Raw genomic sequence first — 57,671 nt, 5'->3', positions numbered from 1 at the left:
CCATCAGCGGGGTTGGCGACCAGTAGTAGAACAGGATCGGCTCGCCACGCTTGTAGCTCGACAGCACCGCCGCATCCAGCGCCGGGCCAGTGCCCGGACGGAAGTTGGTGTAGCTGCTTTCCAGGCCGTAGCTTTTCAGCATTTCGCTGTTGTCCAGCTCGCAGGTCCAGCCGGCCGGGCAGTTGTAGAAACGGCCTTTGGAGGGCTCTTCGGCGTCCTTGAACACAGCAGAGTACTTGGCCAGATCAGCGATGTTTTTCAGGTCAGGGGCTTTCGGCTCAAGTTTGCGCTTGGCGTCGCCTTCGATCACGTAACGCGGCACATACCAGCCTTCGATAGCGCCCACTACAGGGGCGCCAACGCCGACGACTTTGCCGGCCTTCTCGGCCTTGTTCCAGACCTCGCTGCGGCCGACCCACTCTTCGGCGAACACTTGAATGTCGTTGCTGCTCAGGGCGTTTTCCATGGTGATGGAGTTGCCCGGCAGGCTGTCGGTCTTGCAGTCATAACCTTTTTCCAGCACCACTTGCAGCACGTCGGTCAGCAGCATGCCGCTTTCCCAGTTCAGACCGGCGAATTTCACCGGTTTGCCCGATTCGCACCAGCCGGCGGCTTGAGTTGCGCCAGCGCTGGCCAACAGGCCCATGGACAGCAATGTAGTCAGCAGGGTCTTGTTCGATTTCATTGTTGCGACGCTCCTAATCATGAATTGGCTTACGGCAGTCAAGAGGCATCCAGCCCTGTCCACGTCCAATCAGGCCTGCGCCGCAGCGCGAACGGCCCCACTTGTTTTAGGTTGTACAACGCTGTCCTGCTCGACCGGCAGAATCAGTTGATCGGGCACTGGGCTGTGCCATTTTTTCGCGCACACGTAATACACGGCGGCAGGCAGCAGCAGACCGATGATCCAGGAGATATCCACATCACCGAGAGCGGCCACCAGCGGACCGGTATAGAACTTGGTGGAGATGAACGGCAATTGCACCAGTACCCCGAAGACATAAACGCTGATACCGAGTAGGTTCCAGCGGCCATAGCGACCGTTCGGATCGGCCAGCGCCGGCACGTCATAGCGCTCGCGAGTGATGCAGTAGTAGTCCACCAGGTTGATCGCGCTCCACGGCGTGAAGAACGCGAGCAGGAACAGGATGAAAGACTTGAACGCACCGAGGAACGAGTGCTGACCGAGCAACGCGATCAGGGTCGCCGAGCCGACGATGAACAGCACAAACACCAGACGCTGCATGCGCGAGACCTGCAGATGACCTTTGAAACCGCTGATGATGGTGGCGATGCACATGAAGCTGCCGTAGGAGTTCAGCGTCGAGATGGTCACCTTGCCGAACGCAATGCTGAAGTACAGCAGCGCAGCGGTGGCACCGGTTCCGCCCAGACCGACGATGTAAGCCACTTCATGGCCGGCGAACTGGCCGTTGGCCGAAGCGGCAGCAAACACACCAAGGATCATCGCCACTTGGGCGCCAATCACCGAACCGGCGCCGGCGGCGAAAAAGGTTTTCACCGCTGACGTCTTGCTCGGCAGGTAGCGCGAATAGTCAGCCACATAAGGGCCGAAAGCGATCTGCCAGGACGCCGCGAGTGACACCGCCAGCAGGAAACTGCTCCAGCTGAAGTGACGGATTTGCAGGAGTGCGCCGACGTCGGTCTGGCTCATCAGGCGCCAGAACAGAAAAACGAACGCAATCACGCCAATGACGCTGGCGACGCGGCCAATCCAGTGGATCACCCGATAACCCATCACCGTGACCAGCACGATGACGCTGGCGAAAATCAGAATGCCGATGCTGTCGCTGACGCCAAACAACTGGCCCAGCGCCTGGCCGGAAAGCACCGTGCCCGTTGCGGTGAAGCCCAGGTACATCAGGCACACCAGCACGATCGGGATGGCTGCGCCATAAACTCCGAACTGCACGCGGCTGGAAATCATCTGCGGCAGGCCAAGCTTCGGCCCTTGCGCCGCATGCAGCGCCATGACGCCGCCGCCCAGCAGTTGACCGATCAACAGACCGATCAACGACCAGAACACATCACCGCCCAGCACCACGGCCAACGCCCCGGTGACAATCGCCGTGATTTGCAGGTTGGCACCCATCCACAGGGTGAATTGGCTGAACAGACGACCGTGTCTTTCCGCTTCCGGGATGTAGTCGATCGAACGCCTTTCGATCAACGGTTTGTTGCCTGCACGATCGGGACTGACAGCCATGGTTCAACCTCTGTGGATTGTTATTCTGGGTTGGTTCGTACCCCTGTAGGAGCTGTCGAGTGAAACGAGGCTGCGATCTTTTTGAAGATCAAAAGATCGCAGCCTTCGGCAGCTTCTACAGGGTTTTTGCGTTTATTTACCGGTAATCATCGGCAGGTTCAGGCCCTGTTCCTTGGCGCAGTCGATGGCGATCTGGTAACCGGCATCGGCGTGACGCATGACACCGGTGGCCGGGTCGTTGTGCAGCACGCGCGCAATACGCTCGGCCGCTTCGTCCGTACCATCGCAGACAATCACCATGCCCGAGTGCTGGGAGAAGCCCATGCCGACGCCGCCGCCGTGGTGCAGGGAAACCCAGGTCGCGCCGCTCGCGGTATTCAGCAGAGCGTTGAGCAGTGGCCAGTCGGACACGGCGTCGGAACCGTCCTGCATCGATTCGGTTTCACGGTTCGGGCTGGCCACCGAGCCAGAGTCGAGGTGGTCGCGACCGATCACGATCGGCGCCGACAACTCACCGCTGCGGACCATTTCGTTGAACGCCAGACCGAGCTTGGCGCGCAGGCCCAGGCCAACCCAGCAGATACGTGCCGGCAGACCCTGGAAGCTGATGCGTTCGCGGGCCATGTCCAGCCAGTTGTGCAGGTGGGCGTCGTCCGGGATCAGCTCTTTGACCTTGGCGTCGGTTTTGTAGATGTCTTGCGGATCACCCGACAGCGCCGCCCAGCGGAACGGGCCAATGCCACGGCAGAACAGCGGACGGATGTAAGCCGGTACGAAACCCGGGAAGTCGAATGCGTTCTCGACGCCTTCTTCCTGGGCCATCTGACGGATGTTGTTGCCGTAGTCGAAGGTCGGGATGCCTTGCTTCTGGAATTCCAGCATCGCTTTGACGTGCACGGCCATCGACTGCTTGGCGGCTTTGATCACAGCGGCCGGTTCGGTCTTGGCGCGGGCGCGGTATTCGTCCCAGGTCCAGCCGGCCGGCAGGTAGCCGTTGAGTGGGTCATGGGCGCTGGTCTGGTCGGTGACCATGTCCGGGCGCACGCCGCGCTTGACCAGTTCCGGGAGGATTTCTGCGGCGTTGCCCAGCAGCGCGATGGAGATCGCTTTGCCTTCTTTGGTGTACTTGGCGATGCGCGCCAGCGCGTCGTCGAGGTCAGTGGCTTGCTCGTCGACGTAACGGCTTTTCAGGCGGAAATCGATGCTGACCTGCTGGCATTCGATGTTCAGCGAGCAGGCGCCGGCCAGGGTTGCCGCCAGAGGCTGAGCGCCACCCATGCCGCCCAGACCGGCGGTCAGCACCCACTTGCCGGTGAGGTTGTCGTTGTAGTGCTGGCGACCGGCCTCAACGAAGGTTTCGTAGGTGCCCTGAACGATGCCCTGGCTGCCGATGTAGATCCAGCTGCCGGCGGTCATCTGGCCGTACATGGCCAGGCCTTTGGCGTCGAGTTCGTTGAAGTGCTCCCAACTCGCCCAGTGTGGAACCAGGTTGGAGTTGGCGATCAGTACACGCGGGGCGTTGCTGTGAGTCTTGAACACGCCGACCGGCTTGCCGGATTGCACCAACAGGGTCTCGTCGTCGTTCAGGTTGGTCAGGCTCTCGACGATCTTGTCGTAGCACTCCCAGTTACGCGCGGCGCGACCGATACCGCCGTAGACCACCAGCTCTTTCGGGTTCTCGGCGACTTCCGGGTCGAGGTTGTTCATCAACATGCGCAGCGGCGCTTCGGTCAGCCAGCTCTTGGCGGTCAGCTTGGTGCCGCGCGATGCACGGATTTCGACGTCACGGTGCTTCGTAAAGTTAGTAGCAGTGGTCATCTTGTTGTCAGTCACGAAAAAGACTCCTCAGCGATCAATTCAAACCAACCCTGGCAGTGGGCAAGCAGCCTGTGCGCTTCAATGCGCGACAAGCGAATCAGTGGACGCTGCGGACTTATACGCATACGTCTTTACTTGTACATACAAGCATATGCAATCAAGCGGCCAACTTGCTGGTGGAGTGCTCAATAAAAATTGCGGATACGACTGGAGGGCGCCTGAATCAAGGGTTCTGGCGTGGGTGAAATTTTTCGCGGGGGTGGTTTTGGAAGTTGGGGAGTTGTTACGAGAGCGTGGTTTTGCGCCACGCTGGGGCATTCGGTAACAAATTGGTGCGGAGAAAGAAACAGGAGGTATGAACGCTTTTGTGGTGAGGGGATTTATCCCCTCACCACAGGATGTGTTACCAGATTTAGATCAGCGTGCAGTGAGTTCGATTACGCAGCAGGCCGCATCGACGGCGACTTCAACCAGCCCGGTGTTACCGTCCAGTTGCAGGCAATCGTGTCGGCCAAGTTGCGCAACGCTGTCACCGACCCGCACCTGCAGCAACTCACTGACACTGAACACCAACACCGTGCCCGCCGAACTGAAAAACCGCTGTTCGCCGTCCAGCCACTGCAAGCGCGCGCTGTAGCGCTGCGGCGCGTAGATCAGGTTGAAGTCGCGGATTGCGCCGCCGAGCAGCGTGCAGGAGACCTGGCTCTCACCGCTGAAGGCGAACGGGTCGAGGGGTAACAGTGGCCGAGTGTCGTCACCGTCGACGCACAAAGTCATACCGTCACCTTGCAGCACAGTGATCACCCGCTGGTAACCGGCGAAGGTCGAAAAGCCGCCGGACTCGGCGATATCGGCAATCGACAGACGCCAGCCAAACCCATCGAGGCCAGCCCCCGAGTCGCGGGTGATTTCTTCAGTGCTGCCGCCGCCGTTTTTCCACGGCATGCGCGGGTAGCCTTCGGCGCGTAAAACCTTCAAACCATTCATTTATGCTCTCTATTTATGGAACCGACCTTCCAGACGATGACGGGAACCCGGGTGAATCAATCGCGCGGCGGTCACCGGCTGACGGCCCGACCATGTGCGACGGCGAATCAGCAGGCATGGCTCGCCTTTTTCGATTTGTAGCAACTTGCACTCGGATGACTCGGCGAGGATCGCTTCGACTACGTGCTCGCCCTCGGTCAGTGGCGCGACTTGATTGAGATAGGCGTAAGGCGTTTGCAGGGTGAAGTCCTGCTTGAGGTATTCCGGGGCGACCAGCGCATTGACGAAACGGTCTTCGATTTGCACCGGAATGTCGTTTTCGTAATGCACGATCAGCGAGTGAAAGACCTTCTGCCCTTCGCGCATGTCCAGTGCCAACGCACGTTCGGAGCCGGCGGCCTCTTCTTCGAGAGTGATGACCTGGCAGGTGTGGCGATGACCGCGCGAGGCGATCTCGTCGGCGATGTTGTGTACTTCGAACAGCGCGGACTGGCTCTTCGGTTCGGCGACAAAAGTCCCGACACCTTGCATGCGCACCAACAGGCCGTCGGCGGTCATCTCGCGCAGCGCGCGGTTGATGGTCATGCGGCTAAAACCGAGCTGATTGACCAGTTCGCTTTCCGACGGTACGCGGTAGTGCGGCGGCCAGTTACCGCTGTCGATCTGCTGGGTGATCATCTGTTTGACGCGGGCGTACAAGGGCGCCGGACTGTCGCCCATGTTCGCGGCCAACGGGGAAACTGGAGGCGGAGTCGGCACGGTGGATCCTTGTTCGTCGGTAGAGGTTGCTAGCTTGCCGGAGTTTACCGGGCAGGCAAACGTCTGTATATGTATATACAAATAACACACGATGGGGTGCTGAACCATGTCCGCTTTCTTTGCCGAACGCGCGCTGCTGCCTAACGGATGGGCCAACAATGTACGTCTTGAGGTCAGCGCCGATGGCGTGTTGACCCAAATCCAGGCCGATTCCACCGCAGATGGCGCCGAACGGTTAAGCGGTCCGCTGCTGCCGGGGATGCCCAATCTGCACTCCCACGCGTTCCAGCGAGCAATGGCCGGTTTGGCCGAAGTGGCCGGTAATCCCAACGACAGTTTCTGGACGTGGCGCGACTTGATGTATCGGCTCGTCGGAAAAATCAGCCCCGATCAACTCGGCGTCATCGCCCGACAGCTGTACATCGAAATGCTCAAGGCCGGTTACACCTCGGTGGCCGAATTTCACTACGTGCATCATGACAGCAACGGCCAGCCTTACGCCGATCCGGCCGAGTTGGCGTTACGCATCAGTCAGGCCGCCAGTGAAAGTGGTATCGCCCTGACCCTGCTGCCGGTGCTCTACAGCCACGCAGGTTTCGGTGGGCAGATCCCGAATGACGGCCAGCGCCGCTTCATCAACAGCACCGAAAACTACCTGAATCTGCAGTCACGCTTACAGCCGCTGCTGGCGCAACAGAAGGCGCAATCCCTGGGCCTGTGCTTCCACTCGTTGCGCGCGGTCACCCCGCAGCAGATCAGCGAAGTGCTGGCGGCCAGCGACAAGCAGTGCCCGGTGCACATTCACATCGCCGAACAGCAGAAAGAAGTCGATGACTGTCTGAGCTGGAGCGGTCGTCGTCCGCTGCAATGGCTGTACGAAAACACTGAGGTCGATCAGCGCTGGTGCCTGGTTCACGCCACCCACGCCAACCCGGAAGAAGTCACGCTGATGGCGAAGAGTCGCGCCATCGCCGGCCTGTGCCTGACCACCGAGGCGAACCTCGGCGACGGGATTTTCCCGGCGGTGGACTTCCTCGCTCAGGGCGGGCGCATGGGTATCGGTTCCGACAGCCATGTGTCGCTCAGCGTGGTGGAAGAATTGCGTTGGCTGGAATACGGCCAGCGTCTGCGTGATCAGCGACGTAACCGTTTGTATGGCGCGGATCAGCCGATGGTCGGGCGCACGCTGTACGACGCCGCACTGGATGGCGGTGCTCAGGCACTGGGGCAACCGATTGGTGCGCTGGAAGTTGGCAAACGTGCGGACTGGATTGTGCTCGATGGCAACGATCCGTATCTGGCGACAGCCACTGGCGACGGGATTTTGAATCGCTGGCTGTTTGCCGGCGGCGATCGTCAGGTGCGTGATGTGTTGGTCAATGGCCAGTGGGTGGTGCGCGATGGACGCCACGCGGCAGAAGAAGAAAGCAATCGCGCTTTCACCCAAGTCCTGCGCGAACTTCTGGGCTGACCCAAAACCAAATGTGGGAGCGAGCCTGCTCGCGAAAGCGGTGTATCAGTCAACATTTTCGTTAACTGACACGCCCTCTTCGCGAGCAGGCTCGCTCCCACATTTCGATTTTGTGGCGATGCTTAATTCGAAGTCTTGGCCATCTGCCGATCCGACGCCCGCCAGATCAATCGCGTGGTGTCATAACCCTGCTGACGCGCCTTGCTCAGCAGCTCTTCGCGCACCACACCGTTGACAGTCGGCGTGCGCGACAGCAACCACATGTACTTGCGACTCGGGTCGCCGACGATGGCGGTCTTGTAGTCATCGCTGACGTACAACACCCAGTATTCGCCCTTCGCCACACCCGGAATCAGGCGTGAGAACCAGGTATCGAACTCGACCCACAGCTTGTCGGTCTTGCCCGGCACCTGTGGATAAGCCGTGCCCTTGGCTTCTTCCCATTGCCAGTCCGGAGTCAGGCAGCGATTGAGCACCGCGACATTACCGTCAGGCTTGAGGGTGTAATGGGCTTCGGATTGCGCGCAATTGCGCTGGAAGTACATCGGCAAGCGCGCCAGCTCATACCAGGTGCCCTGGTAACGCTTGAGATTGACGCTGTTGACGGTTTTCGGCGCCAACGGATCTACGCCGGAAGTGGCGCAGCCGGCCAGTACCAGGCCGGCAAAAAGGATTAGCAATAACCGCTTCATTTTTCTTCTCCGTGGGCGCGAAGCCCCGGTTTACTTCAGGCCTTGGCCGGAAAACATCAGCACTTTGTCACCGGCGTATTGCACGCTGATAAAGCTGTTCTTGTCGCCCCAAGTGCAACTGGACATGCCGAGCGCACCCGAGCAGTCAGTGGGTTTGCCGAGCAGTGTCTCGACTTCAGCCTTGGCCATGCCAGCCGAAAGCTTCGAGTAGTTTTCCTGATTGACCTTGCTGCATGCGGCCAACAGCACGCAAAACGACAGAAGGGCGATAGATCGCAGCGACATGGTGTAACTCCTGGAACGAGGGGGGATGGCATGGTGCCAACCAGAAGCTTAGAAGAGAAAACCCTCATCTGGTTCCGTGGGCGGACGGCTATTTATTAGCCCGCCCGTCTGGCTTTTGCCTTTAAATCAGACACTTTGTAGGGCTATTGAGCATTTCGTCGTATTTCACCAAAGCAGCCTAATCTTTGGCGCGCGGCGGTCGAAATAAGAGCAGCGCAAAGCCCCCGAGTGTGGCAAATTGCCGCCCTTTCTTGACCAGCACCTTCGCGGTAGTTCATTCGATGACCAGAAACATGAAATTCAGCCACAAAATCTTGTTGGCTGCCGCCCTCGTGGTGGCCGTTGCGTTCGCCTGTTTCATTTTGTTCAACGACTATCGTCAGCGCGAAGCTCTGGGCAGCAGCACCGAAGCCACGATGCAGGAGCTGGGCAGCCTGACCACCAGCAACATCCAGACCTGGCTGGAAAGTCGCATTCAATTGCTGCAATCGCTGTCTCAACAGGTTGTCGTCGACGGTAATGCGCCTGCCAGCCTGAAACGCATCATCGACCTGCCCGCCTACACCGGCAATTTCCAGCTCAGCTACTTTGGAGGTGCGGACGGCGTGATGTTCTCCGTGCCCGCCGGCAACCGCGCGCCGGATTACGACCCGCGTGCCCGCGGCTGGTACAAAGCGGCCAACAGCGCCCAGCAGACCATCGTCACCGAACCGTACATCGCCGCCTCCTCGGGCAAACTGGTGATCACCGTCGCCACCCCGGTACAGCGTCAGGGCCAGATGCTCGGCGTCGCCGGTGCCGACATCGACCTGACCAGCGTCAGCGCGATCATCAACTCGCTGAACTTCGGCGGCCACGGCCATGCGTTCATCGTCAGTGCCGACGGCAAAATCCTGATCCACCCGGACAGCAAACTGGTGCTCAAGACCCTCGCCGAGGCCTATCCAAACGGTGCGCCAAAAGTCAGCCCGGGCCTGAAGGAAGTCGAGTTCGACGGCAAGACTCAGTTGATCTCCTTCACCCACGTCAACGGCGTGCCATCGGCCGACTGGTACGTGGCGCTGGTGCTGGATAAAGACACCGCGTTTTCGATGCTCAGCGAATTCCGCACCTCGGCGCTGATCGCCATGGTCATTGCCGTGGTGATCATCATCGCCCTGCTCGGCATGCTGATACGCGTGCTGATGCAACCGCTGCTGACCATGGGCCGAGCCATGCATGACATCGCCGAAGGTGAAGGCGACCTGACCAAGCGTCTGGTGATCCACGGTAACGATGAGTTTGGCGCGCTGGGCACATCGTTCAACCGTTTCGTCGAACGCATCCACACCTCGATCCGCGAAGTGGCCTCGGCCACCGGCCAGGTCAACGAAGTCGCCCTGCGCGTGGTCGCCGCGTCGAACTCGTCGATGTACAACTCCGATCAGCAATCCAGCCGCACCAACAGCGTCGCGGCGGCGATCAACCAACTCGGCGCCGCCGCCCAGGAAATCGCCCAGAACGCCGCCCTCGCCTCGCAACACTCAAGTGATGCGCGCAGCCTCGCAGTCGACGGTCAGCAGGTTGTGGATAAAACCATCCACGCGATGCAGCAGCTCTCGGCGAAGATCAGCGATTCCTGCGGCAACATCGAAACCCTGAACAGCAACACGGTGAACATCGGCCAGATTCTGGAAGTGATCACCAGCATCTCCCAGCAAACCAACCTGCTCGCGCTGAACGCCGCTATTGAAGCCGCCCGTGCCGGTGAGGCTGGCCGTGGTTTCGCCGTGGTCGCTGACGAAGTGCGAAATCTGGCGCACCGCACCCAGGATTCGGCGCAGCAAGTGCAGAAGATGATCGAAGAACTGCAAGTCGGCGCGCGCCAGGCGGTCAGCATCATGACCGAGAGCCAGCGTGAGAGCGAAAGCAGCGTCGGCATCGCCAACCAGGCCGGCGAACGCCTGGGCAGCGTCACCCAGCGCATCGGCGAGATCGACGGAATGAACCAGTCGGTAGCGACCGCGACTGAAGAACAGACCGCTGTGGTCGAGTCGATCAACGTTGATATCAACGAGATCAACACGCTGAATCAGGAAGGCGTGGAGAACTTGCAGGCGACGTTGCGGGCGTGCTCGGACCTTGAACAGCAGGCGGCGCGGTTGAAGCAGTTGGTGGGTAGTTTCAGGATTTAAGGCGCTGCCACAGGCCTCTTCGCGGGCAAGCCCGCTCCCACATTGGAATGCATTTCAACTGTGGGAGCGAGCCTGCTCGCGAAGAGGGATTCAGCCGCGATGAAGATTTAGAACCGTGACCCCGGCCCAGACAGAAACGCCAACTCCTCAGCCGTAGACTCGCGCCCCAACACCGCATTGCGATGCGGAAACCGTCCAAACCGCGCAATCACTTTCTGATGCCGCTCGGCATAATCCAGATTCTCGGCAAACACCGCCCGCTGCGCTAGCGGCTGCTCAGCGACCAGATCGATAAACCGCGAAACCGCTTCGTTCTGCACCGCAAGGTTTTCGCAGTGTTCGAAGACGAGGTAGATGAATACCCGCTGAATCGGCTTCAACTGCCGGTCAAAATCCGCAGCAATGCCTTGCGCGACGAGCTTCTGCGCACGCAGATCACCGGAGAAAGCTTTGGGAGAGTCGCGAAAGATCATTCGCGGCAATTGATCGAGCAATAGCACCACCGCCAGCCAACCTTCGGGACATTGCGTCCACTCGGTCAATTCGCCGGCCAGGGCCTGATCGACAAAGACCCCGAAACGCGTTCGCGCTTCGAGGTCTTGGCTGTCACGCTTGCCGAACCACAACTTGCCCTTGTCAGCCGCGACTTCGTCCGGTGATTCGGCTTGACCGAACCACCAATCGAGCAACGGCTGCCAGGGCGCGTTCAAGGCTTAAGCCTTGTGGTAGGCCGTGGCGCGTGCGACTTCTTCTTTCGAGCCGAGGAACACCGCAACACGCTGGTGCAGGCCTTCAGGCTGAATGTCGAGGATACGCTGGTGACCGTCGGTGGACGCGCCGCCCGCCTGTTCCACCAGGAACGACATCGGGTTGGCTTCGTACATCAGACGCAGTTTGCCCGGCTTCGACGGCTCGCGGCTGTCGCGTGGGTACATGAACAGGCCACCACGGGTCAGGATGCGGTGAACGTCGGCAACCATCGCCGCGACCCAACGCATGTTGTAGTTCTTTTTCAGCGGACCTTCTTCGCCAGCCAGCAGCTCGTCAACGTAGCGCTGCACCGGGGCTTCCCAGTGACGCTGGTTGGACATGTTGATGGCGAATTCCTGGGTGGACTCAGGAATGGTGATGTCTTCGTGGGTCAGCACGAAGCTGCCCATTTCGCGGTCCAGGGTGAAGCCTTTGACGCCGTCGCCCAGGGTCAGTACCAGCATGGTCTGCGGGCCGTAGATCGCGTAACCGGCAGCGACCTGCTCGGTGCCTGGCTGGAGGAAGGCTTTTTCATTCAGCGCTTCGTTCTGGCTCAGGTATTCGTTCGGGCAACGCAGCACGGAGAAGATAGTGCCGACCGGGGCGTTGATGTCGATGTTCGACGAACCGTCCAGTGGGTCGAATACCAGCAGGTACGCGCCTTTCGGGTATTTGCCCGGGATCTGGTAGGCATTGTCCATTTCTTCGGACGCCATGCCGGCCAGGTGACCGCCCCATTCGTTGGCTTCGAGCAGGATCTCGTTGGAGATCACGTCGAGCTTCTTCTGCACTTCGCCTTGTACGTTTTCAGTGCCCATGCTGCCCAGAACACCACCCAGGGCGCCTTTGGACACGGCGTGGCTGATTTCCTTACAGGCACGCGCCACCACTTCGATCAGGAAGCGCAGATCGGCAGGAGTGTTGTTGCTGCGGGTCTGCTCAATCAAATAGCGACTCAAGGTAACGCGGGACATGGACGGCTCCGGTGGAATGGGGGGCTAAAAACCCGCGCAGTTTACAGGGAGTCTGAAAACGTAGCGAGCGAAGACGCCCGGTAACGTGCGTTGGGGCGCAATTGCTTGCATCAGACGTGATTGGGTCGGGAGAGTTCAGGTACGGGGTTTAGCGTAGACCGGTTCGAGACGGGTGGTGCTTGGCTGACGGCAACAGTTCGAAGATTTTTGCTGGCTGGTAGACCGCGATCGCGAGCAGGCTCACTCCTACAGGGAGCGCATTTCTTCAGATGGTATGCGATTCCTGTAGGAGTGAGCCTGCTCGCGATCGGGTGCGCAGCACCCGACTTTTTCAGGAATTGGCGGGAGGCTTGCGCAGCAGACTGAACGCCATCGTCCCGAGAAAAACCACACTCAGCAGCAACACCGCCCACAAACCGATCTTCTTCCAATTGGTTTCGGCCACGGCCGCCGTAGTGGCGGTTGAGGTCTGCGTGATTATTGCTTCCCCCTGAACCGTCGCCTTACCCAACGTCGCCAGTTTCTCCGGTTTGAAATCCGGGATCAGCGTCGACAACGGCAAGTTAGCGGTTTTCACACTTGGACTGCCCAGCGCCAGACTGTAAGGCCCCGCCCCACGCGCAAGGAAAATCACCTGCGTCGCCCGCACCGCATATTTCAAACTCGGCGCCTGCTCGCCCAAACCACCACCGCGCTCATCCACCGTCAGCTTCAACTGCTGCACGGTCTGCCCGTAAAGTTGCAATTCGTTCTGCACCACGTCCTGACCATTCTGCGTCAGGCGATACAGCAAGCCACTGCTCAGCGTCTGCCAAGGCAGGCTGCTCTCACGCCGACCGGCCAACGTCACCGGCGCCAGACTGTTCGGTTGTTTCAACTCAACCTGAACCCGCTCGACATTCAGCCCCATCGGCAACTGCCAGGTGTATTCCCCGGCCTTGGTGCTGCTGCCGGCCAATGCCTGCGACCAGACCAATGGCAGCGGCAGGTTGCGCGGATCGCTGCTTTTCAGTTGCGCCGAGGTGAGGATCGGCGCCGAACTCGGCGAATCCCACAGCAAGCGCAAATAACGCGCCGAATGCCCTGGCAACGTTACTTCGTGCTGTTCGATGCGCTCATCGGAAAAGGTCAGGCGCGCGACCTGCCCTTCGCCCCACGGCTGCCAGCGCTGCAAATCGTCGCTGGCCTCGATGCTGAAACGCTGAAAGCCGTCGCGCTCGCTGGTCCAGTCGAGGATCAGTTGCTGCAACGGCGCCTTGATCGCGCTGGCATCGAGCAGCCAGCCGCGCAGCACTTCTTCACCGGCCTCCAATTGGCTGGACGGTTGCACTTCCACCAGCGTGCCAGTGGTGGTCGATTGCACGCGCACATTCGGCGCGCGCTCAGTGGCGTCGGCGGCGTTGTACAGCGGGAACCACTTCACGTCGTGCAACTGGCCGTCGTCGCGGGTTTGCGCCGATTCGCGAGCCAAGGCATAGGCCTGAGCTTCGCCGGCAGCGTTGAAGACGCGCAGATCGCCGAGATCGGTCTGGCGCGCCTGCAATTGCACGCTCAGCGGCAGTTCGAGGCGATACCACGGGCCATCGCCCGTGACCGTCAGCGGCACCTGCGTGGCGAAGTCCGCCGGTTTTTCCTGGGCGCCGGCAGCCATCACCACGCCCAACGCCAACCACCCCAGATTACGCATGCGACTCAAGATGAAACTCCTTCGGTGTCCGGGGCCGGTTTGTCCGCCGCCGGCTCAGCTTCAGCACGTTTGGGTGGCAGCGGCGCGAAGTAGCCGACCACCAGCAACAACACGCCAACGCCGATAAACGAGACGATCCGGGCGAGGCCGCCACGGTTGCTCAATTCGACAAAAATCAGTTTGGCCACCACCAGCGCAATCAGCGCCGCGCCGATCAGCCAGACCTCGCGACGATGGCGCAGAGGCCCGCCAATCATCAGCCCCAGCGCCATCAACGTCCAGACGATGGACAACCCGGCCTGCACCAGCATCGAAGCGAGCAGTTGATCAAGCTCAAAGGGAATTCCCGCCCAGTGGTGCGCGGCGCGGGTCACCAACGCGGTGCAGAAGGCGAACAGCGACACCCCGGCGACCAATTGTGTGGCGTAATCGGCGTAGTCCTGGCGGATCGACAGCTGCGACACCGCACTGCGCGACCACACGTAAACCCCGAACAATGCGAACAACAGGCCCAGTTCCAGCGGGTTGAGCAGCGGCACATACGGCAGCGGTTCGGCATTGCCATCGCTGACGCCGTTGGCCAGCCAGAACCAGCCGAGCATCAACACCGCCAGCGGCGCGGCGGCGTAAAAGCGGTACTCGCGGGAAAACGCCGCGACCGGCCACGGCCAGTTGCGCGGTGCGGCTGCCAGCAACAGATACAGGCTCGGCAGAATCGCCCAGCCCAGCCAACGCCAGGCGTTGTATTGCTCGGACAACAGCAGCAAGCCGTAGCGCAATTCCAGCGCCAACACGCCGATCAGCAGCCAGCAGCCAAGCACATGCGCAGTGCTCAAGGCCCGCGCCGGCAGCATCGGCGCCAAACGCCGCAGACTGAAGAAATGCACTGCGAACACCAACGCCCACGCCAGCCAGCCGAAGTCCGCCGCCGGGTGATAACGCGAGTGCCAGGCCGCAAGCAGCACCAGCCCGGTCGCCGGAATCAGCAGCGTGCAGAGCAGGCCCAGCGCCGGCCATTTCAAGCGCAGCGACAGCAGCGTCCACAACGCCACGCTCAGCGCCGCAACCAGCAACAGCAGAGTGCCTTGCAGATTCACCGGGGCAAAACGCAGCACCTCACTGACCCACGCCAGCACCCACCAACCGGCGCCCCACACCAGCAACACCTCGGATAAGCGCTGCAAACTCAGCGCATCGAACGCCGAGGCGTGATTGCCCAGTTGCAGGCGCCACGCACCGATCATGGCGGCCAGACCCAGCACCAGCGGCGTCCAGAATCCGCCATGTGCCAACGGTTTCAAACCCTCACCAGACAGCGGCCCAAGCAACTCGGGACCGGCCAGCAAGAACGCCGCACCGCCGATCACCTGCAACAGCAGACCGAAGACAAAACTCACGCGCTGCTTGAGGTACAGGCTCAACCAGATGATCAGCAAACCACTGGCCGCCCACACCGCGCTCGCGGTCTGCCAAGGCAGGACAAACAACACCGCCAGATTGATCAGCACCAGACCGGCGAGCAGCACCACCGACAAGCCGCGCAACAGGCGCACATCGCCGCGCACCATCTCGTCGCGAGCGGCCAGCAGCATGCCGGCGATCAATGCCAGACCGATCAAGGATGCGCTAAGCAAACCGCTCCAACCGGCGCTGAACACCGCCGCCGAATCCTCGCCCGCACCTTGCAGCCGCAGCAGGAACAACGCGCCACCCAGCAGTTGCACGACAAACGCGGTAAACAGGAAGGTCCGCGATTGCAGGCGCAGGCCGACAAACAACGTCGCCAGACCCGCCAGCGCCCAACTGATCGCGGTGCCTTGGACGAAGAAGAACAACGGCGCCAGCAGATAAAGGAAGGTCAGGCCCAGACACGCCAAAACCGGCAAGGCCTGACGCCCCCATGGCGACACTTGTTCCGGCGAGGCCTGACGCAGTTGGTAGAAACTGAACAGCAACGCCATGCCGAGCATCAGCGCGCCCAGCGGAGCACCGTCGAGCAGGCTGCTTTCGCCGACATTCAATTGACTGATGAACGCCAGCGCCGAACCCAATTGCAGGAGCAAGGCAAAGGCCCGGGCAAACGGTCGATGCTGACGCAAACCGAGCCAGAAAATCCCCGCACCTTCGACGGCCCAGGCTGCCGAAGTCCAGCGCGCATCGAGACCCAGCGGAATCGCCAGACTGGCGAAAATCACCCCTAGCGCCAGACAGGTTTCGCCCAGCAACACGGCGCGCCCGCCCATCAACACTTTGGCCAGGCCCATGTAGATCATGCCCAGCGCGAGGGCGCTGAACGCGGCGGCAAATTCCAGATGCTGGACCAACGCGAACTGCAGACCGAAGCCGATAATCGGCGGGCCAAACAGCATCGTGCCGTCGACATAATCGCCCTTGCGCGCCGACCATTTCAGCAGCGCCTCACGATCGCCATCCGCCGGGGCATCGGGCATATCCAGCAGTTTCCGCCGGGCAAACAGCAGGCCGATGGCGAGATACATCAGGAAGAACAGAATCAAGAACGGCTCGGTGCTCCACAGAAGCTCCGGCGCGTACGAACGCAGCCCCCAGGCGAAGCCGATACCGAAGGTGCCGACGAAGCCGATCAGGTTGAGCAGCCGCCAGGCCTTGAACCAGGCGATGGTGAGAATGCCGGCGTTAAGCAAAGCGAAATAACTGAACAGCGCGACATGGTTGCCGGCGCCGGTGGACGTCAGGATTGGTGCGGCAAACCCACCCAGCGCGGCGACACACGCCAGCGCGAGAGAGTCCTGGGTAATCGCCAGGATCGCCGAGAACACCGTCACCGCCACCAGCAAGCCCAGTGCGGCGGACGGATCCAGCAACGGATGCAGACGCATCGCTGCAAACACCGTCAGGTACAACACCGCGATGCCAGTGCCTTGCAGCATCAACGCATAGCTGTTGTTGCGGTGTCGCAGCCACCAGCCCAACGCCAGCAAGCCCAGCGCCGCAGCCGCGACCCCGGCGTAACGCAATTCGATCGGTACGACCATGCCTTCAGTGGCGTAGCGCAGCAGGAATGCCAGACCGAAGAACAACAGCACCACGCCGACCCGCAGCACGGTATTGCCACCGAACAGCCAGTTGCGCGCAGCGCTGATCCCGCGCTCAATGAGGTTCGGGCCACGGGGTTCGGCGGGTTGTTGTGGTTCAGGTTCGGGCGTGACGGCGTCCAGACGCCAGACATCGTCCGGCAACGGTTGGCTGGTTTCGCGAGCGACGGCGGACAGTGGTTCCAGATCGGCCGGCAGTTCCCAGACCAGCTCGGGGGCCGGGGCCTCTTCGACGACTTTGACAGGTTCGGCCAATGGCTCGCTGACCGGTGCCACACTCGGTGGCGGCGCAGCACGAACCGGTGCGCCTTCGAGCAGAAACAGGCGCTGTTCAATGCCCTGCAAGGCAACCTTCGTCTGCTCAAGTTGATGCTGCTGATGCGCCGCCTGCGAGCCAAGCCGCGCGATGCGCAGCGCTTGCCCGATCACCAGCCCCAGCAGCGCGCCCAACAGCGCCGAGCTGAACGACTCGTCGAGCAGCCAGCCGAGCACCAGCCCGATCAACATGAACATCCATTGCATGGTCGATATCCCTAAGCGCGAAGGCCAATCCGGGAAGATTAGCGCAGCCTGATCGAAAAAGATCGCAGCCTTCGGCAGCGCCTACAGGGGTTCACATGACCTGTGTAGGAGCTGCCGAAGGCTGCGATCTTTTCCGGGGCGCCAGTATATCGAGCCGAGCGGAAAGTTACTCCAGCGCTTTCCAGATATCCGTGGCGTACTCGCGAATCGTCCGGTCAGAGGAGAACCAGCCCATTCGCGAAGTGTTGAGCACCGCCGAACGCCACCAGTTGTTGCTGTCGTGCCAATGCTCTTCGACGCGCTTCTGTGCTTCCCAGTAGGAGTCGAAGTCAGCGCAGACCAGGAAGCGGTCGTAGTCCACCAGCGAATCGATCAACCCGGTGTAGCGCGAAGTGTCATCCGGCGAGAACACGCCACTGCGGATCGCTTGCAGCACGTCGTTGAGACGATGGGACGCAGCGATGTCCGGCGCCGCGCTGAACTCGTGGTTCTGTTTGCGCGCTTCAACCTGCTGGGCACTGAGGCCGAAGATAAACATGTGCTCGGCACCGATGCGCTCACACATTTCCACGTTGGCGCCGTCGAGGGTGCCGATGGTCAGCGCACCGTTGAGGCCGAACTTCATGTTACTGGTGCCCGAGGCCTCGAAACCGGCGGTGGAAATCTGCTCGGACAAGTCTGCCGCCGGAATAATGCTCTCCGCCAGGCTGACGTTGTAGTTGGGCAGGAACACCACTTTCAGCAAGCCACGCACGGTCGGGTCGTTGTTCACCACCCGGGCGATGTCGTTGGTCAGCTTGATGATCAGTTTGGCCTGGTGATAACTGGCCGCCGCTTTACCGGCGAAGATCTTCACGCGCGGCACCCAGTCCACTTCAGGCTCGGCGCGAATCGCCTGATACAGCGCCACGGTGTGCAGCAAGTTGAGCAACTGGCGTTTGTATTCGTGGATCCGTTTGACTTGGACGTCGAACATCGCCGCCGGGTTGACTGCGATCCCCAGCCGCTCGTGAATCAGATAGGCCAAGGCCTTCTTGCTGTGCAGGCGTTGCTCGGCGAAGGCTTTTCGGAACGCGGGTTTCTCGGCAAACGGTTCGAGATCGAGCAGGCGCTCTTCAGGGTTGTCGAGCAAGTCCGGGCCGAGTGCATCGACCAGCATCGAGGTCAGCTCGGCGTTGGCCTGATACAACCAGCGGCGGAAAGTGATGCCGTTGGTTTTGTTGTTGATCCGCTCCGGATACAGCTTGTGCAACTCGGAGAACACCGTACTGCGCATCAGTTGAGTGTGCAATCCGGACACGCCGTTGACGCTGTGCGAACCAAGGAATGCGAGGTTACCCATGCGCACCCGGCGTCCGTTGTCTTCCTCAATCAGTGACACCGCGCGCAGCACGTCGAAATCGTGGATGCCCTTGGCCCGCAGCGAGTCGATGTGCTGGGCGTTGATCAGGTAAATGATCTGCATGTGCCGTGGCAGCATGCGCTCCATCAAACCTACCGGCCAGGTTTCCAGCGCTTCCGGCAGCAGCGTGTGGTTGGTGTACGACAGCGTGTCGACGGTGACTTGCCACGCCGCATCCCAGGCCACGTCGTAGACGTCGACCAGTTGGCGCATCAATTCGGCGACGGCAATCGAGGGGTGGGTGTCGTTGAGCTGGATCGCGGCATGATCGCCCAAGGTCAACACCGAGGTGTGCATGTTGCGGTGGCGACGTAGCAAATCCTGCAACGACGCGGCGACAAAGAAGTATTCCTGGCGCAGGCGCAACTCTTGCCCGGCCTCGGTGCTGTCCGCCGGGTAAAGCACACGCGAGATACTTTCGGCGCGGGCCACTTCGGCAACGGCCCCGAGGTGGTCACCGGCGTTGAAGCGCTCAAGGTGCAAATCTTCCATGGCCCGCGCACGCCACAGGCGCAAGGTATTGACGCTCGCCCCGCGCCAGCCGACTACCGGCGTGTCGTAGGCAATCGCGCGGACGGTTTCTGCGGGAGACCAGACTTGTTTGGTTTTGCCGCTGGCATCGGTGACGGTTTCAACGCTGCCACCGAAGCCGATGGAATAAACAACTTCCGGCCGTTCGAACTCCCACGGGTTGCCGAAATCCAGCCAGTGTTCGGTCTGCTCCTGTTGCCAGCCATCGACGATGGCCTGCCGGAACAAGCCGTGCTCGTAACGAATGCCGTAACCGTGGCCGGCGATGCCGAGGGTCGACATGCTTTCCATGAAGCATGCCGCCAGTCGTCCGAGGCCGCCGTTGCCGAGCGCCGCGTCAGGCTCCAGCAGACGGATGCGCTCCAGATCGACACCGAGCTCGGTCAGGGCTTCACGCGCGACGTCGAGCAGGCCGAGGTTGCTCAGGCTGTCGTAGAGCAGCCGGCCGATGAGAAATTCCAGCGAGAGGTAATACACCCGCTTCTGACCTTTGCGGTAGATCTGCCGGGTGTGGTCCATCCAGTGCTCGACCATGTGATCTCGCGCTGCCAGGGCAATGGCTTCGAACCAGTCATGGTCGAAGGCGTGATCAGGGTCTTTGCCCACCGCGTAGGTGAGTTTGGTCAGGACGGCGTCGCGAAATGCGGCCACCTCTGCTTCGCGAACTAGTGGTTCTTGAGTCATCGATACGACCTCGGGCGAGCGGTGGAATTGTCTGAGCCTAGACGGTCTGACCGACGGTAACGGCTCTGGTTCGGCAGTTTTTCCCGGGACTGTGAGATAGCCCGGCAAACGCTTGGCATCTGCCCCAATGAATGCAGGGGCCGTGCCGAGTTGTCCAGCCGATTGGCCGCACGCAGAAAAAATCTGGCGAAAGGTTGTTCAAAAATCCACCAGTCCCGGTATGATCGCGCGCCCTGATGCACACACGCCTGGTAACTCCCGATGATGAAGCCCAACCTGATTGCCGCCGCCGAGATCGATCGTCTCGATACGTGGGCCAAATATTCGGCCCCGATGTGCGGCTCTTGTATCTCCAGCTGCTGCACGCTGCCGGTCGAGGTGAAGATCAAGGATCTGGTGCGCATCGGCGTGGTCGATGAATTCGAGCTGGGCGATCCGCCGAAGAACATCGCCAAGCGCCTGCAAAAGGAAGGGCTGGTCGAGCGCTTCAATCAGAAGTCGGGCATCTTCACCCTCCAGCGCATGAGCAACAACGATTGCTACTACCTGGATCGTAAGAGCCGCCTGTGCACCATTTATGACAAGCGCCCCGACACCTGCCGCAACCACCCGAAAATCGGCCCGCGCCCGGGATACTGCGCTTACAAGCCGAAGGAAGTCGAGCGGGTGCAGAATTTCCGGGCGATCGAGAAGTTCTGATGCTGAGCGTTCCCACGCTTCGCGTGGGAACGCAGCCCGGGACGCTCTGCGTCCCAAAAGGCCGAACGCGGAGCGTCCGTTGAGGCATTCCCACGCAGAGCGTAGGAACGAGATCGTCAAACCCCAGACAAACAAAAACGCCCCCGGTCTCTCGACCGGGGGCGTTTTCATTCAGCCTGAACTAATTACTTAGATCTTGGCTTTCTTGGCAGCGCGGGTACGCTCGCTTTCGTCCAGGATCTTCTTGCGAAGACGGATGGACTTAGGAGTAACTTCGCACAGCTCGTCTTCCTGGATGTATTCCAGAGCCTGTTCCAGAGTGAACTTCACTGGTGGAACCAGAGCGATGGTTTCGTCTTTACCCGAAGCACGCATGTTGTCGAGCTTCTTGCCTTTGGTTGGGTTGATACCCAGGTCGTTGTCGCGGCTGTTCTGGCCGACGATTTGACCGGTGTAGACCTCCTGACCGTGTTCAACGAACAGCTTGCCACGCGCCTGCAGGGTTTCCAGCGAGTAGGTCAGAGCCTTACCGGTTTCAACCGATACCAGAACGCCGTTCTGACGGCCGGACATGTGGCCCGACTTGACGGTGTCGTAGCGATCGAAGATCGAGGTCAGGATGCCAGCACCGTTGGTCAGGGTCAGGAACTGGTTACGGAAACCGATCAGACCGCGAGCAGGGATGTTGTATTCCAGACGAACACGGCCCTTACCATCCGGAACCATGTTGGTCAGGTCGCCTTTACGCAGACCCATCTCTTCCATGACCTTGCCCTGCGAATCTTCAGGGATGTCGATGGTCACGTTTTCGAACGGTTCTTGCTTGACGCCGTTCACTTCACGAATGATCACTTCCGGACGGCCCAGGGCCAGCTCGAAGCCTTCGCGACGCATGGTTTCGATCAGTACCGAGAGGTGCAACTCACCACGGCCGGAAACCTTGAACTTGTCAGCGGTGTCGCCTTCTTCAACTTTCAGAGCAACGTTGTACAGCAGCTCTTTGTCCAGACGGTCCTTGATGTTACGGGACGTCACGAACTTGCCTTCTTTACCGCAGAATGGCGAGTCGTTTACCTGGAAGGTCATCGAAACGGTTGGCTCGTCAACGGTCAGAGGCTTCATCGCCTCGACAGTGTCCGGGTGGCACAGGGTGTCGGAGATGAACAGCGAGTCCATACCGCTGACGCAAACGATATCGCCTGCGAAAGCTTCTTCAACGTCGATACGGTGCAGACCGTGGTGACCCATCAGTTTCAGGATACGACCGTTACGCTTCTTGCCGTCGGCACCGATAGCAACAACCGGGGTGTTCGGCTTGACGCTACCACGAGCGATACGGCCAACGCCGATAACACCCAGGAAGCTGTTGTAGTCCAGTGCCGAGATTTGCATCTGGAACGGACCTTCACGGTCAACTTTTGGCGCTGGAACGTGATCGACTACCGCTTGGTACAGCGGGGTCATGTCTTCAGCCATGGCGGTGTGATCCAGACCGGCAATGCCGTTCAGGGCCGAGGCGTAAACAACCTGGAAGTCCAGTTGTTCTTCGGTAGCACCGAGGTTGTCGAACAGGTCGAAGATCTGATCCAGAACCCAGTCCGGACGCGCGCCTGGACGGTCAACCTTGTTGATGACCACGATCGGACGCAGGCCGGCTTCGAAAGCCTTCTTGGTCACGAAACGGGTTTGCGGCATAGGGCCGTCTTGAGCGTCAACCAGCAGCAGAACGGAGTCAACCATCGACATTACGCGTTCAACTTCGCCGCCGAAGTCGGCGTGGCCCGGGGTGTCCACGATGTTGATGTGGTAGCCGTTCCAGTTGATGGCGGTGTTTTTCGCCAGAATGGTAATACCGCGCTCTTTTTCCTGGTCGTTGGAGTCCATCACGCGCTCGTCGTTGAGCTCGTTGCGCTCCAGAGTGCCGGATTGACGCAGGAGTTTGTCTACCAGGGTGGTTTTACCGTGGTCAACGTGGGCAATGATGGCGATGTTGCGTAGATTTTCGATCACTTGTGTATCTCGATCAGAGGATTCGGTTTGCTGACAAGTCTTGGCAGCGATTAGCAGTAGTGTCCGGCATGGCCGTTACAGCTTGACGGCGGTGTCGGGGGGCCGGTGACGCAGGCCACAGGCAAACAGCCCCGGGCACTTAGCTCGGTCGATAAACGCGCACATTGGCATGCCCCTCACTGAGCAAATGGTGGGCATGCAGGCGACTCATCACGCCTTTGTCGCAATACAGCAGGTACTGGCGAGTAGGGTCCAGTTCCTTGAAACGTGCGTTCACTGCATAGAACGGCATCGTCTGTACCTCTATGCCGGCAAGCTCCAGCGGTTCGTCTTCAGCGGCATCCGGGTGACGGATGTCGATGACGATCTGACCGGCCAGCGCTTCGCCGACTTCTTCAATCTGCAAATCCTGGCCCAATTCGTCGATGACTCGATCGATCGCGACCAGTTTGGCGTTGGCGAGCGCACGCTCGAGCACCGCCATGTCGAATTCTTTCTCTTCGTGCTCAACGCGGCCACGCTTGGCGGCGGTCTTCGGATTGACCGAGATGACGCCGCAGTATTCCGGCATGTGCCGGGCGAAATCGGCGGTGCCGATCTCGTTGGCCGTGTCGATGATGTCCTGCTTGTGGGCGACGATCAGCGGGCGCAGGACCAGTTTATCGGTCACGCAATCGATCACCGACAGGTTCGGCAGCGTCTGGCTCGAAACCTGGGAGATCGCTTCACCGGTGACCAGCGCATCGATATGCAGGCGGTCGGCGATCGCGGAGGACGCGCGCAACATCATACGCTTCAATACGACGCCCATATGACTGTTATCGACTTTGGCGAGAATTTCGCCCAACACTTCTTCAAATGGAACACTGACAAATAGCACGCGCTGCGAGCTGCCGTACTTCTTCCAGATGAAATGCGCGACTTCCATCACGCCCAATTCGTGGGCACGCCCGCCCAGATTAAAGAAGCAGAAGTGCGCCATCAGGCCGCGGCGCATGATCTGGTAGGCCGCAACGGTCGAATCAAAGCCGCCGGACATCAATACCAGCGTCTGCTCCAACGCACCAAGCGGATAACCGCCGATGCCGTTGTGCTGGCTGTGGATGACAAACAACCGTTTGTCGCGAATTTCCATGCGAACTTTAATTTGCGGTGCTTTCAGGTCGATGCCGGCGGCACCGCACTCACGGCGCAGCTTGCTGCCGACGTATTTTTCGACGTCCATCGAGCTGAACGTGTGCTTGCCTGCACGTTTGCAGCGCACCGAGAAAACCTTCCCCGCCAGCGCATCGCCGTAGTGCTGTTTGCACTTCTCGGTAATGTCGTCGAAGTCACCCAGCGGGTACTCGTCGATCTGCAAAAAGTGCGCGATGCCCGGCATGCAGGTCAGGCGCTCACCCATCTCTTTCAAGGCTTTGGGGTCGGTAACGCGGGTTTCCAGCTCGAGGTTGTCCCACACACCGTTCACCACCACAGCCGGGTCCAGATCGCGGAGCACGGCGCGGATGTTCTTGGCCAACTGGCGGATGAATTTCGTCCGGACAGGTCGGCTTTTGATGGTGATCTCGGGGAAGACTTTTACGATTAGTTTCATGAAAACAGCGCGCGCAGGGCCAGCCGAAAAAGGGGGGCGCGGATTATAGCGGAAATTGCTCAAGGTTTAACCAGTTAATGTGCAGAAGGTTTTGCGCGCACCAAAACGGGTCATTTATGGATTAAGACGCTACATTAGGGGGCGAGATTTTCACCATCAGGGCGCTTTGCACCTTTATAAGCGTGAATTTGGGGCAAAAAACCCATGCTGGGGCACTGGCATGCAATTTGCTCCCTTGTGAGGCAGGTTGCCTTGGCAGAGTATTCGCGCCGGCATCACCACTATTAAGGGCATCCACTACCAGCCCTAATTCACCCGGAGGACACTATGTCGAAGTCGGTTCAACTCATCAAAGATCATGACGTCAAGTGGATTGATCTGCGCTTCACGGACACCAAAGGCACTCAGCACCACGTGACCATGCCGGCTCGCGATGCGCTGGAAGACGACTTCTTCGAAGTCGGCAAGATGTTCGACGGTTCCTCCATCGCTGGCTGGAAAGGCATCGAAGCCTCCGACATGATCCTGCTGCCGGACGACGAAACTGCCGTTCTCGACCCGTTCACCGAAGACGCGACCCTGATCCTGGTCTGCGACATCATCGAACCGTCGACCATGCAAGGTTACGATCGCGACCCGCGCGCCATCGCTCACCGCGCCGAGGAATACCTGAAGACCACCGGTATCGGTGACACCGTCTTCGCCGGTCCAGAACCAGAATTCTTCATCTTCGACGAAGTGAAGTTCAAGTCGGACATCTCCGGCTCGATGTTCAAAATCTACTCCGAACAAGGTTCGTGGATGTCCGACCAGGACATCGAAGGTGGTAACAAGGGTCACCGTCCAGGCGTCAAAGGTGGCTACTTCCCGGTTCCGCCGTTCGACCACGACCACGAAATCCGTACTGCCATGTGCAACGCACTGGAAGAAATGGGCCAGACCGTTGAAGTTCACCACCACGAAGTGGCGACTGCCGGTCAGAACGAAATCGGTGTCAAGTTCAACACCCTGGTGAAGAAAGCTGACGAAGTTCAGACTCTGAAATACGTTGTACACAACGTTGCCGACGCTTACGGCCGCACCGCTACCTTCATGCCGAAGCCGCTGTACGGCGACAACGGTTCGGGTATGCACGTACACATGTCCATCTCCAAAGATGGCAAGAACACCTTCGCTGGCGAAGGCTATGCCGGCCTGTCCGAAACCGCTCTGTACTTCATCGGCGGCATCATCAAGCACGGTAAGGCCCTGAACGGCTTCACCAACCCGGCTACCAACTCGTACAAGCGTCTGGTGCCAGGCTTCGAAGCTCCGGTCATGCTGGCCTACTCGGCTCGTAACCGTTCCGCCTCGATCCGTATTCCTTACGTCAACAGCCCTAAAGGCCGTCGTATCGAAGCGCGTTTCCCGGATCCGGCAGCCAACCCGTACCTGGCTTTCGCAGCACTGCTGATGGCCGGCCTGGACGGTATCCAGAACAAGATCCACCCAGGCGATGCCGCTGACAAAAACCTGTACGACCTGCCGCCTGAAGAGGCGAAAGAGATCCCACAAGTTTGCGGCAGCCTGAAAGAAGCCCTGGAAGAGCTGGACAAGGGCCGTGCGTTCCTGACCAAGGGCGGCGTGTTCTCCGACGACTTCATCGACGCTTACATCGCGCTGAAATCCGAAGAAGAAATCAAGGTCCGTACCTTCGTACACCCACTGGAATATGAGCTGTACTACAGCTGCTGATCCGGTAGCGCCGCGCTAAGCGGCGTGACAAAAAGAGGCCTCCTTCGGGAGGCCTTTTTTATTGCTCGGCTTTATGGCGGACGATGAGTACTGTGGGAACTGAGGCGTATGAAAGGTTTCAGTAATGCTTGGCAAAATGCGTCCTGAGTTGGGACAACTGCCGCACCTGACCTATGCTGCACCCTATCGTTTTCTTCCCCGGTCGAGTTCATGGGTCGCACCTTTCTCTACATCCCGCTGCTGATCGCCCTGCCCGCCGCCGCGCAGATCTACAAGTACACCGACGCCAACGGCAACACGGTGTACAGCGATCACTCGCCGGACGGCGTAAACGCGCAGTCGGTGGAGTTGCCGCCGCTCAACACGGTCGAGCCTCAGTCACCAGGCGCACCCGCCGCGCCAACCTCAGACAACCGGGAGCCGCCGCGTAATGCCTACGCCATCCTCGAGCTCGCCGGCCTGCCCACCGAGGAAGCCCTGCGCGCGAACAACGGCACATTCACGGTCAACGTGCTGATCAAGCCGCGCCTGCAACCGCCGCATCAATTAAGACTGCTGCTCGACGATCGACCCTACGGCCAGCCGAGCAACGTGCCGATCCTGCAACTGGTTAACGTCGACCGAGGTGATCATCGACTCGCAGTGCAGGTGATCGATGGTCAGATGATCATTCAGCAAAGTCCGCCAGTGGTCTTTACCGTGCAGCGGGTGCACAAGCCATGATCCGCGAATGGCTGGTCGCCGTGTTGGCACTGACGGCGCTGCAAGCCTCTGCAGAGGTGTTCACTTACGTCGATGCACAGGGCAATCGCGTCTACACCGACCAGCCGCGTGGTAACGCCAAGCGAGTGCCGCTGGCAACCAGCAACCGAATGTCGGCCAATCCAACCGGCGCCGCGCCGATCACCACGGCGAAAAAATCTTCGGAGCAACCACTGTTCCACTACGACATGCTCCGTGTTCTGGTGCCCGAGCCCGATGCAACCATTCGCAGCAGCGCCGGCGAAGTGATCGTCAGCGTCACCAGCGAGCCCGGCTTGCAAGCGGGCCATCGCTATCGCCTGTTGCTGGACGGCAAGGCCACCGGCAAGCCCGGCCTGAGCCCGGTGTTCCCGCTGAGCAATATCGACCGCGGTAGCCACAGCCTTTCGGTCGAGATTCTCGATGCGCAGGGCCGCACCGTCGAACGCACTGCTAATCAGCCCTTTCACATGCTGCGCATCTCGCTGGCGCAGAAGCGCCAGGTCAAACCCTGCACAAAGGACGATTACGGCGTCCGCCCGGAATGTCCGCTTAAAGACAAACCTGATGAACCGAAAAACCCTTTCCTGCGTTTCTTCTAACGCCCATCAGCTTTGCGCACTATATTGGTGCAACAAGCTGCACTCTTCACACATTCCAACCCATTTTGGTTCGAAAGTACCCGCAAGCGCTGGCGAACTGCCACGCAAACGAGCGTCAAACGCCTGTTTCATGGGTTGAGCGCTTCTTTTCGGAGCCTTGGTTTGGTTTTTGCATTTTCCGTTTAACGACGCCTGCTTCTTGCGCACGCTCCGCCCCCAAAAGAGGCTCTGATGACTATAAGTGACGCAATTCATCGTTTGCTGCTCGACAACCTGACCACCGCTACCATTCTGCTCGACGCCGAATTGCGCCTTGAGTACATGAACCCGGCGGCAGAGATGCTGCTGGCCATCAGCGGTCAGCGAAGCCATGGGCAGTTCATCAGCGAGCTGTTCACCGAATCCACCGAAGCGCTCAACTCTTTGCGCCAGGCAGTGGAACAGGCGCATCCATTCACCAAGCGCGAAGCGATGCTCACGGCCCTCACCGGCCAGACCCTGACCGTGGATTACGCGGTGACGCCGATCCTCAGCAATGGCGCGACCATGCTGCTGCTGGAAGTCCACCCGCGTGACCGCTTGCTGCGGATCACCAAGGAAGAGGCCCAGCTGTCGAAGCAGGAAACCAGCAAGATGTTGGTGCGCGGCCTCGCCCATGAGATCAAGAATCCCCTCGGCGGTATCCGGGGCGCGGCGCAACTGCTGGCCCGCGAACTGCCGGAAGACAGCCTGCGCGACTACACCAACGTGATCATTGAAGAGGCTGATCGTCTGCGCAATCTGGTCGACCGCATGCTCGGTTCGAACAAGTTGCCGTCACTGGCTATGTGCAACGTTCACGAAGTGCTCGAACGCGTCGGCCAACTGGTCGAAGCGGAAAGTCAGGGCTGCATCACGCTGGTGCGCGATTACGACCCAAGCATTCCCGACGTGTTGATCGACCGCGAGCAGATGATTCAGGCCGTATTGAACATTGTGCGCAATGCGATGCAGGCGATCAGCAGCCAGAACGAGCTGCGCCTGGGTCGCATCAGTTTGCGTACCCGGACCATGCGTCAGTTCACCATCGGCCACGTCCGCCATCGTCTGGTGACCAAGATCGAGATCATCGACAACGGTCCGGGCATTCCGGCGGAACTCCAGGAAACCATTTTCTTTCCCATGGTCAGCGGCCGTCCGGACGGTACCGGGCTGGGCCTGGCCATTACCCAGAACATCATCAGCCAGCACCAGGGCCTGATCGAGTGTGACAGCCACCCAGGCCACACCACGTTCTCGATCTTTCTGCCACTGGAACAAGGAGCCACATCGACATGAGCCGTAGTGAAACTGTGTGGATCGTCGATGACGACCGTTCTATCCGTTGGGTTCTGGAAAAAGCCTTGCAGCAGGAAGGCATGACCACCCAGAGCTTCGACAGCGCCGATGGCGTGATGAGTCGGCTGGCCCGTCAGCAACCGGATGTGATCATTTCCGACATCCGCATGCCGGGCGCCAGTGGCCTGGACCTGTTGGCGCGGATTCGCGAGCAGCACCCACGCTTGCCGGTCATCATCATGACCGCTCATTCCGATCTGGACAGCGCTGTCGCCTCTTATCAGGGCGGCGCGTTCGAATACCTGCCCAAGCCGTTCGACGTTGATGAGGCGGTGTCGCTGGTCAAGCGCGCCAATCAGCATGCGCAAGAACAGCAAGGCCTGGAAGTGGTGCCAGCGCTGACTCGCACTCCGGAAATCATCGGCGAAGCGCCGGCGATGCAGGAAGTGTTTCGCGCCATCGGTCGCTTGAGCCACTCCAACATCACCGTGTTGATCAACGGTGAATCCGGCACCGGTAAAGAACTGGTCGCCCACGCCCTGCACCGCCACAGCCCGCGCGCAGCCTCGCCGTTCATCGCGCTGAACATGGCGGCGATCCCCAAGGATCTGATGGAGTCCGAGCTGTTCGGCCATGAGAAAGGCGCGTTCACCGGCGCGGCCAACCTGCGTCGTGGGCGCTTCGAACAAGCTGACGGCGGCACGCTGTTCCTTGATGAGATCGGCGATATGCCGGCGGATACCCAAACCCGTCTGCTGCGCGTATTGGCCGACGGCGAGTTCTATCGCGTCGGTGGTCATGTTCCGGTCAAGGTCGACGTACGGATCATCGCCGCGACCCATCAGAATCTGGAAACACTGGTCCACGCCGGGAAATTCCGTGAGGACTTGTTCCACCGCCTAAACGTGATCCGCATCCACATCCCGCGCTTGTCCGATCGTCGTGAAGACATCCCGACCCTGGCCAAGCACTTCCTCAGCCGTGCCGCGCAGGAACTGGCGGTCGAGCCGAAGCTGCTGAAAAGCGAGACCGAGGAATACCTGAAAAACCTGCCGTGGGGCGGCAACGTGCGCCAGTTGGAAAACACGTGCCGCTGGATCACGGTGATGGCCTCCGGGCGCGAAGTACACATCAGCGACCTGCCGCCGGAACTGCTGAGCCTGCCGCAGGATTCGGCGCCAGTAACCAACTGGGAGCAGGCGTTGCGCCAGTGGGCGGATCAGGCGTTGGCGCGTGGCCAGTCGAGTCTGCTCGACAGTGCAGTGCCGGCGTTTGAGCGGATCATGATCGAAACGGCGTTGAAACATACCGCCGGGCGTCGTCGTGATGCCGCGGTGTTGCTGGGTTGGGGGCGTAATACCCTGACGCGCAAGATCAAGGAACTGGGGATGAAGGTCGATGGTGGGGATGATGATGAAGGGGATGAGGGTTGAGTTCGACCTCAACACCTGAGCGATCTTTTTTCGCATGCACCACCATAAGGCACTTTGACCCGCTATCGCGCACAGCGAGCGGTTCAAAATCCGACACAAAATCACTTGAAAACTGAAACTTTATAAACACGAAAGCCCCGTATTCCGGGGCTTTCGCATTTCTGAAGACGGTTTTTGTTTCAATCCGTAAAAAGCTGGCACGCCCCCTGCAATACCTCTTACAGGTGATTCGATTCACCCACCCTTTCGGGGACCTTGGTACAGGCAGGCCGGGGATTCCCCTCTTTACACCGGGCTCACACCGCAACGGATGCGCCCACCCTTTTGGGATCCTTGGTACAGGCAGGCCGGGGGTTCCCTCTTTACACCGGACTGACGCCATCGCGCAGTCCAGCCTTTTGGGAACCCTGATACAGGCAGGTCAGGGATTCCCGCTTTTATTGCTCCCGGAGATGGATCTCCAGCCGCCAGTGGTCATCGACCTCGCTCCCGGCCCAGTCACCCTGCAGCGGCCGCGCTGCCAGCACCGTCAGCAACAACCCGCCATCACTTACTCGCGTCCGCCAATTAACGTCTTTGCCGTTGAGCTTGAGTTGGCCCTTCTGCGCCTTGCCCTCAGCCTGGAACAACAGCGCCACCGTGCCGTCGATGATTTCACCGTGCAGCTTCGGCTCGTTGTTGAACCAGACCACCAGACCGCCGTCAGTCGCCTCGATCTGCTGCAGCACGCTCGGGTCGGGCGTGGTCAGGCGACCAATCATCAAACCGATCATCAGTCCGACAATCGCCAGCGAACCGATCACCCGTGGGAATAGTTTCGAACGCGAGTCCGCTTGCGGCGTAGAATGCGCGTCATCTTTACCTTCGGAGCCGTGCATGTTTCACGTCATCCTTTTTCAACCAGAAATTCCGCCGAATACCGGCAACGTTATCAGGCTGTGCGCCAACAGCGGCTGCCACCTGCATTTGATCGAACCGCTGGGCTTCGAGATGGACGACAAGCGCTTGCGTCGTGCCGGTCTCGATTACCACGAATATGCCACGCTGCAACGCCACGCCGACCTCGCCAGTTGCCTGGAAAGCCTGGGCAACCCGCGCTTGTTCGCCTTCACCACCAAGGGCTCGCGACCGTTTCATGATGCCGCGTTCGTCCCGGGCGATGCGTTCATCTTCGGCCCGGAAAGCCGTGGCCTGCCGCCAGAGGTACTGGACGCCCTGCCCGCCGAACAACGCTTGCGCCTGCCAATGCGCGAAGGCTGCCGCAGCCTGAACCTGTCCAACACGGTGGCCGTGGCCGTGTACGAAGCGTGGCGCCAAAACGACTTCAAATAACACGCAAGCCCCTGACCGATCGTTCCCATGCTCTGCGTGGGAACGATCAGCCAAGAAAAAAGCGCCTGTTACGGCGCTTTTTTCGTTGTTGCTCAGACCGTTTATTGAACGGTTGGGGTCTCGCCGCTTTCCTGCATGCGCTGCAGCTCTTGCGCGTACAGGGCGTCGAAGTTCACCGGAGCCAGCATCAACGCCGGGAACGAACCACGGGTCACCAGGCTGTCCAGAGTCTCACGAGCGTACGGGAACAGGATGTTCGGGCAGAACGCACCCAGGGTGTGGCTCATCGAAGCCGGGTCCAGATTCTTGATCAGGAAGATACCGGCCTGTTGCACTTCAGCGATGAAGGCCACTTCGTCGCCGTTTTTCACGGTAACGGACAGGGTCAGCACGACTTCGAAGAAATCGCCTTCCAGCTCTTTCTGGCGAGTGTTCAGATCCAGACCGACGCTCGGATCCCACTGCTGGCGGAAAATCGCCGGGCTTTTCGGGGCTTCGAAGGACAAGTCGCGTACGTAGATGCGCTGCAAGGAGAATTGCGGTGCGGTTTCTTCTTCGCTGGCTGCAGTGTTCTGTTGGTCAGTCATCTCAGATCCTTTCTGATCTTGGGTCTTTAGGGATTGCTGTACGTGGGTGCAGCCGTTCAGGCCTTGAGCAGCGCGTCGAGCTTGCCGGCGCGCTCCAGGGCATATAAATCGTCACAACCGCCGATGTGCTTGCTGCCGATCCAGATCTGCGGCACGGATGTGCGGCCGGCCTTCTGGGTCATTTCGGCGCGCACCTGCGGCTTGCCATCGACCTTGATCTCTTTGAAGGCCACGCCTTTGTTCTCGAGCAGGTACTTGGCTCGCGAGCAATAAGGGCAGTAATCGCTGGAGTAGACGATGACTTCGCTCATATCACTTCACCAACGGCAGGTTGTCGCCTTTCCAGCTGGAGATCCCGCCGGACAGCTTGGCGGCGGTGAAGCCGGTCTTCATCAGTTCGCGGGCGTGGGTGCCGGCGGTCTGGCCCAGGGCATCGACCAGAATGATGGTCTTGGCCTTGTGTTTTTCCAGCTCGCCAGTGCGCGCGGCCAGCTTGTCTTGAGGAATGTTGATCGCGCCAACGATGTGGCCGGCAGCGAAATCCTTGGCCGGACGGATGTCCACCACCACGCCTGCTTCTTTGTTGACCAGCGCGGTCAGCTCGCCCGTGCTCAGGCTTTTACCGCCGCCCTGCATCGTGTGCGCCAGCAGCAGAGCCAGCAGTACGACGAAGATACCGACAAGAATGTAGTGGTTAGTGGCAAATTCAATCAGGTGAGCAACCATCGAAGGAGGTTCCAGGGCGTTAAAATGTCGGCCAGTATACACAGCCCCTATGGTGGGCCAAACCCCGTCCGGCGGTGACGTGGATTGAACTTGGCTTTAAACTCCAACTCCCTTTTCCATCGCCTTCTTCTTTATTAGCCACGAGTGGATTCCATGACTACCACGCCTAAACCTTTGGTCCTGATCATTCTCGACGGCTTCGGTCACAGCGACAGCCCCGAATCGAATGCCGTTTTCGCGGCGAAGAAGCCCGTGCTGGATCGCCTGTGGGCCACAGTGCCGAACGGCTTGATCTCGGGCAGCGGCATGGACGTCGGCCTGCCGGACGGCCAGATGGGCAACTCCGAAGTCGGCCACATGAACCTCGGTGCCGGTCGCGTGGTGTATCAGGACTTCACCCGTGTGACCAAATCGATCCGCGACGGCGAGTTCTTCGAGAACCCGACCATTTGCGCCGCTGTGGATAAAGCCGTGGCTGCGGGCAAAGCCGTGCACTTCATGGGCCTGCTGTCGGATGGCGGCGTGCACAGCCACCAGGACCACCTGATCGCCATGGCCGAACTGGCCTTCAAGCGTGGCGCCGAAAAAATCTACCTGCACGCCTTCCTCGATGGCCGTGACACCCCGCCGAAAAGCGCCGCGTCGTCGATCGAACTGCTCGACGCGACGTTCCAGGCACTCGGCAAGGGCCGCATCGCCAGTATCGTCGGCCGCTACTTCGCCATGGACCGTGACAACCGCTGGGACCGCGTGGCTCAGGCGTACAACCTGATCGTCGACGGCAACAGCGAATTCAACGCCGCCACCGCTCAGGAAGGCCTGGAAGCCGCTTACGCTCGCGGCGAGAGCGACGAATTCGTCAAAGCCACCACCATCGGCGAGCCGGTGAAAGTCGAAGACGGCGACGCCGTGGTGTTCATGAACTTCCGCGCCGACCGCGCCCGCGAGCTGACCCGCGTATTCGTCGAAAACGATTTCAACGACTTCGAGCGCGCACGCCAGCCTGCACTTGCCGGTTTCGTCATGCTGACCCAATACGCGGCGAGCATTCCCGCGCCTTGCGCCTTCGCCGCCGGCAGCCTGGAAAACGTGCTGGGCGACTACCTGGCGAAAAACGGCAAGACCCAGCTGCGCATCGCTGAAACCGAGAAATACGCCCATGTGACCTTCTTCTTCTCCGGCGGTCGCGAAGAACCGTTCCCGGGCGAAGAGCGCATCCTGATCCCGTCGCCGAAAGTCGCCACCTACGACCTGCAGCCGGAAATGAGCGCGCCTGAGGTGACCGACCGCATCGTCGATGCCATCGAAAACCAGCGCTACGACGTGATCGTGGTCAACTACGCCAACGGCGATATGGTTGGTCATAGCGGCGTGTTCGACGCGGCGGTGAAGGCGGTTGAATGCCTCGACACCTGCGTCGGCCGCATCGTCGAAGCGCTGGAGAAGGTCGATGGCGAAGCACTGATCACCGCTGACCACGGCAACGTCGAGCAAATGGCTGACGAGTCCACCGGGCAGGCGCACACCGCGCACACCACCGAGCCGGTGCCGTTCATTTATGTCGGCAAGCGTGACCTCAAGGTCCGTGAAGGCGGCGTACTGGCGGATGTGGCGCCGACCATGCTGAAACTGCTGGGTCTGGAAAAACCGGCGGAAATGACTGGTACCTCGATTCTGGTCTGACTCGAATCAGCAAGCACCGCAAAAACCCTGTTGGAATGATTTTGTGGTGAGGGGATTCATCCCCGATGGGTGGCGGAGCCGCCCTGAAACCTGACACCGCGGCGTATCAGATGCATCGGGTGTTCGGGTTTTACGACTGCTGCGCAGCCGATCGGGGATAAATCCCCTCGCCACAGGTCACTCCTACAAAGGTTTGTGGTGTTTTTCAGTCCAGTTATCACACAGCCCCAATTGGGCGTTTTTTTTGCAGCGTCGGGCGGGCATACTAGGCCGTCCCTTACCCTGGTGCCGCCCGCCCCTATGCTTCGCGTCCTGATTGCCCTCGCTCTGACCTGCCTGCTCCAACCGGCCTTCGCTGACGAGCGCGCGCAAACCCAACAACAGTTGGATGCCACGCGTCAGGATATTGCCGAGCTGAAAAAGCTGCTGGGCAAGCTCCAGGAAGAAAAATCCGGCGTGCAGAAAGAGCTCAAGGGCACTGAAACCGAGATGGGCAAGCTGCAGAAACAGGTCGATGCGCTGCAGAAAGAACTGCAAAAGAGCGAATCCGAGCTGCAGCGACTCGATGCGGAGAAAAAAAAACTCCAGAGCGCGCGCACTGAACAGCAGCGACTGATCGCCATCCAGGCCCGCGCTGCCTATCAGAACGGCCGTCAGGAATACCTCAAGTTGCTGCTCAACCAGCAGAACCCCGAGAAATTCGCCCGCACCCTCACCTATTACGATTACCTGAGCCAGGCCCGCCTGGAGCAGTTGAAGAACTTCAACGAAACCCTGCGCCAACTGGCTAATGTCGAAAAAGACATCGGCTTGCAGCAAGCGCAATTGCTCGTGCAGAAAAGCAGCCTCGACAGCCAGCGTGACGAGCTCGACAAGGTTCGCAAGGAACGCCAGCAAGTCCTCGCCAAGCTCAACGATGACGTGAAGGCCCGCGACCAGAAGCTCGTCGCTCGCGAGCAGGATCAGGCAGACCTGTCTAAAGTCCTTAAAACCATTGAAGAAACCCTGGCCCGACAGGCTCGTGAGGCAGAAGAGGCGCGGCAGAAAGCGCTGATCGCCCAGCAGGAAGCGGAAAAAAAGCGCTTGCGTGAGGCGCAGGCTGAAAACAGCGACGCCCCACGAAAACCAGCCAGATCAACAGCCGGCGCGCTGGTTTCCAGCAGCGGCGAGACCTTTGGCGGGCCTTTTGCTGCAACCCGGGGAAAACTTCCGTGGCCAGTTGATGGTCGACTGCTGGCACGCTTCGGTGAAAGTCGTGGCGACGATGCCCGGACCAAGTGGGATGGCGTGATGATCAGCGCCTCTGCCGGTAGCCAGGTGCACGCCGTACACGGCGGGCGCGTAGTGTTTGCCGACTGGTTGCGCGGTGCCGGGCTGCTGGTGATCCTCGATCACGGCAACGGTTTTCTGAGTCTTTACGGTCACAACCAGACGCTGCTCAAGTCAGCCGGCGACGTGGTTAAAGCCGGTGAGTCCATCTCCACTGTCGGTAACAGTGGCGGCCAGGACACATCAGCGCTGTATTTTGCAATTCGTCAGCAGGGTCACCCGAGTGATCCGGCGCAATGGTGCCGCGCGCAAGGATAGGCGTTGAGTCACCAAATTTCAGGAGTTCGTTCGACATGCTGCATTTGTCCCGCCTTACCTCGCTGGCCCTGACGATCGCCCTGGTGATCGGCGCGCCTTTGGCGTTCGCCGCTCAACCGGCCCCGGCCGTCGCGCCGGCAGGCACTGCCGCGACCTCCAAAGCCCCGCTGCCGCTGGAAGAGTTGCGCACCTTTGCCGAGGTCATGGACCGGATCAAAGCCGCCTATGTCGAACCGGTGGACGACAAGACCCTGCTGGAGAACGCGATCAAGGGCATGCTCAGCAACCTTGATCCACACTCCGCTTATCTGGGCCCTGAAGACTTCACCGAGTTGCAGGAAAGCACCAGCGGCGAGTTCGGCGGTCTGGGTATCGAAGTCGGTGCCGAAGACGGCTTCATCAAAGTCGTCTCGCCAATCGACGACACGCCTGCGTCGAAGGCCGGTATTCAGGCCGGCGACTTCATCGTCAAGATCAACGGCGCGCCGACGCGCGGCCAGACCATGACCGAAGCCGTGGACAAGATGCGCGGCAAGATCGGCCAGAAAATCACCCTGACCCTGGTCCGTGACGGCGGCACGCCGTTTGACGTGACCCTGGCGCGTGCAGTGATTCAGGTGAAGAGCGTCAAGTCGCAGTTGCTCGAATCGGGCTACGGTTACATCCGCATCACCCAGTTCCAGGTCAAGACCGGTGAAGAGGTCTCCAAGGCCCTGGCCAAGATGCGCAAGGACAACGGCAAGAAGCTCAACGGCATCATTCTCGACCTGCGCAACAACCCGGGCGGCGTGTTGCAGGCGGCGGTGGAAGTGGTCGACCACTTCATCACCAAAGGCCTGATCGTCTACACCAAAGGCCGGATCGCCAACTCCGAGCTGCGCTTCTCCGCCACCGGCAAGGACGAAAGCGAAGCCGTGCCGATGGTCGTGCTGATCAACGGTGGCAGCGCCTCGGCCTCGGAAATCGTCGCCGGCGCCCTGCAGGATCAGAAACGCGCTGTGGTCATGGGTACCACCAGTTTCGGCAAAGGCTCGGTACAAACCGTGCTGCCGCTGAATAACGACCGCGCGCTGAAGATCACCACCGCGCTGTACTTCACGCCCAATGGTCGCTCGATCCAGGCCCAGGGCATCGTCCCGGACATCGAAGTGCGCAAGGCCAAGATCACCAACGAGGCGGACGGCGATTACTTCAAGGAAGCCGATCTGCAAGGTCACTTGGGCAATGGCAACGGCGGCGCCGACAAACCGACCGGTTCCGGCACCAAGGCCAAAGCGATGCCGCAGGATGATGATTACCAGTTGGCCCAGGCCCTCAGCCTGCTCAAAGGCCTGAGCATCACCTCCGGCCGTTGAGGATGGGTTTGGGTTTGCGTTTCCTCTTCGTCCTGTTGTGTTGTCTGGCGGGTACTGCTCACGCAGAGCCCGCCAAACCGACACCGCACAAAGCCTACCTGACGCTGATCATCGACGACCTGGGGCAGAACCTGCCCCGGGATCGCCGCGTGCTGGCCCTGCCTGGCCCGGTGACCACGGCGATCATGCCCGACACACCGCACGCCACCGAATTCGCCCGCGAGGCCCATCGCGCCGGCAAGGTCGTCATCCTGCACATGCCGATGGACCCGGCCACCGGTCCGTTTGCCTGGCATCCGGAACTACCCATCGAAGAACTCGAAAAACGCCTCAACGCTGCGTTCAAAAGGGTCCCCTTCACCGCCGGCATCAATAACCACATGGGCAGTCGCATGACTGCGCAACCGGTAGCGATGGCATGGTTGATGGCGGAGTTGCAGCGCCGCCACAAGTTCTTCGTCGACAGCCGCACCAGCGCGCAGACCGTGGCCGCGCAACAGGCGCAGAAGATCGATCTGGCGAGTGTTTCCCGCGATGTATTCCTCGATGACGAGCGCACCGAGGCGGCGATCTTTACCCAGTTGCAGACAGCGATCAGCCTTGCGCACAAACAAGGTTCAGCCTTGATGATCGGACATCCTTATCCACAGACGCTGGCGGTGCTCGAGCGCGAGTTGCCCAAGCTCAAGGCCCAAGGCATCGAGTGGATCGACATCAAGCAGATGATCAGCGTGCGCAGCAATCGCGCCATGGCCGGTCATGGCAAAGACGGCGTGTATCGGTAACACCCGGTCACGAATGTAAATACATAGTTACCGCCAGAGGTCTGGCGCACTTGCTGATAGTGAGACCTGCAACAGGTCGCGACTCCCCTTGAGTCGCCCATCAACTATCAGGACTGACTATGACGACCGATGAACAAATCACTTCGTCTGCCGGGCGAATGAACTCCATAAAAACCGACAACCTGCTGATCAACTTCACGACAGAATTTCTGCGAATCTGGGATACCAGCGGTTTGCAGGCAAAACCTGCAGCCTTCTGGCACCCCACCCCTGCCCCTGATCTGCTGCCAGGCTATTTCCCTCTGGGCGACGTCGCCTCTGTCGGTCACGGCAATATCAACGGCACGCGCGTGGTGGCTGTGGTTTGCGAAGCAGACACACCCAGCACCGATCCCGCCAAGGGCAAGGCGCTGTGTCGCCCCGACGATTACCAGTTGATCTGGAAAGATTCCGGCTCAGGATCGAAAAGAGACCTATCGATCTGGAAACCAATCCCCCCAGACGGCTACGTGGCACTGGGGTCGGTTTGCTCAAGCGACCACGAAAAACCTTCGTTCAACGCGGTCCGTTGTGTCCGTGAGGATCTGGTGATTGCATCGAGCGGCACCGAACCGGTCTGGAACGACAAAAGCAGCGGTGCCCGACAAAGTGTGAGCGTCTGGACTGCCGTACCGCCAGCCCCCGCATCGGGTGAGATCCATCTGGCACCGGGCACCTTTACCGGTTTCAGCGGCTACTCAAGGCCGGCCAATGCTCCTGTCTACTCGTTGCGCATGCAGATCCCGCTTCAGGTCAACCCGCAGCCAACAGCACCTGTGCTTTGCGGGGAAACGCCAGCGCTTGCGGAGGCTGCGGACAAGCCCACTTACATCGTTCGACTTCCCTGGTTTGCAGTAAGAGACCCGCAACTCCCTCCCCTTGAGCAGCTACGCCTGTCACCTTGCTATCTTCTGGAACGCACGGATCAGTATGTGCTTGTCGGCCATGGCCACAACACAGACGACCAGAGCAAGACGTTCAGATGGACATCTCCCCGTGCGCAGCGAACTGAAAGCCTGCGCACATTCACCCGCATCACCTCGGTCGAGTTTGGCGCTCAATGGCAAACCAGCCTGCCCAACCCGCTCCTGTTTTCGGCGCGACTGAGCCACGATTTCACCCAATGTGAAATTCACGCCAACGAATGGTTAAACACAGCAGCCATTGACGTGGTCGCTGTCGTGGACAAAAACAGATCCGTGGCGGTTTATCTGAAGCAGAGCGACTACCGGCTAATGCGCGCTGACGGTACGCCGGTGACAGGTGGTTTCAGTTACACCGATGGCGCCAGCCTGCACATCAGCCAGTACACGCCCGCGGAGCCTGAAGTCACTGTCGTTGCGCAACAGGAGCCAGAAGTGGAAATGGACACACGGACTCCCGGAGCAGACAACGAAGTCATCGCCTCGCCACCGGAGCCAGATTTGCCGAGCGCTACAGATACCGCGCCATGATGTCGTCAACTACACCTTCTTTGCGCAGTTGATCGAGCGCGGCCTGAAGCTTGGCGACAACGTCGTCGGAGACGTCTTTGTTCAGTGCCAGGTACAACTCTGCGCTATTGAAACGCAGCACGGTCTTGAGCCCGGTCACACCATCCTGTCGCGCCAGATATCGGCCGGCAGGATCACCCGTCGCCCACAGGTCGATCTGACCGTTGACCAGCTTCTTCGCATTGTCCTGATCGCGCAGCACCACTACCGGCTTCAGGCCTTGCTTGGTCAGCGTCTCGGCAATCGCATCGCCCTTGTAGGCACCGATCTTGTATTTGCGCGCGTCATTGAGGGTTTCGAGGGTGATCTTGCTGTCAGCCTTGGCCAACAAAATCCAGTCGTCGGGGCCGATCGGGCCGACCCATTTGAAGAGTTTCTCGCGATCCGGCAAACGCGCCATCACGAAGGCACCGTAACCGGGATTTTCCAGCGCCAGTTTGTAGACCCGCTCCCAAGGGAAGCGCAGTGTCAGGCTGTAGCTGACACCGGCACGCTGGAACATCTCTCGCACGATATCGGTCGCAATACCGTTGATGTTCTCGCCCTGGGCGAAGTTTTTGCCGTTCTTCGCCATGTTGTACGGCGGGAAGTTTTCGGTGAGCAGCACCAGATCGGTGTCGGGACTGTTTTCCGCACGGGCCGTGTTGAGCAGCAACACAGAGGCACTGGCGAGAACAAGAAGCAGGCGTTTGATCATGTCGGGCTACCGAAATCCATGGCGTGCCCAAGAGTGCCTTGGGTACGCCATGCTGTCCACTGGCCTGTATGGTTTAGCGCATTACAATCCCACGATGCGCCATATACGCCTTGGCTTCCTGCACGGTGTATTCGCCGAAGTGGAAAATACTCGCCGCCAACACCGCGCTGGCGTGACCTTCGAGGATGCCGTCGGCCAGATGCTGCAGGTTGCCGACACCACCGGAAGCGATCACCGGAATGCCCAGTGCATCGCTGATGGCACGGGTCACGCCGAGGTCGAAACCGTTTTTCATGCCGTCCTGATCCATGCTGGTCAGCAGGATCTCACCGGCACCGAGGCCTTCCATTTTCTTTGCCCACTCGACCGCGTCGAGGCCGGTCGGCTTGCGACCGCCGTGGGTGAAGATTTCCCAGCGCGGGGTTTCGCCCGGGCCGGAAACCTTCTTCGCGTCGATGGCGACGACGATGCATTGCGAGCCGAAATGCTGCGCCGCTTCGCCAACGAACTCCGGATTGAACACCGCAGCGGTATTGATCGAAACCTTATCGGCACCGGCATTGAGCAGATTGCGGATGTCCTGCACGGTACGCACGCCACCGCCGACGGTCAGCGGGATAAACACCTGGCTGGCCATACGCTCGACGGTATGCAGCGTAGTGTCGCGGCCATCGACGCTGGCGGTGATGTCGAGAAAGGTAATCTCGTCGGCACCCTGCTCGTCATAGCGACGGGCAATTTCCACCGGGTCGCCGGCATCGCGGATGTTCTCGAACTTCACACCTTTGACGACCCGGCCGTTATCCACGTCCAGGCAAGGGATGATGCGTTTGGCCAGCGCCATGGTCAGTCCTCAGCCTTTGTACGAATCGCAGAAAGCTTGCGCTTCGGCGACATCGAGAGTGCCTTCGTAGATCGCCCGGCCGGTGATCGCGCCGATGATGCCCGGCGCCTTGGCGTCGAGCAGCGACTTGATGTCACCGAGGTTGTGGATGCCGCCGGAAGCGATCACCGGGATCTTCGTGGCCGCCGCCAGCGCGGCGGTGAACGGCACGTTGCAGCCCTGCATCATGCCGTCTTTGGCGATGTCGGTATAAACGATCGAGGACACACCATCGGCTTCGAACTGCCTGGCCAGATCAATCACCTGCACGGTGCTGATTTCAGCCCAGCCATCAGTAGCGACAAAACCGTCTTTGGCATCCAGACCGACAATGATTTTGCCCGGGAACGCACGGCAGGCTTCAGCCACGAACGCCGGATCTTTCACCGCTTTGGTGCCGATGATCACGTAGCTCACGCCAGCCTTGACGTAGTGCTCGATGGTTTCCAGCGAGCGAATGCCGCCGCCAATCTGGATCGGCAGGGTCGGGTAACGCTTGGCGATGGCAGTGACCACTTCGCCGTTGACCGGCTGGCCTTCGAATGCGCCATTCAGATCGACCAGATGCAGACGACGGCAACCGCCCTCTACCCACTTGGCAGCCATGCTCACCGGGTCATCGGAGAACACTGTGGAATCTTCCATGCGGCCCTGGCGCAGACGTACGCAGGCGCCGTCTTTAAGATCGATAGCGGGAATAATCAGCATCTGGCAAACCTTCAAATTTGAATGTTCAGCTTGGCTCGGAAATCAGTTTTTCTCGAGCGCCCACAGGTCACTTTCGATGCTGTCAAACCGCTCCTTGAGGTGGGTCTGCACATCGAAAATCGCCCTGTTGTAATAGTGCGGAGCAATTTCGCGGGTAAACAACTCAAGAATCTCGGCCGCTTCGAATGACCCGAGGTCGAGTTCGAAACGATCTTCCATAAAGCGTTTGATCTTGTGATTGGCCTCGCTCTCCTGCTCGGGAGTGAGGGTCAGGATCGGCGGCTTGGACTTCTTGGCGGCCATTTACCAGCGACCGTCCCACGCGGCGAAGTTCTGCAGCAATTGCAGGCCATGGGTATGGCTCTTCTCCGGGTGGAACTGCACGGCGAAGCGCGAGCCTTCGGCCAGTGCTGCAGCGAAATCGACGCCGTAATGACCGCTGCCCACCACCTGCCGCGCATTGGCGGCGGCGATGTAATAGCTGTGCACAAAGTAGAAACGCGCCATGTCCGGAATGTCATGCCACAGCGGGTGACTCACCGACTGCTTCACTTCGTTCCAGCCCATGTGCGGGACTTTCAGGTGTTCGCCGTCTTCGTGCAGGTCTTTGCCGAAGAACTTCACCGCGCCCGGGAACAGGCCGATGCAGTCAACGCCGTCGTTCTCTTCGCTGGTGTCGAGCAAGGCTTGCATGCCGACACAGATACCGAGGAACGGCCGATCCTGGCTGACTTCACGCACCAACGAGTCAAAACCGAGGCGACGGATCTCCGCCATGCAATCGCGAATTGCGCCAACGCCGGGGAAGACCACGCGGTCGGCTTCACGGATCACGTCCGCATCGCTGGTGATCAGCACCTTGCCGGCACCGACGTGCTCGAGGGCCTTGGCCACCGAGTGCAGGTTGCCCATGCCGTAGTCGATAACTGCAACCGTCTGCATTACAGAACGCCTTTGGTCGATGGCATCTGCCCGGCCATGCGCTCATCCAGCTCCACAGCCATGCGCAGGGCGCGGCCGAAAGCCTTGAACACGGTTTCGATCTGGTGGTGAGTGTTGGTGCCGCGCAGATTGTCGATGTGCATGCTGACGAGCGCGTGGTTGACGAAGCCCTGGAAGAACTCCTGGAACAGGTCAACGTCGAAGCCGCCCACGGTGGCGCGGGTGTACGGCACGTGCATCTGCAGGCCTGGACGACCGGAGAAGTCGATCACCACGCGCGACAGCGCTTCATCGAGCGGCACGTAGGCGTGGCCGTAGCGACGGATGCCTTTCTTGTCGCCGATGGCTTTGGCGAAGGCCTGGCCGAGAGTGATACCGACGTCTTCCACCGTATGGTGGTCGTCGATATGCAGATCGCCCTTGCATTCAATATCCAGGTCGATCAACCCGTGACGGGCGATCTGATCCAGCATGTGCTCAAGAAAAGGAACACCGATATCGAATCGGGCCTTTCCGGTGCCATCAAGGTTGATCGAGGCTTTGATCTGGGTTTCCAGAGTGTCGCGCTCGACAGACGCCTTACGTTCGGCCATCACCAGCTCCGCAAAATCATTGGGCGAAAAAGGCAGCCATTATAGGGGCGCGAGGCCGAAACAGAAACACGCGAGGTGATATGGCAGACGGATAGAACGCCCGGCTGTCGCGGGTAGACATGTCCATACAACTCATTTTGGACACCCCAAAAACAAATGTGGGAGCGAGCCTGCTCGCGAAAGCGGTATATCAGCCAACACTGATGTCGACTGACACGCCGTCTTCGCGAGCAGGCTCGCTCCCACAGGGGTACTGCGTTTTAGCGTTTACTTAGTGAAACAATACCGCCGTTTTCTGCAGGGTCACCCACACACCCCACGCCAACGGAATACCGACCGCCAGCCACGCAGCGATAGCCAATGGCTTGCTGCCCGGTGCAGCTTTCCACTCCAGAACGGTGCTCGCATCAGCACCTTTGTCATGACCCAGTGCCTGTTCGGCAGCCAGTTCGGCGTCGGTCATGAAGTACTTGTCGGCCACCGGGCGCACCAGCAGGTTGCACAGGAAGCCCAACACCAGCAGGCCTGCCAGGATGTACAGGGTGATGTCGTAAGCGGCGGCGCGTTCAACGCCGATGCTCAGTTGATACTCACGCAGGTAGTTCACCAGCACCGGGCCGAGCACGCCAGCCGCAGCCCAGGCAGTCAGCAGACGACCGTGAATCGCACCGACCATCTGCGTGCCGAACAAGTCAGCCAGATATGCCGGAACAGTCGCAAAACCACCGCCGTACATCGACAGAATGATGCAAAACGCCGCCACGAACAGCGCAACGTTGCCCAAGTGGCCGAGGTTCGGGATCAATGCGTACAGGGCAAAACCCAGCGCAAAGAACACGAAGTAGGTGTTTTTGCGACCCAGATAGTCCGAGAACGATGCCCAGAAGAACCGACCACCGATGTTGAACAGGCTCAGCAAACCAGTGAAACCGGCAGCAATCGCGGCAATCGAAGCCAGTTGCCCGGCATCCAGTTGACCGAACGGCACATCAACACCGAGCAACTTGCCACCGAACACTTCCTGCAGCAGTGGCGAAGCCATGCCGAGGATGCCGATACCCGCCGATACGTTCAGGCACAGCACCAGCCACACCAGACGGAATTGCGGAGTTTTCCAAGCCACATTCACGTGCACGTGACGATGAGTGATCATCGAGTTCGACGCTTTCTTCGCCGGTGCAGTCCAGCCCTCAGGCTTCCAGCCGGTAGGCGGCACGCGGTAGGCCAGGGCGCCACCGATCATGAACACAAAGTAGATTGCAGCCATGGCCACAAAGCTTTGCCACACGCCGACACCTTCAGGCGAGGCGAAGTGACTCATCAGCGCCGTCGCCAACGGCGCACCGACCATCGCGCCACCACCGAAGCCCATGATCGCCATGCCGGTCGCCATGCCGCGCTTGTCCGGGAACCACTTGATCAGGGTCGATACCGGCGAGATGTAGCCCAGACCCAGACCGATACCGCCGATCACGCCGGAGCCGATCCACATCAGCCAGATCTGGTGGGTATAAATCCCCAGCGCCGAGATCAGCAGACCGCCACACCAGCACAATGCCGATACAACACCAGCCTTGCGCGGCCCTGCGTGTTCAAGCCAGCCACCCCAGATCGCGGCCGAGCAGCCGAGAAAGATGAAGAACAGGGTGTAGATCCAGCCGAGCATCGAGATCGGCCAGTCGCATTGCGAAGAGAAGACTTGTGCGATGAAGCTCATGTCCGGCGCGCAGGCTACCGGTTTGGTGACGCCCAGCGCCTTGGACAGTGGCAACCAGAACACCGAAAAGCCGTAGGCCATGCCGATGCACAGGTGGATGGCCAGAGCGGCCGGTGGAACCAGCCAACGGTTGAAACCGGGCTTGGCGATGATGCGCTCCTTGGACAGGAACGCAGGCTGGTCGGCGCGAAGGCCGTCCGCCGTGATGCTCGTGCTCATTGTGTATCCCCCAATTATTAGAATGGTTCGCCAGCCACTGTTCACCCTCGGCCTTATGCACGCAGGCATGACCTTTTTTTGGGTGAAGCTCCTTGAAGGCGCGACGTTAAGTCGCAGAAGGACGGACGAACCGGCGAAGGTTACCATTTGCACGTGACAGAAAAACCAAACTGATATCACCTTTTTTCGTGTCATCTGATCTCCTCCTCTGAAGAAGCAGGGAAACGCCGGGATCTTTTGAACCGGTTTTTTCAAAATCAGAAGATCGTCTCGCCGAGAGACGGTGAACCAAACGCAGAAAATGGCGTCGCAAGCGAGGCCAGGACTATGCCTGCTGGCGCCTGCGGGGCAGCTTGAGATTCAGGCGCTGGCCGCGAAGTTTCAGGTGCTGCTGACGATAACGGCAACATGACGCCACACCGGACCGGGTCGTTGCAGCGCTATACTCCCCGGCTAAATTACGAATTCGACTAAATTACAAGGACTCGCCCATGAAAGCGTTCGGCAAAATCCTGGGTCTGGTACTTCTCGGGCTGTTGCTGATCATTGTGGCGGCAGGCTTTGCCCTGACCCACCTCTTCGATCCCAACGATTACAAAGACGAGATCCGCCAGATAGCCCGCGACAAGGCCCACATCGAGCTGACGCTCAATGGCGATATCGGCTGGAGCCTGTTCCCGTGGCTCGGCCTGGAACTGCACGAGGCCAGCGTTGCCACCCTGGCCAAGCCTGCCGAACCTTTTGCCGATTTGCAGATGCTCGGCCTGTCCGTGCGCGTGCTGCCGCTGTTGCGCCGCGAAGTGCAGATGAGTGACGTACGTGTCGAAGGTCTGAATCTGCGCCTGAACCGCGACAAGAATGGCCACGGCAACTGGGAAGACATCGGCAAGGTGCCGGTAGCGGCTGGTTCCACGCCACCCGCCCCCCCAAGCCAACCGGCCAGCGACACCCCGGTAGCGGTGGAAAAACCGGCCCAGCCGATCCGCCTCGACATCGACAGCCTGACCGTCAACAACGCCCGCGTTGAGTACAACGACGAACTCACCGGCAAGCAGTTCAGCGCCGAGAGCATCCAATTGAGCACCGGCCCGGTGCACGATTCGACCAACATTCCGATCAAGGCCACCGCCTTCCTAGGCACCAATCAGCCGGTATTGCGGGTGCGTACCGAACTCAGCGGCGAACTGCGCTTCGAGCGCGCCCTGCAACGCTACAAGTTCGAAGACATGAAGCTCTCCGGCGAAGTAGCCGGTGATCCGCTGCAAGGCAAGACCATGACCTTCTCAGCCCAAGGGCAAATATTGCTCGATAAAGCCGCGAACGTCGCCGAATGGACTGGCATCAAGATCTCCGCCAATCAATTGCGCGCCTTGGGTGAACTGAAGGCTAACGATCTCGACAAGACTCCGCAGATCACTGGCGGCATCTCGATCGCCCAGTTTGATCTAGCAAAATTCGTCGACAGCATCGGCCAGAAACTGCCAGCCATGGCCGAGGGCAGCCTGAGCAAGGTCGAACTGGTCAGCCGCGTTGCGGCGACGCCGACCAGCGTCGCTTTCGACAACATCAACCTGAAACTCGACGACAGCAGCTTCAGCGGCCGCATCGCCGTCGAAGACTTCGCCAAACAATCGCTGCGGGCGATCCTCAAGGCCGACACCTTCGACGTCGACCGCTACCTGCCGCCGAAATCGGAAAAAGCTACCAGCGCCACGCAAGTGCGTCAGGCCGAAGTCGCCAGCACCGAAGCCGACGCCATGGCCGGCGCAGGTTCCACGCCGCTGCCGGACAAACCGAGCAAAAGCGCCTGGAGCACCGAACGCCTGCTGCCGGTTGAGCGTTTGGCCAAACTCGACGTCGACGCCGACCTGACCTTCGGCCAACTGATCCTCGACAAGTTGCCAATCCAGAATGCCGCGCTCAAAGCCACCGGTCAGAGCGGCCTGCTGACCCTGGAGAACCTGCGCGGTGAGTTGTACAACGGCGACTTCGAAGCAAAAGGCACTCTCGACGTGCGCCCAACGGCACCGGTGCTGAACCTGCAAACCCGGATCAACCGCGTGCCGGTGGAAAAAATCCTCGAAAGCCAAGGCAAGACCCCTCCGGTCAAAGGTTTGGTGAACCTCACCAGCAACGTTACCGGCAGCGGCAACAGCCAACAGGCGCTGATCGACTCCCTCAACGGTAACGCCAGCTTCGTGATCAACAACGGCGTGTTGCTCAACGCCAACCTTGAGCAGCAACTGTGCAAAGGCATCGCCACGCTTAATCGCAAAACCCTCAGCGGCGAGCCACGGGGCAAGGACACGCCGTTCCAGGAGCTCAAGGGCAACCTGACGTTCCGCAACGGCATTGCCAGCAACCCGGATCTGAAAGTCCGAATCCCGGGCATGACCGTCAACGGTGACGGCGATATCGATTTGCGCGTGCTGGGCATGGATTACCGCGTCGGCATCATCGTCGAAGGCGACACCAGCGCCATGCCGGACCCGGCCTGCCAGGTCGGCGATAAATTCGTCGGTGTCGAGTGGCCGCTGCGCTGCCGCGGCCCGCTGGAGTTGGGCGCCAAAGCCTGCCGCTTGGATAACGAACGCCTTGGCCAGGTCGCAAGCAAACTCGCCGGCGACAAGTTGAGCGAAAAAATCGACGAAAAACTGGGCGACAAGGTCAGCCCGGAACTGAAAAACGCATTGAAGGGGCTGTTCAAGCGATGAGAGCGGAGCAGTTTTCAGAGGCGGTGCTGGATTGGTTCGACCGCCACGGCCGCCACGACTTGCCTTGGCAGCAGGACATCAACCCGTATCGGGTGTGGGTGTCGGAAATCATGTTGCAGCAGACTCAGGTCAGCACTGTGCTCAATTACTTCGACCGCTTCATGGCCGCACTGCCAACGGTCGAAGCGCTGGCAGAGGCGCCAGAAGACGAAGTGCTGCACCTGTGGACGGGCCTGGGCTACTACACCCGCGCGCGCAATTTGCAGAAGACCGCAAAAATCGTCGTCAGCGAGTACGGCGGCGAGTTTCCGCGCGATGTTGAAAAGTTAACGGATCTGCCGGGCATCGGCTTGTCCACCGCGGGCGCCATCGCCAGCATCAGCATGGGCCTGCGCGCGCCGATCCTCGACGGCAACGTCAAACGCGTGCTGGCGCGATTTACCGCGCAAGAGGGTTATCCGGGCGAGCCGAAGGTCGCCAAACAACTGTGGGCCAACGCAGAGCGCTTTACGCCGCACGATCGCGTCAACGCCTACACCCAGGCGATGATGGATCTCGGCGCTACGCTGTGCACGCGCAGCAAGCCGAGTTGCCTGCTCTGCCCGCTGGAGCGTGGCTGCGAGGCGCACATGCTCGGCCTGGAAACGCGCTACCCGATTCCCAAGCCGCGCAAGGCTATCCCGCAGAAACGCACGCTGATGCCGATGCTCGCCAATGGCAACGGCGCGATTCTGCTCTATCGCCGCCCATCGACCGGTCTGTGGGGCGGATTGTGGAGCCTGCCGGAACTTGACGACCTCGACGACTTGCAACATCTCGCCGATCAGCACTCGCTGGCACTGGGCGAGCAGCAGGCGCTGCCGAGCCTCGTCCACACGTTCAGCCATTTCCAGCTGTCCATCGAACCCTGGCTGGTTCAGGTGCAGGAGGCCAGCCATCACGTGGCCGAGGTCGACTGGCTCTGGTATAACCTCGCCACCCCGCCGCGCCTGGGCCTCGCCGCCCCGGTCAAAACCTTGCTCGAACGCGCGGCCGCCGTATTGAATGCAGGAGAGTCGACATGACCCGCACCGTAATGTGCCGCAAGTACCACGAAGAACTGCCAGCCCTGGATCGCGCTCCTTTCCCGGGCACAAAAGGTCAGGATATTTTTGACAACGTCTCCGCCAAGGCCTGGGCCGACTGGCAGAAACACCAGACCCTGCTGATCAACGAAAAGCGCCTGAACATGATGAACGCCGAAGATCGTAAATTTCTGCAGGGCGAAATGGACAAGTACTTCTCCGGCGAGGAATACGCCCAGGCCGAAGGCTACGTTCCGCCTGCCGAGTAACCCCGAGAAATCGGGGGCGGATCGTAAGCGACGGAATTAATTTAAGAAATTTTAAAAAAGTCGTTGACGAGAATCCGAAAAACCCTTTTAATGCGCCCCGTTGCCCAGATAGCTCAGTCGGTAGAGCAGGGGATTGAAAATCCCCGTGTCGGCGGTTCGATTCCGTCTCTGGGCACCAAATACCGAAAACCCTGAATCGCAAGATTCAGGGTTTTTTTATGCCTGCGATTTAATCCCCCCGCCTTCTCCCCCCTTCTCCCGGTACACCCCAACCCCCGCTGTACTGGAAAAAACCCGAAATCTGTATCTCTCCCCGTGTAGGAAAATTCGCCAGTATTTCTCCAAGCCTTGGCGAGCCAATGACTGGCTCTACTTTGCGCCCCGCAAAACTCTGGGCTCCTGAAGCCCTCAGAGCGCAATACCTGATTTTTTGAATAGATCGGTGTCCACCGCAAGGTCACTTCCCGTCCAGCTAAAAAATCTGAAAACAGACCCAACAGGCGAACTGCATTTACTGCTTTTCAAACATTCCAGGATGAATGCTGGCGCCCCCGTGCGCCCGGCAAAAGAGACGAAACGGACGACGTATGATCAAGCAACTTATCAATGAAGACAGTTATGTGCAGATTAGGGATCTTTGCAGCGCGACGATCCAACTGAAAATCGAAGGGCTGAATCCTGCCGGATCGATAAAACTCAAAACCGCGCACGCCCTCGTTACGGATCTGGAAAACCAGGGCCGGATTTCCCATAAAACCCGACTGGTCGAGTCTTCGTCGGGCAATCTGGGGGTCGCGCTGGCCATGGTCTGCGCTGCCAAGGGCTACAAGTTTGTCTGTGTGATCGATCCGAATATCTCTGCGCCGAACAGGAAGCTCATGCAGGCACTGGGTGCCGAGATGATCATGGTTGATCAGCGTGACGAAAACGGCGGTTACCTGAATTCACGTATTCGTTTGATCGAGCAAATGGTCGCGGAAAACCCCGACTACATCTGGCTCAATCAATACAAGAATCCAACCAATCCCTTCGCCCACTATCAAGCGACGGCCAAGTCCATCGCCCGTAAGTTTGCGCACGTGGATTACTTGTTTGTCGGCGCCGGCACGACCGGCACGCTGATGGGCTGCAAGAACTACTTCGCCGAACATCATCCGCACACCAAAGTCATCGCCGTCGATACCGTCGGTTCGGTCACGTTCGGTTTGCCGGGAGGAACGCGACATATTCCGGGGCTCGGCACCAGCCGCCTGCCGGAGATATTCGAGCCGTCCGGTATTCACGACTTCCTGTCGATTCCCGAGGAGCAGACGATCAAGGTCTGCCGCTGGCTGGCGCAACGCTACGGCCTGCTCTTCGGCGGCTCCACCGGCACTGTCCTCGCCGGCATCCAGCAGTGGGCGCCGCACATTCGCCCCGACGATGTCGTTGTGGCGATTTCACCGGACATGGGTGAGCGCTACCTCGAAACCATCTATTCCGACGACTGGGTTTCCCAGCGCATCGGCGCAGCAGCGCTGCATCCCCTTTTCCCAGAAATCGCTCTGGCACTTTCGGCGTAATCCCCAATGACCACTCAAACTTCGATTCAACCGTTCCACGTCATTCCCGGTGCAGTCGTGAAGGACATCCTCAACGGACTTCGTCAGGAAGCCATCGAGATCGTCGCGCAGACTTACCTCACCCATGAACGTGGCGAGACCGTTAACCCCGACAGTTACTTCCTGCGTTTTCCGGCGGAGCCGGCGAACCGGATCATTGCCCTGCCGGCGGCGATCGTCGATAGCGAGGGTGATCAATCGGTCTCCGGGATCAAGTGGATTGCCAGCTATCCCGACAACATCAAGTCAGGTATCCCGCGCGCTTCGGCGGTGCTGATCCTCAACGATCCGGACACCGGTTATCCCTACGCCTTACTGGAAGGTGCGTTGATCAGTGCTGTGCGCACGGCGGCGTCGGCGGTGCTCGGCGCCTGGTGGCTCAATGGCCAAAGTCGCAGCGCGCCAAAGCTGTCGATCATTGGTGGAGGGGTGATCTCGCGCAACATCCTTGAGACGTTCATCGCCGACGATTGGTCTTTCGATAGCGTTGGCATTCACGATCTCAACGCAGAATCAGCTCAGGCGCTGTCGGCATTCGGCAAGCAACTCGGATTACCGGATGTGCAACAGTTGTCGCTGCAGGACGCACTGACCGCCGACATCGTGGTGTTCGCTACCAGCGCCGGCGAGCCCTATGTCAAAGGCAGCGGGACATTCCGCCCAGGCCAGATTGTGTTGAATATCTCGCTGCGTGATATCGGCGCAGAAATCATCGAGGAAAGTTACAACTACTTCGACGACGTGACCCATTGCCTGAAGGCCAATACATCGCCGCATCTGGCCGAGCAAAAGTACGGTCATCGCGAGTTCGTCACCGGCACCGTGGCGCAATTGATTCGCGGCGATCTGCAAGTCGCCACAGACAAACCGCTGATCTATTCGCCGTTCGGCATGGGCATTCTCGATCTGGCGATTGGCCGGATGATCCACGACATCGCGGTCAAGGACGGCTCGGCGGTCGCCATCCCGTCCTTCTTCGGGGAGGAGCGCAGATGGTGAATTCGCCTCTGCACATCGGCCTGGTCGGCTGCGGATCGCGCGGGCTGTCGATTTTCGAACGCCTGTTGAGCCTTGCTGAAGAGCGCCCGGAGCAACACGTCGTGATCGACATCTTCGATCCCAATGTGCTCGGTAGCGGCGCGCACTGGCCAAACCAACCGGACTACCTGCTGCTCAACACCGTTGCCGGTCAGCTCGGGGTATTTCCGGACGCGGCGGCATTCGGCAACCTTGCGGATGCACGGGAACGATCGGGGCCGGACTTCCTGACGTGGTGCCGCGCGCAGCGGCTCAAGGTCGATCCGGACAGCGGTTTGCTGGCCGCCAATGGACGCGATGTCGAGCCAGAGGACTTCCTGCCGCGCTACTTGCTCGGCGCTTACCTGGCCGACGCCTTTGCGCGAATCCTCGCCACCGCTCCTCATTGGGTGACGGTGAATCTGCATCAGCACGCCGTCACGGCTGTTGAGCGCAACGAGGGTTCTCATTACGTTCTGAAAACCGCTTCAGGTGCTGCGGTGACGGTGGATCGGCTGATCCTGACGGTCGGCCACACCGGTCGCCTGCAAACGGCTGATCACCAACGCGTTGAGAACATCTATCCACTGCCCGGCAGCCTCGACACCATCGAGCCCGGCGAGACCGTACTGATCGAAGGGCTGGGGCTGGGCGCAATGGACACCTTGGCGGCCCTCACCTCTGGACGAGGCGGACACTACAAGCGGATGGCCGACGCCAGTCACGCCTATGAACCCTCAGGTCAAGAGCCGGTGATCTTTATCCAGTCACGGGACGGGCTGCCGTTTCGAACCCGTCCCAATGGTCTGATAGAAAATCCCCGCCACCACGCCGTGCTGCTGACGAGTACGCGCATCGAAGCCTTGCGGGCAAATGCACAACACCGGCAGCTGGATTTCGAGCAGGACATCCTGCCGCTCATGCTGCTTGAGATGCGGGCGGCGGCCGTCGCCGTGGTACTTGGCGAATCAGGGCGGGAGCAGGTGCTGGCAAAGCTCAGAGCCGTCAGTGTTGCGGGCAATCCCGGTGTTGTCGCTTGCGAGGCGCTGCTGCGCGATTACGAAGCGACCGGCGGCTCCATCAACCCGCTAGCGCTGATCTGGCACGCACTGCCCGACGACGTGACGCCTTACAACTATCACGCCTGGATCTACGACACGATCGAAGCCGACCTGCACGAATCGCGGCTTGGGCGTGGGGAATCGGCGATCAAAGCGGCCATCGAGGTCTGGCGCGATCTGCGTGACCGACTGCGCGAAGCCGTGGATTTCGACGGGCTGACCGACGCCTCGCATCGCCAGTTCTACGGCCGTTGGCACAAGGCGATCAACCGCCTCGTTGCCGGCCCGCAGAAGGAGCGCCACGCCGACCTGCTCGCCCTGTGTGACGCAGGCCTGCTGACGTTTCTCAAGCCCGGCTCACGACCGGCGATAGACAACTTCCGGCGTGTCGCCGGTTATGTCCAGGGCAGTGGCGTGAACAACAGCGACTGTGCACCGGTACGCGATCTGGCGCGCCTGGGGCTTATCCGCCCGAGAACCAACGAGCCGGGCATCGACGGCATCGATGTCGACGCGGCGTGCCACCCCAAATCGATTTCGGGCGAACCGGTACGCAACATCTGGGTGCTCGGCCCGCTCGCCGAAGGCTCTTGCTACTACAACCACTACGTCACTTCGGCGGGTGCGCCCTCGCGTCTGTTCATGGACGCTCATCGCGCGGCCACTGCAATCCTTGAGGCAGGTACTCCAGCATGAAACTTTTCTACCAGACGCATTCGCCCTACGCCCGCAAAGTACTGGTGCTGGCTCACGAACTCGGAATGGCTTCGAACCTGGAAGTCATCCACCACGAGACCAGCCCGACGTCGCCGAATGCGGTCATCTACAAGGCCAACCCGCTAGGTAAAGTCCCGGTGCTGATGCTGCCCGACGACACGGCGCTGTTCGACTCCATCGTGATTTGTGAATACCTCGACGACCTGAGTGACGGGCCGAAACTCATCCCGGCAAGCGGCCCCGAGCGCTATAAGGCGCTGCGCCTTCAGGCCTTGGCGCAGGGCATGTGCGATGTCGGCATCAAGCTGCGCTGGGAAGTCGAGCGCCGCCCGGAGGCCTTGCGTTATCCGGCCTACGCCGACGGTCAAGCCTACAAACTCAAAGAGGCTTACCGCTTCATCGAAGAACACGTGGACCTCAATGGCCCGATCACTATCGGCCACGTTGCCCTGGCGACCGCGCTCGACTGGATCGCCTTTCGCCAGTTATCGGACTTTTCCGCTCAAGCACGCCTGACCGAGTGGTATCAGACTTTTTGTGAGCGCGCTTCCATGCGGGCGACCGAGTACAGCGGGCAGACTCACGATTAAGTTAAGGAAAACTGTGTATGAGCTCTCTCTTGTTGCAAATGTCACCCATCGCTCTGGTCATCGCACTGATCCTGATCGTCCGCCGGCCGCCGGTACAAGCCGCGCTGGCGGGTGTGCTGCTGGTGCTGGTGCTGTGGGCACTGGGCGCGGCCGGACCTGTGTCCGCCGCGATCACCTCGGCGATCTTTCAGGACACCACGATCCTGTTTCTCAGCACCGCGTGCGTGATCGTACCGGGGCTGGCCTTCGTCATTCTGGTTGAGCGCGGAGGTGCACCGCAGGCCATCGGCGCCTGGGTCAAGGAGCTCGGCTGGACGCCACCGGCACAAGTCATCTTCATCGTGCTGGGCCTGGCGCCACTGCTCGAAGCAATGACCGGTTTCGGCGTCTCGCTGATCGCTACCGTGCCCTTGCTCATGGGCCTGTTCACCCGCCAGTCGGGGATGAAAATTGCCTTGGCCGGCATGGTCATCATGCCGTGGGGCACCTTGGGTCTGGCCACTGTGATTGGCGCGTTGCTGGCGCATTTACCGGCGCAAACCCTTGGCAGTCATTCGGCGCTGATCAGCGCGCCGGTGTTCCTCTGCCTGGCCGCCATCGCCATGTGGCAGGGCGGCATCCGCACTGTTTCGCCGTGGCTTGGGCTGATCGTGGTGACGGCATTGTTCGTCGCGGTACTGTTTTCCATCAACCTGTGGATCGGCCCGGAAGTTTCCGGTGTGCTGGCCGGTCTCGCCGTGGCCTGCGTGGGTCTGGGCATCTCATACGCGCAACGCAAGAAACTGGTGCGTTGGCCGAGCGCGGCATGGCCTTATCTGGCCTTGCTGGGGGTGATCGTGGCGTCGCGCGGGTTGTTTGTGCTGTCGGGCTGGGATGCGCTGTGGATCATCAAGGGCGAGCACGTTTCATGGAAGCCTTTGGCATCCCCGGGCCTGGCGCTACTGATCGTCACCCTGCTGATGGCCATCAAACAAAGCGCCGCAGCGGGTTTCCCCTGGCGCGCGCTGTTCAATCGGGCGAAGTTTCCGGTCACGACGATTTTCCTGTTCCTGCTGCTTTCTCAGGTGATGGTCAATGCCGGATTCCTCGTCGAGGCGCAGCGCACGCTGCAATCACTGTCGGGGCTTTCCCTGGCGCCAACGATCGCCTTGCTGGCGGGTATCGCCGGTTACGTCACCGGCTCCAACGTCGGCGGCAACACCCTCGTCATGCCGTCCATTGCCGCCCTGACCAGCGAACACGGCGCGTGGCTGGCCGCAATGGTCAACAGTGCCGCCGGACATGGTGCGCTGGGATCGCTGTCGATTCTGTCGCTGATCACCGGACTGGCAGGCGCCAATCGGCATGAAGAGAACAACCTGATCCGATTCGCCTTCGGCCTGGTCGCCCTCAACATCGTCATAGTTGCTGCAACGGGAGTCGTTTTGCTCTACTTTCTCTGAATTGTTTCGAGAAATAACAGAGAACTTATGGACAGGTTTGATTTACCGGACAAACGCTGGCGGATCGTCAAGGACTGGATTATTCGTCAGATCGAAAGTGGTGATTGGGCAGCCGAAACAAAACTGCCCTCGATCCGCACCCTGGCACGAATGTTTGAAACCAGCATCACCACCGTTCAGCGCGCCTTGGCTGATCTGGAAGCCGATGCCTATGTTTCGACCAAACCCCGAATCGGCTATTTTGTTTCGGCCTCGGGACACGCAAAACCCGCCAGTGGTTTCGATTTCTCAAGCGTCACCGTCAACGTCAATCATGCGGTGGTCGCGATGCTCTCCCAAGCCGCCTCGCGCACCACCGCGTCGTTGAACTCGGCCGTCCTGCACAGCGACCTCACGCCGAATGTGCTCCTCAACAAATGCCTTTCAGTGCTGGCCGGCAAGGCTGACAACTCGCTGACAGGACTCGTCGCGCCACCCGGCCTGCCGGCGCTGCGACGGCGCATCGCCGGGCTGATGCTGACCCGCGGCGTAGTCTGCGGGCCGGACGATATCCTCGTGACCTCGGGCGACACCATTGCCCTGGAACTGGCCCTCGAAGCCGTCGCGCCAAGAGGCGCTACGGTCGCCATCGAAACCCCGACCTATTACGGCATCTTGCAGACCATTGAACGCCTGGGCATGCGCGCCTTGCCGATCCGCACGCACGGCAGACTGGGCCTGGACGTGGATCATCTCGAAGAAGCGCTGAAGCTGAAAAAGGTCGCGGTGATCTTTCTCAACCCAACGCTGCAGAATCCCCGTGGTTTCATCATGCCCGACGAGACGCGCGCACGGCTTTCGCAAATCGCACGCGAAGCTGACGTGCCGATTATCGAGGACGACATTTTCTTCGATCTGGTGCCAGAAGCGGACCGCCCGCGCGCCATCAAGAGTTACGACACCAGCGGCCAGACGATTTACTGCTCGTCATTCTCCAAGACCGTCGCGCCCGGTTATCGCGTTGGCTGGTGCCTGGCCGGCAAATACCGCAATGCCATTCTGGCGCAAATGTTTTCGCGCAACCTGGCGGTATCGAGCCTTGCGCAAAACGTTCTCAACGAATTTATCGGGCGCGGCTACATGGAAGAACACTGCGCCAGGCTCCGCTCGCAACTGTCTTCGCTGGCGAGCTTTGTCGAAGCACTGGTGCGCACGGACTTCCCCACGGGAACCGTGTACGTGCCACCGCGCGGAGGCTTCATCCACTGGATCGAACTGCCCGGGCACACCGACATGTCGGCACTGCAACAGTTGGCCTCCGAACGCGGTTGCCACGTGGCCGGCAGCGGGATCTTTTTCGCCGACGGCCATGCAACCACAGGCGTGCGCATCTGTCTTGGCACAGCGCTGACCCCGGGGGTGATCGAGATCTTGAAGGTGATTGCCGAGTGTGCGCACCTCGCCGGGCGACCGCCAAAAACGCAAGGCCAATTGACTCAACAACGAGAAGAGCCAGCAGTTTCCTGACCGTACAAGGACGCTCGCAGAATTGCCATGAATCAGAAACGAACCCGCATCCCCCTGCCCCACCCTCCACCGTATCGCCAGAGCCGTGCGACCTTCTGGCTGACCGTATTCGTTGGCGTGCTGATTACCTTCGCTATCAGTGCATCGATTTATACGTTGATCGAAAACTGGATCAAC

At 60.0% G+C, this 57,671-nt stretch carries 49 protein-coding genes, 1 tRNA gene and 1 pseudogene (2 of these 51 running past the window's edge); 26 read left to right on the top strand and 25 right to left on the bottom strand.

All coding sequences use genetic code 11. The features are described from left to right. The 5 genes from ACA069_RS01910 to hutC form a co-directional block, all read right to left on the bottom strand. A protein-coding gene (locus ACA069_RS01910) for an ABC transporter substrate-binding protein (RefSeq protein WP_187678854.1) crosses the window boundary here: on the bottom strand, positions 1–685 show its 5' portion. The gene continues 284 nt to the left of window position 1, outside the view; only the first 685 of its 969 coding nucleotides appear in the window; its start codon is at positions 683–685; the stop codon falls past the left edge of the window. Between the two features lie 69 nt (positions 686–754). After that, positions 755–2,227, bottom strand: a complete 1,473-nt coding sequence (locus ACA069_RS01905; protein ID WP_497616088.1) for a purine-cytosine permease family protein — start codon at positions 2,225–2,227, stop codon at positions 755–757. A gap of 132 nt (positions 2,228–2,359) precedes the next feature. Next, positions 2,360–4,045, bottom strand: a complete 1,686-nt coding sequence (gene hutU / locus ACA069_RS01900; protein WP_497618180.1) for a urocanate hydratase — start codon at positions 4,043–4,045, stop codon at positions 2,360–2,362. A gap of 417 nt (positions 4,046–4,462) precedes the next feature. Then, entirely contained in the window at positions 4,463–5,032 is a 570-nt protein-coding gene (locus ACA069_RS01895; RefSeq protein ID WP_489879711.1) for a HutD/Ves family protein, read from the bottom strand. Between the two features lie 9 nt (positions 5,033–5,041). Continuing rightward, positions 5,042–5,752 carry a histidine utilization transcriptional repressor HutC gene (hutC, locus tag ACA069_RS01890; protein WP_162130175.1) on the bottom strand — a complete coding sequence of 237 codons (711 nt, stop codon included), beginning with the start codon at positions 5,750–5,752 and terminating at the stop codon, positions 5,042–5,044. A 145-nt stretch (positions 5,753–5,897) separates the two neighbouring features. Between hutC and ACA069_RS01885 the strand changes: the two genes are divergently transcribed. Then, positions 5,898–7,262 carry a formimidoylglutamate deiminase gene (locus ACA069_RS01885; RefSeq protein ID WP_401270380.1) on the top strand — a complete coding sequence of 455 codons (1,365 nt, stop codon included), beginning with the start codon at positions 5,898–5,900 and terminating at the stop codon, positions 7,260–7,262. Between the two features lie 122 nt (positions 7,263–7,384). Here ACA069_RS01885 and ACA069_RS01880 read toward each other — a convergent pair whose 3' ends face one another. Together ACA069_RS01880 and ACA069_RS01875 are read right to left on the bottom strand one after the other, a co-directional pair. After that, positions 7,385–7,954, bottom strand: coding sequence for a lipocalin family protein (locus ACA069_RS01880; RefSeq protein ID WP_093430049.1), 570 nt, complete (start codon positions 7,952–7,954; stop codon positions 7,385–7,387). A 30-nt stretch (positions 7,955–7,984) separates the two neighbouring features. Further along, complete coding sequence (locus tag ACA069_RS01875) at positions 7,985–8,239, bottom strand: hypothetical protein (protein WP_007952486.1); 255 nt, start codon at positions 8,237–8,239, stop codon at positions 7,985–7,987. 281 nt (positions 8,240–8,520) lie between these two features. Between ACA069_RS01875 and ACA069_RS01870 the strand changes: the two are divergent. Beyond that, positions 8,521–9,555: pseudogene (locus tag ACA069_RS01870) on the top strand (HAMP domain-containing protein); the annotation flags it as partial. Positions 9,556–9,648: 93 nt separating this feature from the next. Then, positions 9,649–10,413 (top strand): methyl-accepting chemotaxis protein, encoded by a 765-nt coding sequence (locus ACA069_RS01865; protein ID WP_370872645.1) that lies wholly within the window; start codon positions 9,649–9,651, stop codon positions 10,411–10,413. A 107-nt stretch (positions 10,414–10,520) separates the two neighbouring features. Here the strand turns inward: ACA069_RS01865 and ACA069_RS01860 are convergent, their stop codons facing one another. The 5 genes from ACA069_RS01860 to ACA069_RS01840 form a co-directional block, all read right to left on the bottom strand. Beyond that, positions 10,521–11,123 carry a DUF924 family protein gene (locus tag ACA069_RS01860; protein ID WP_497616085.1) on the bottom strand — a complete coding sequence of 201 codons (603 nt, stop codon included), beginning with the start codon at positions 11,121–11,123 and terminating at the stop codon, positions 10,521–10,523. A gap of 3 nt (positions 11,124–11,126) precedes the next feature. Beyond that, positions 11,127–12,137 (bottom strand): class 1 fructose-bisphosphatase, encoded by a 1,011-nt coding sequence (locus ACA069_RS01855; RefSeq protein WP_187678860.1) that lies wholly within the window; start codon positions 12,135–12,137, stop codon positions 11,127–11,129. 331 nt (positions 12,138–12,468) lie between these two features. Further along, positions 12,469–13,833: a DUF3999 domain-containing protein gene (locus ACA069_RS01850; protein ID WP_497616083.1), complete on the bottom strand. Its 1,365-nt coding sequence runs from the start codon at positions 13,831–13,833 to the stop codon at positions 12,469–12,471. Continuing rightward, complete coding sequence (locus ACA069_RS01845) at positions 13,830–17,420, bottom strand: DUF2339 domain-containing protein (protein ID WP_497616081.1); 3,591 nt, start codon at positions 17,418–17,420, stop codon at positions 13,830–13,832. Before ACA069_RS01845 ends, ACA069_RS01850 begins: the two co-directional genes overlap by 4 nt. 166 nt (positions 17,421–17,586) lie before the next feature. After that, positions 17,587–20,037: a glycogen/starch/alpha-glucan phosphorylase gene (locus tag ACA069_RS01840; RefSeq protein ID WP_187678863.1), complete on the bottom strand. Its 2,451-nt coding sequence runs from the start codon at positions 20,035–20,037 to the stop codon at positions 17,587–17,589. A gap of 261 nt (positions 20,038–20,298) precedes the next feature. On the opposite strand from ACA069_RS01840, the gene ACA069_RS01835 reads away from it, so the two are divergent. Then, on the top strand, positions 20,299–20,736 hold the full coding sequence (locus ACA069_RS01835) for a YkgJ family cysteine cluster protein (protein WP_064117051.1): 438 nt from the start codon (positions 20,299–20,301) through the stop codon (positions 20,734–20,736). Positions 20,737–20,925: 189 nt separating this feature from the next. Here the strand turns inward: ACA069_RS01835 and typA are convergent, their stop codons facing one another. Both typA and thiI read right to left on the bottom strand, forming a co-directional pair. Then, positions 20,926–22,746, bottom strand: a complete 1,821-nt coding sequence (gene typA, locus ACA069_RS01830) for a translational GTPase TypA (RefSeq protein ID WP_489879706.1) — start codon at positions 22,744–22,746, stop codon at positions 20,926–20,928. Between the two features lie 139 nt (positions 22,747–22,885). Continuing rightward, positions 22,886–24,340, bottom strand: coding sequence for a tRNA uracil 4-sulfurtransferase ThiI (gene thiI, locus ACA069_RS01825; protein ID WP_497616077.1), 1,455 nt, complete (start codon positions 24,338–24,340; stop codon positions 22,886–22,888). 327 nt (positions 24,341–24,667) lie between these two features. On the opposite strand from thiI, the gene glnA reads away from it, so the two are divergent. The 5 genes from glnA to ntrC all read left to right on the top strand — a co-directional run bounded on the left by glnA (position 24,668) and on the right by ntrC (position 30,167). Beyond that, entirely contained in the window at positions 24,668–26,074 is a 1,407-nt protein-coding gene (gene glnA, locus ACA069_RS01820; protein ID WP_150604017.1) for a glutamate--ammonia ligase, read from the top strand. A gap of 210 nt (positions 26,075–26,284) precedes the next feature. Beyond that, a complete protein-coding gene (locus tag ACA069_RS01815) occupies positions 26,285–26,797 on the top strand; it encodes a DUF4124 domain-containing protein (protein ID WP_497616075.1) in 513 nt (170 codons plus the stop codon). Continuing rightward, a complete protein-coding gene (locus ACA069_RS01810) occupies positions 26,794–27,417 on the top strand; it encodes a DUF4124 domain-containing protein (protein ID WP_497616074.1) in 624 nt (207 codons plus the stop codon). The genes ACA069_RS01815 and ACA069_RS01810 overlap by 4 nt, the downstream gene beginning before the upstream one ends. 231 nt (positions 27,418–27,648) lie before the next feature. After that, positions 27,649–28,734, top strand: coding sequence for a nitrogen regulation protein NR(II) (gene glnL, locus ACA069_RS01805; RefSeq protein WP_187678868.1), 1,086 nt, complete (start codon positions 27,649–27,651; stop codon positions 28,732–28,734). After that, positions 28,731–30,167: a nitrogen regulation protein NR(I) gene (gene ntrC, locus ACA069_RS01800; protein WP_003220781.1), complete on the top strand. Its 1,437-nt coding sequence runs from the start codon at positions 28,731–28,733 to the stop codon at positions 30,165–30,167. Before glnL ends, ntrC begins: the two co-directional genes overlap by 4 nt. A 437-nt stretch (positions 30,168–30,604) precedes the next feature. On the opposite strand, the gene ACA069_RS01795 is transcribed toward ntrC, so the two are convergent. Then, positions 30,605–31,045 carry a hypothetical protein gene (locus ACA069_RS01795; protein WP_497616071.1) on the bottom strand — a complete coding sequence of 147 codons (441 nt, stop codon included), beginning with the start codon at positions 31,043–31,045 and terminating at the stop codon, positions 30,605–30,607. Between ACA069_RS01795 and ACA069_RS01790 the strand changes: the two genes are divergently transcribed. After that, entirely contained in the window at positions 31,044–31,499 is a 456-nt protein-coding gene (locus tag ACA069_RS01790) for a tRNA (cytidine(34)-2'-O)-methyltransferase (RefSeq protein ID WP_003220777.1), read from the top strand. The genes ACA069_RS01795 and ACA069_RS01790 overlap by 2 nt on opposite strands. 101 nt (positions 31,500–31,600) lie before the next feature. Here the strand turns inward: ACA069_RS01790 and secB are convergent, their stop codons facing one another. The 3 genes from secB to ACA069_RS01775 are packed head-to-tail and all read right to left on the bottom strand — an operon-like array spanning position 31,601 to position 32,812. Beyond that, a complete protein-coding gene (gene secB, locus ACA069_RS01785; RefSeq protein ID WP_095190086.1) occupies positions 31,601–32,086 on the bottom strand; it encodes a protein-export chaperone SecB in 486 nt (161 codons plus the stop codon). A 56-nt stretch (positions 32,087–32,142) separates the two neighbouring features. Then, entirely contained in the window at positions 32,143–32,397 is a 255-nt protein-coding gene (gene grxC / locus ACA069_RS01780) for a glutaredoxin 3 (RefSeq protein WP_038359971.1), read from the bottom strand. A gap of 1 nt (position 32,398) precedes the next feature. After that, positions 32,399–32,812, bottom strand: coding sequence for a rhodanese-like domain-containing protein (locus tag ACA069_RS01775; protein ID WP_187678872.1), 414 nt, complete (start codon positions 32,810–32,812; stop codon positions 32,399–32,401). A gap of 153 nt (positions 32,813–32,965) precedes the next feature. On the opposite strand from ACA069_RS01775, the gene gpmI reads away from it, so the two are divergent. The 5 genes from gpmI to ACA069_RS01750 all read left to right on the top strand — a co-directional run bounded on the left by gpmI (position 32,966) and on the right by ACA069_RS01750 (position 39,715). Continuing rightward, entirely contained in the window at positions 32,966–34,495 is a 1,530-nt protein-coding gene (gene gpmI, locus ACA069_RS01770) for a 2,3-bisphosphoglycerate-independent phosphoglycerate mutase (protein WP_497616068.1), read from the top strand. Between the two features lie 300 nt (positions 34,496–34,795). Continuing rightward, positions 34,796–36,082: a murein hydrolase activator EnvC family protein gene (locus tag ACA069_RS01765; protein WP_187678874.1), complete on the top strand. Its 1,287-nt coding sequence runs from the start codon at positions 34,796–34,798 to the stop codon at positions 36,080–36,082. A gap of 35 nt (positions 36,083–36,117) precedes the next feature. After that, a complete protein-coding gene (locus ACA069_RS01760) occupies positions 36,118–37,437 on the top strand; it encodes a S41 family peptidase (RefSeq protein ID WP_123529840.1) in 1,320 nt (439 codons plus the stop codon). An 8-nt stretch (positions 37,438–37,445) separates the two neighbouring features. After that, positions 37,446–38,222, top strand: coding sequence for a divergent polysaccharide deacetylase family protein (locus ACA069_RS01755; RefSeq protein WP_497616065.1), 777 nt, complete (start codon positions 37,446–37,448; stop codon positions 38,220–38,222). 119 nt (positions 38,223–38,341) lie between these two features. Continuing rightward, entirely contained in the window at positions 38,342–39,715 is a 1,374-nt protein-coding gene (locus tag ACA069_RS01750; protein WP_497616064.1) for a Vps62-related protein, read from the top strand. On the opposite strand, the gene ACA069_RS01745 is transcribed toward ACA069_RS01750, so the two are convergent. The 7 genes from ACA069_RS01745 to ACA069_RS01715 form a co-directional block, all read right to left on the bottom strand. Continuing rightward, positions 39,696–40,451: a substrate-binding periplasmic protein gene (locus ACA069_RS01745; RefSeq protein ID WP_187678878.1), complete on the bottom strand. Its 756-nt coding sequence runs from the start codon at positions 40,449–40,451 to the stop codon at positions 39,696–39,698. The genes ACA069_RS01750 and ACA069_RS01745 overlap by 20 nt on opposite strands. 73 nt (positions 40,452–40,524) lie before the next feature. Then, positions 40,525–41,295, bottom strand: a complete 771-nt coding sequence (gene hisF, locus ACA069_RS01740; RefSeq protein WP_007897430.1) for an imidazole glycerol phosphate synthase subunit HisF — start codon at positions 41,293–41,295, stop codon at positions 40,525–40,527. A 9-nt stretch (positions 41,296–41,304) separates the two neighbouring features. Further along, the gene (hisA, locus tag ACA069_RS01735) at positions 41,305–42,042 is read right to left on the bottom strand and encodes a 1-(5-phosphoribosyl)-5-[(5-phosphoribosylamino)methylideneamino]imidazole-4-carboxamide isomerase (RefSeq protein WP_331693569.1); all 738 of its coding nucleotides are present in this window, start codon (positions 42,040–42,042) and stop codon (positions 41,305–41,307) included. A 42-nt stretch (positions 42,043–42,084) separates the two neighbouring features. Then, entirely contained in the window at positions 42,085–42,345 is a 261-nt protein-coding gene (locus tag ACA069_RS01730; protein ID WP_187678879.1) for a DUF2164 domain-containing protein, read from the bottom strand. Then, on the bottom strand, positions 42,346–42,984 hold the full coding sequence (hisH, locus tag ACA069_RS01725; protein WP_187678880.1) for an imidazole glycerol phosphate synthase subunit HisH: 639 nt from the start codon (positions 42,982–42,984) through the stop codon (positions 42,346–42,348). It abuts the gene before it with no gap. After that, positions 42,984–43,577 (bottom strand): imidazoleglycerol-phosphate dehydratase HisB, encoded by a 594-nt coding sequence (hisB, locus tag ACA069_RS01720; protein ID WP_042557195.1) that lies wholly within the window; start codon positions 43,575–43,577, stop codon positions 42,984–42,986. The genes hisH and hisB overlap by 1 nt, the downstream gene beginning before the upstream one ends. A gap of 271 nt (positions 43,578–43,848) precedes the next feature. After that, positions 43,849–45,513: an OFA family MFS transporter gene (locus ACA069_RS01715; RefSeq protein WP_187678881.1), complete on the bottom strand. Its 1,665-nt coding sequence runs from the start codon at positions 45,511–45,513 to the stop codon at positions 43,849–43,851. Positions 45,514–46,004: 491 nt separating this feature from the next. On the opposite strand from ACA069_RS01715, the gene ACA069_RS01710 reads away from it, so the two are divergent. The 11 genes from ACA069_RS01710 to ACA069_RS01660 form a co-directional block, all read left to right on the top strand. After that, positions 46,005–48,227, top strand: a complete 2,223-nt coding sequence (locus tag ACA069_RS01710) for an AsmA family protein (RefSeq protein WP_497616062.1) — start codon at positions 46,005–46,007, stop codon at positions 48,225–48,227. Then, the gene (gene mutY, locus ACA069_RS01705; RefSeq protein ID WP_489879699.1) at positions 48,224–49,291 is read left to right on the top strand and encodes an A/G-specific adenine glycosylase; all 1,068 of its coding nucleotides are present in this window, start codon (positions 48,224–48,226) and stop codon (positions 49,289–49,291) included. Before ACA069_RS01710 ends, mutY begins: the two co-directional genes overlap by 4 nt. Further along, positions 49,288–49,560, top strand: a complete 273-nt coding sequence (locus ACA069_RS01700) for an oxidative damage protection protein (RefSeq protein ID WP_497616061.1) — start codon at positions 49,288–49,290, stop codon at positions 49,558–49,560. The genes mutY and ACA069_RS01700 overlap by 4 nt, the downstream gene beginning before the upstream one ends. Before the next feature lie 102 nt (positions 49,561–49,662). Beyond that, positions 49,663–49,738: transfer RNA gene (locus ACA069_RS01695), tRNA-Phe, on the top strand. 409 nt (positions 49,739–50,147) lie between these two features. Next, positions 50,148–51,122, top strand: coding sequence for a 2,3-diaminopropionate biosynthesis protein SbnA (sbnA, locus tag ACA069_RS01690; protein WP_497616059.1), 975 nt, complete (start codon positions 50,148–50,150; stop codon positions 51,120–51,122). A gap of 6 nt (positions 51,123–51,128) precedes the next feature. Further along, positions 51,129–52,160 (top strand): 2,3-diaminopropionate biosynthesis protein SbnB, encoded by a 1,032-nt coding sequence (gene sbnB, locus ACA069_RS01685; RefSeq protein ID WP_401267764.1) that lies wholly within the window; start codon positions 51,129–51,131, stop codon positions 52,158–52,160. After that, on the top strand, positions 52,154–53,935 hold the full coding sequence (locus ACA069_RS01680) for an FAD/NAD(P)-binding protein (RefSeq protein WP_497616058.1): 1,782 nt from the start codon (positions 52,154–52,156) through the stop codon (positions 53,933–53,935). Before sbnB ends, ACA069_RS01680 begins: the two co-directional genes overlap by 7 nt. Continuing rightward, entirely contained in the window at positions 53,932–54,546 is a 615-nt protein-coding gene (locus tag ACA069_RS01675; RefSeq protein ID WP_401267758.1) for a glutathione S-transferase family protein, read from the top strand. Before ACA069_RS01680 ends, ACA069_RS01675 begins: the two co-directional genes overlap by 4 nt. A 17-nt stretch (positions 54,547–54,563) precedes the next feature. Further along, complete coding sequence (locus ACA069_RS01670; protein WP_497616057.1) at positions 54,564–55,988, top strand: L-lactate permease; 1,425 nt, start codon at positions 54,564–54,566, stop codon at positions 55,986–55,988. 27 nt (positions 55,989–56,015) lie between these two features. Beyond that, positions 56,016–57,494: an aminotransferase-like domain-containing protein gene (locus tag ACA069_RS01665; RefSeq protein WP_497616055.1), complete on the top strand. Its 1,479-nt coding sequence runs from the start codon at positions 56,016–56,018 to the stop codon at positions 57,492–57,494. Between the two features lie 27 nt (positions 57,495–57,521). Continuing rightward, positions 57,522–57,671, top strand: partial view of a hypothetical protein gene (locus ACA069_RS01660; protein ID WP_497616054.1) — the beginning only. The gene runs 198 nt beyond the window's last position; 150 of the gene's 348 nt are visible here — the first part of the coding sequence; it begins with the start codon at positions 57,522–57,524; its stop codon lies off the right edge, out of view.

This window comes from Pseudomonas sp. LBUM1652 (genome assembly GCF_059716105.1).
The sequence above is the reverse complement of the archived record's forward strand: the minus strand, read 5'-3'. Positions and strand labels throughout refer to the sequence as shown.

Coding starts and splice junctions, on each gene's coding strand:
- ACA069_RS01905 (WP_497616088.1), bottom strand. CDS start 2,227: ATGGCTGTCAGTCCCGATCGTGCAGGCAACAAACCGTTGATCGAAAGG.
- hutU (WP_497618180.1), bottom strand. CDS start 4,045: ATGACCACTGCTACTAACTTTACGAAGCACCGTGACGTCGAAATCCGT.
- ACA069_RS01895 (WP_489879711.1), bottom strand. CDS start 5,032: ATGAATGGTTTGAAGGTTTTACGCGCCGAAGGCTACCCGCGCATGCCG.
- hutC (WP_162130175.1), bottom strand. CDS start 5,752: ATGGGCGACAGTCCGGCGCCCTTGTACGCCCGCGTCAAACAGATGATC.
- ACA069_RS01885 (WP_401270380.1), top strand. CDS start 5,898: ATGTCCGCTTTCTTTGCCGAACGCGCGCTGCTGCCTAACGGATGGGCC.
- ACA069_RS01880 (WP_093430049.1), bottom strand. CDS start 7,954: ATGAAGCGGTTATTGCTAATCCTTTTTGCCGGCCTGGTACTGGCCGGC.
- ACA069_RS01875 (WP_007952486.1), bottom strand. CDS start 8,239: ATGTCGCTGCGATCTATCGCCCTTCTGTCGTTTTGCGTGCTGTTGGCC.
- ACA069_RS01865 (WP_370872645.1), top strand. CDS start 9,649: ATGTACAACTCCGATCAGCAATCCAGCCGCACCAACAGCGTCGCGGCG.
- ACA069_RS01855 (WP_187678860.1), bottom strand. CDS start 12,137: ATGTCCCGCGTTACCTTGAGTCGCTATTTGATTGAGCAGACCCGCAGC.
- ACA069_RS01845 (WP_497616081.1), bottom strand. CDS start 17,420: ATGCAATGGATGTTCATGTTGATCGGGCTGGTGCTCGGCTGGCTGCTC.
- ACA069_RS01840 (WP_187678863.1), bottom strand. CDS start 20,037: ATGACTCAAGAACCACTAGTTCGCGAAGCAGAGGTGGCCGCATTTCGC.
- ACA069_RS01835 (WP_064117051.1), top strand. CDS start 20,299: ATGATGAAGCCCAACCTGATTGCCGCCGCCGAGATCGATCGTCTCGAT.
- thiI (WP_497616077.1), bottom strand. CDS start 24,340: ATGAAACTAATCGTAAAAGTCTTCCCCGAGATCACCATCAAAAGCCGA.
- glnA (WP_150604017.1), top strand. CDS start 24,668: ATGTCGAAGTCGGTTCAACTCATCAAAGATCATGACGTCAAGTGGATT.
- ACA069_RS01815 (WP_497616075.1), top strand. CDS start 26,285: ATGGGTCGCACCTTTCTCTACATCCCGCTGCTGATCGCCCTGCCCGCC.
- ACA069_RS01810 (WP_497616074.1), top strand. CDS start 26,794: ATGATCCGCGAATGGCTGGTCGCCGTGTTGGCACTGACGGCGCTGCAA.
- glnL (WP_187678868.1), top strand. CDS start 27,649: ATGACTATAAGTGACGCAATTCATCGTTTGCTGCTCGACAACCTGACC.
- ntrC (WP_003220781.1), top strand. CDS start 28,731: ATGAGCCGTAGTGAAACTGTGTGGATCGTCGATGACGACCGTTCTATC.
- ACA069_RS01790 (WP_003220777.1), top strand. CDS start 31,044: ATGTTTCACGTCATCCTTTTTCAACCAGAAATTCCGCCGAATACCGGC.
- ACA069_RS01795 (WP_497616071.1), bottom strand. CDS start 31,045: ATGCACGGCTCCGAAGGTAAAGATGACGCGCATTCTACGCCGCAAGCG.
- secB (WP_095190086.1), bottom strand. CDS start 32,086: ATGACTGACCAACAGAACACTGCAGCCAGCGAAGAAGAAACCGCACCG.
- grxC (WP_038359971.1), bottom strand. CDS start 32,397: ATGAGCGAAGTCATCGTCTACTCCAGCGATTACTGCCCTTATTGCTCG.
- ACA069_RS01775 (WP_187678872.1), bottom strand. CDS start 32,812: ATGGTTGCTCACCTGATTGAATTTGCCACTAACCACTACATTCTTGTC.
- gpmI (WP_497616068.1), top strand. CDS start 32,966: ATGACTACCACGCCTAAACCTTTGGTCCTGATCATTCTCGACGGCTTC.
- ACA069_RS01765 (WP_187678874.1), top strand. CDS start 34,796: ATGCTTCGCGTCCTGATTGCCCTCGCTCTGACCTGCCTGCTCCAACCG.
- ACA069_RS01760 (WP_123529840.1), top strand. CDS start 36,118: ATGCTGCATTTGTCCCGCCTTACCTCGCTGGCCCTGACGATCGCCCTG.
- ACA069_RS01750 (WP_497616064.1), top strand. CDS start 38,342: ATGACGACCGATGAACAAATCACTTCGTCTGCCGGGCGAATGAACTCC.
- ACA069_RS01745 (WP_187678878.1), bottom strand. CDS start 40,451: ATGATCAAACGCCTGCTTCTTGTTCTCGCCAGTGCCTCTGTGTTGCTG.
- hisF (WP_007897430.1), bottom strand. CDS start 41,295: ATGGCGCTGGCCAAACGCATCATCCCTTGCCTGGACGTGGATAACGGC.
- hisA (WP_331693569.1), bottom strand. CDS start 42,042: ATGCTGATTATTCCCGCTATCGATCTTAAAGACGGCGCCTGCGTACGT.
- ACA069_RS01730 (WP_187678879.1), bottom strand. CDS start 42,345: ATGGCCGCCAAGAAGTCCAAGCCGCCGATCCTGACCCTCACTCCCGAG.
- hisH (WP_187678880.1), bottom strand. CDS start 42,984: ATGCAGACGGTTGCAGTTATCGACTACGGCATGGGCAACCTGCACTCG.
- hisB (WP_042557195.1), bottom strand. CDS start 43,577: ATGGCCGAACGTAAGGCGTCTGTCGAGCGCGACACTCTGGAAACCCAG.
- ACA069_RS01715 (WP_187678881.1), bottom strand. CDS start 45,513: ATGAGCACGAGCATCACGGCGGACGGCCTTCGCGCCGACCAGCCTGCG.
- ACA069_RS01710 (WP_497616062.1), top strand. CDS start 46,005: ATGAAAGCGTTCGGCAAAATCCTGGGTCTGGTACTTCTCGGGCTGTTG.
- mutY (WP_489879699.1), top strand. CDS start 48,224: ATGAGAGCGGAGCAGTTTTCAGAGGCGGTGCTGGATTGGTTCGACCGC.
- ACA069_RS01700 (WP_497616061.1), top strand. CDS start 49,288: ATGACCCGCACCGTAATGTGCCGCAAGTACCACGAAGAACTGCCAGCC.
- sbnA (WP_497616059.1), top strand. CDS start 50,148: ATGATCAAGCAACTTATCAATGAAGACAGTTATGTGCAGATTAGGGAT.
- sbnB (WP_401267764.1), top strand. CDS start 51,129: ATGACCACTCAAACTTCGATTCAACCGTTCCACGTCATTCCCGGTGCA.
- ACA069_RS01680 (WP_497616058.1), top strand. CDS start 52,154: ATGGTGAATTCGCCTCTGCACATCGGCCTGGTCGGCTGCGGATCGCGC.
- ACA069_RS01675 (WP_401267758.1), top strand. CDS start 53,932: ATGAAACTTTTCTACCAGACGCATTCGCCCTACGCCCGCAAAGTACTG.
- ACA069_RS01670 (WP_497616057.1), top strand. CDS start 54,564: ATGAGCTCTCTCTTGTTGCAAATGTCACCCATCGCTCTGGTCATCGCA.
- ACA069_RS01665 (WP_497616055.1), top strand. CDS start 56,016: ATGGACAGGTTTGATTTACCGGACAAACGCTGGCGGATCGTCAAGGAC.